This window comes from Escherichia sp. 20412-1 (assembly GCF_003027595.1).
Lineage (GTDB): Bacteria > Pseudomonadota > Gammaproteobacteria > Enterobacterales > Enterobacteriaceae > Escherichia > Escherichia marmotae.
Window position 1 is genome coordinate 1 of record NZ_PYQM01000005.1, and the last position, 57,671, is coordinate 57,671.

The following is a 57,671-nucleotide window of genomic DNA, read 5'->3' on the forward strand; positions in this document are numbered from 1 at the left end:
AACCAGTTGAGCGGATTCGCGTTTAAACTCTGCGCTGAAATTTCTTTTTTTCATTGGAGCACCTGTGTTGTTCTGAGGTGAGCATATCACCTCTGTTCAGGTGGCCAAATTTAGTGTGCCACTACAAGTCAGCCTATTTTCGTTATGCGTCCGACTAACAACGACGGACAGACTGCTATCTATACGCTTAGTTTGTGTTCTGAGGTTTAATATCAGGCGTGAGCAATCACGCCATATCCTTCTTCTTGATGCAGTAAAAAGTGACGTGCGATACGCCAGCCAGTTCCATCACTTTCGCGGGTTTGTGCCCTGCACTGAGTAATGATTTAACAACTTCCCGCGCCCTTTTATCCTTAGCTTTACAAACATACATACCAGCAGCTTTTGCTTGCTTTTGTCGTGCTCGACAAGTCTCATAATCCTGACGGGTCCTAGTAGCCAGCATATCGCTCAGCTTTGTGCTTAAAAACACTGTGTTATCAGTGGGTAGCAATTTTAAGAGATTCAATCATAAATATCCCAAAACTATTATTCAATTTGATGCGATAGCATATAATCTTTAATTAGAAACTCATCATACTTAGCGGGTAACAGAGCAACTTCCCCCCATCCAAGCTGAGGAGTCATATATCCCATCCCAACCGCATTGACTTTGCTATAAAAAATAACCAGCCGCCCAAGGTTTTTTTCATTAAAAAAGCCTCTCCCATCAGCAGTATCATTAGTAATCCTTATTCTAAAATCTTTAAATGGCGCTCCTTGCTTGATCTTCAACCAAACATTGCTGTGACCTGAAAACCGCTGAATCTTCCAAAACTCACCAAAATAGAATGATGGCTCTGTACTACCCTTTTCTATATCATTGATTTCTTTTAATGAGTCACACAACCTATAACGTTTAGCTCTACTATCCTCATCAACAAGGTAGATCTCTCGATAATAATTATGATCAAAATTAACGCATAGGGATTGTACACTTGTTACCTGACTGGGAACCTTGAAAGATTCGCCATTATGGCGTGAAATAGGCAATGAAACCTCTTTCCCATTTTTTCTCTCAAAATGTGAATCAATAGGTATTGATTCATTTTCAGAATCTATTCTGGGATTATTATCTGGACGGGATTCAAGAAAACCGCTTATGACGATAAGCTCCTCGTCTTCAACTGCTTTTTTTGCATCTTCCTGAGATGAATATTTTTTGTACTGAATGGGTCCGCATCTTAAGCTACAAAAAGGTGCATTATCATCTTTAAGATGTTTATAATAAGCAGGAACGCCGTTCGTAGTAATCCCCTTATCGGGATCAGCAGGTACTCGGGTGATATGTTCATAGCAAGATGGACAGAAAAGATACCCTTTCATATATAGCGAGTAAGCCAAAGGCTCAACGGTATTTCTTTTGAGAGCAAGGAGCGTATGCTCGCCTTTAATCCAGTCCGGATCATAATATGCGTAAGCGATTCTTCGAATTGCCATCCCATCTCCTTGATAAGTATTACATTAAAAATTGCTTGTTCCAATATTACGATGAGATACCGTCAAGAAAGCCTTGAGCATAGGCAGCAGGAGACTCTTGTGCCGACAATTCCCTACTTGGCTTTCAGGAAGGGAATCTAAATCAATATGAGGGGCTCATATCTTCTGGTTCCTGCCTGGTATCCTCTTTCATAAGCACAACCGCAGCACTTATGTCTTCCTACTCCTCCTGATCATCAGGCAGATGTTCAAAAAAATTCCAGTAACGATGTTCATCTTCACAGTTAGCCATAACTTATCCTTCCTTAGTAAAACTATATGAATAACCCCCTGCTATTTTTCAAGACAATCCTAAAGACTTTTTGATCACCATCACAAATGGATAGAAACTAATCCGTATTATGCCCAACACAGTCCGTCAATAACGTAACAAACTGAATTTAGTGGAAATGTGTGCAAATATCGCTGTGTGATCCCTGCTCCGCTTTTCTCGTGTCCAACTACTTGTTGCAAATGCGCTAAGTTATCAACCCAACCAGCTAAACAAGTTGAAATCATCGTATGCCGGAAACTATGCACCAAGCGCCGCTGCCCATAATCATCAAGATAAGGAATATCAAGCTGATCACGAACATCTGAAAGAACTTTACCTATCTTTGACATATTTCGACCTGAGACTTCCGAAAAGATTTTCTCTTTCCATTGGCGGTTAACAAAATCCAGAAACCCCCACTCAATCAGTTTGGGATGAATCACTACCTGTCTTGTAGCATTCTCAGTTTTACCCAGCCTTCCTTCCTCGATCAGGAGATAATACCGCTGGCTATCCTCATCAAATTTGATCTGCGACTTCTCCAGTTTAGCAATCTCACCTCTTCTGGCTCCTGTGTACGCCAACAACAAAGTGATCCACTTCTGCCATCCATCAGGCTGCTTTAGTGCCCATCCTACAAATTTTTTCATTTCTGCTGCACTGTATGCACCAAACCTAGCTTTAGATGGTGCCGCTACTATTCCATCAGTCGGAGACTTAGATAGAATATCTTTGCTTTCAGTCAAAAATGTTTTGAATAACGATTTGTAGATTTTAAGGTGCTTATGTACAGCCTCAGCACCAACTAAATCCTCTGGCAGCACATCATCACATTCGATTAGTTGCTGAATAGTCATTGACCTATACGGTTGCACTACACGCTTTGGTAAGTTTTCGACAGTTTCCATTACTCGCTTAATATCTTGTTTGGTGATTACCGTTACCTCTGTTTCTTTTCCCAAGACAACAAGCAATACCTCCATATAACGCTCATTTGCCATTGAGATCGATTTTGTCCAATTTCGACCTCTTTCCTCCTTGTACATAGCCCACGCATCAGCAAGTGTTAGCACCTTTTCCGGTTTGGCTGGTGGTTGAAGCTGCAAAACTTCTTTAGAAATATTGTTCAATTGCTGAGGGAATGGCAATGGAATCATTACGTTACGTGACGAAGCGATCAAGTTTGAAACAAACTTATTAAATTGCGGCAACGGAGTAGCGAGTGATTTAACGAAAGGAATGTACGGAGTAAGGCCAATCATCAACACCGATGCTTCGCGATAACTGTCAGTAAAAAGTGATTTTTTGTATATCCGACCATCCGAAAGCCGGATTTGTAGATAGTAATTACCGTTTCGCTGAAATGTGTATGGGAGAGTTCTTGACCTCATAAACGACCCCTTTTTGTACCTTAACAGCATGATTTATGGTCAAAAAGAGATGCAACCACATAATTTTCAAGACTATTTTGGCCCCCTACGCTGGCATTATCCAGATCAGGTGATACGGGTATTTCTCAGCCTTCACGCAGAAGGGCACCCCGAGCCGTTTGGTTGCGATGATGGATCGCAGATAAGGATGGTAAGGCCCCGCGCACACGTTGTAAACGAGGAAAAACGACGATATTACAATAACGTTGTGAAATTATTTTATATAAGAATCCAGCACCTTCAGAACGACATCCAGATCTTCTTCACGCTTTAATTCATCGCCCTGATGAACAATGTGTTCCGTCAGATGGCCTTTAATCACTTCTCGCATCAAGCCGTTTACCGCACCACGAATGGCGGCAATCTGTTGTAGTACGGCAGCACATTCGTGCGGCTCGTCGAGCATTTTCTTGAGCGCAACAACCTGTCCCTGAATCTTACTGGCGCGCGCTTTCAGTTTCTGTTTGTCACGGATGGTATGAGACATGGCAACACCTGGTTAACAAGATAATGAAAAATCATAGCACTATTAATCTACTGGGGGGGTAGTATCATGTACTGGGGGGGAGTAGAATCAGGGCGTCGATTTAATACTAAGAATTATTATCATGACCGAATTTACCACTCTTCTTCAGCAAGGAAACGCCTGGTTTTTCATCCCCAGCGCCATCTTACTTGGTGCGCTTCATGGGCTGGAGCCAGGGCACTCAAAAACGATGATGGCAGCGTTTATCATCGCCATTAAAGGCACCATTAAACAGGCGGTGATGCTTGGACTGGCGGCAACTATTTCACATACGGCGGTGGTTTGGTTGATTGCCTTTGGCGGGATGGTGATCAGCAAACGCTTTACTGCGCAGTCAGCGGAGCCGTGGCTTCAGTTGATTTCCGCGGTGATCATTCTTGGCACCGCATTCTGGATGTTCTGGCGTACCTGGCGCGGCGAAAGAAACTGGCTTGAGAATATGCACGAGCATCACCATCATGACCATGAACATCATCACCATCACGAGCATGGTCAGAGCGACGAGTATCAGGATGCTCATGCGCTGGCTCATGCCAGTGACATTAAACGACGCTTTGATGGTAGAGAGGTCACCAACTGGCAAATTTTGCTGTTTGGCTTAACCGGCGGGCTTATCCCCTGCCCTGCGGCAATAACAGTGTTGTTGATTTGCATTCAGTTGAAAGCCCTCACATTGGGTGCAACTCTGGTCGTCAGTTTCAGCATCGGCCTGGCATTAACGCTGGTCACCGTAGGCGTTGGCGCAGCAATCAGTGTTCAGCAGGTTGCAAAACGCTGGAGCGGATTTAACACCCTCGCTAAACGTGCCCCCTATTTTTCCAGTCTGTTAATTGGTTTAGTCGGATTGTATATGGGAGTGCATGGCTTTATGGGTATTATGAGATAAAACAATCACCTGGGCTTCGTTATCCCTTTAGCCCAGGATGATTCTTAAATCAGCTTATTCCGCTCACTTCTCGCTCAATGAGGATGCTTTTGCTGCATCCTTTCATTTACACTTTTTACGAAATCATGGGATCACTAACAAAATATCTCTTGTCGGTTATATTGTATGGCAGGAAAGATATGCGACTGATTTTACTGATCCCCAAAGTGGAGAGTATATGACCATAAAAAATAAGATGTTGCTGGGTGCGCTTTTGCTGGTAACCAGCGCAGCATGGGCCGCACCAGCCACCGCGGGTTCGACCAATGCCTCGGGAATTTCGAAGTATGAGTTAAGCAGTTTCATTGCTGACTTCAAGCATTTCAAACCAGGTGACACCGTACCAGAAATGTACCGTACCGATGAGTACAACATTAAGCAGTGGCAGTTGCGTAACTTACCCGCACCTGACGCTGGAACCCACTGGACCTATATGGGCGGTGCATATGTGCTGATCAATGATACCGACGGAAAAATCATTAAAGCCTACGACGGTGAGATTTTTTATCATCGCTAAAAAAAGCCCCCTCGGAGAGAGGGGGAAATGCAGACACCTTATTATTTTTTATTATTAGCCACTTGCTCGTCTTGTTTGTTATTAGTCGTATTTCACGTTGATCAGTGCAGTTGCCTCAAGTGCACCCGATTTAACTTTATTTTTATCGTATACATAGTAACTGGCCAGGACAGGTATATTAATAATATTACTATTTAAAGGAGCTCCGGGTTTATCTGTTTTCCATAATGATGTCGCCGCGCCCTGATCGCCGCTAGCAGAAATTTTGATGGCTGCTTCAGTCCCTTTTGGTGGTTCTTTTAGATCCAAAACAAATCCTACACCATTATCTATGTTGCCACGCAAAATTGTATTGCTTCCTGTAACTAAGTCACTGCTAGAAAGATATACGACCATATTCCGCGATGCTTGTTTTGTGCCGCCGAAAAGATTATCACACTTCAACGTAATTATTCCTTCCTTACTGTTCGCCGTAATCTTTCCCTGACTTCTGAGTTGGGACAAGGCAATATCATCTACTTTTATTATTGTGTTTTCAGGCTTACAGGTCGTATTTTTAGGATAATAGGAAATACTTAACCCAAGCGTAAATGTATCCCCCGCCAGTTTACTGGTGAGATAACTTACACACCAGTTAATCTTCAATGTCTTACAAATACCCAACCAAAAGTCAATGGATGAAGATGACTCACCGCCAATATTTGCAATCACAGTATCTGAAATAAACCAGGTAGGTTTTCTTTCTCCAGTAAAATCAGGTGTACCTTTGGATATTTTAACCACATAGGGTAATACTGCCTGCGCATTGCTGGATTTCCCAATCGTGTCACTGGTTTTACCTAAAGACTCTATTTTAACCTTTAACTTTTCGCTATTACCAAAAGGTCCAACTTCAACCCAATCACTTTGGATATTTTTATAGACTATTTTATCCGTGCTCGTATCACAAGATATCCCCGTAAACACGACACTTTTACTAAAGGAAACCTCATTCGCTAAAATCTCCCCCACATTAATACTATCAGTAATATTTAATGATGCAGTGGTACGACATCCAGCCCAGGTAAAATTAGCCCATAAAATAAAAATTAGTAACATTCCATTTCTGAAAATCATATTCCACCTCTCACCGACAGATATAATTTTTACTTTCATCAATCTCTTTACCGAAGGTGATTGTGCATGAAAGCCCTTGTTGCTTATCAATTGCCACATTAACCGCTGGTGGTATTTCATTGGTGCGAATAAAAAGCTGACTTCCCTGGCCGACAACGCCAATATTATGACCGTGGATATCATTGACTTCGTAGCCAAATGTTAACGGTTGCCCATCCACTCTTAATGCTTTTATAAACCAGGGTTTGCGTTGATCGGTGTCGAAATTGACCAGAACGACCGCGCCGCGATAAGGGGCGGCAATTTTACGGTTACCGCGTAATTCTGTTTCACTGTCACTTTGCGATACATCCAGCATCAGGTGATTTTCCCGATGAGGAGTTATTCCGTCGTATATCACGACACCATTACGGTTCGTGGTGCGATATTTTTGCCCATTCACATAAGCATCTTTAATTCCCGGCGCATGCATCACGGCAAAAGTTTCAGAAAGACGATTCGCCAGATTAACGCCACCCGACCAGGCGACAATGCCCCCTGAAACACTGGCTCCAGCCTGCCGATAATTACTCGACTGACTATAACTGCCATTCACTGTCGCCACAGGCGCGTTCCAGGTTAAATTCGCCCCTGCTGTCGTTTCATTTCCCTGATGTTGATGACTCAGGTTGACACCATAATTGAACTGATCTCGACTCCCTACTGTTCCTGATAATCCCGTATTATTTGAGGCAAAACCCTGATCATCAAACGTCGTTGAGTTAGAGATATATATTTGCCGACGAGGCGTCGTAACGTCATCTCCCCAGTCAAAGGGTATCGATATAAAAATATTAAAGCGTTTCTCTTCATGATGATTCTCGTCATATGCCTGACTTGCCGCGAGGGTATAGCTTATCCGTTGCAAATTATTGGAATAACTCAACTGATAATCTTTACTGCTGCCGCTACGCCCCCAGTAATCCCGCCATAAAGTACTTAATGACACAGATCCCCAGCCTTCTGGCATTGACTGACTCATATTGGCGGAAAAGCTATTTTTGCGACCAAAATCATTCTGGTAATAATCGGCAATGTCATAGACATCGTTTTTATCACGACGATAATTATCTTTATTATTTGCCCACACATAATCGTTAAACGTCCGGTAATCACGCGACGAATAACGCCAGGCCGCCAGACCAAAACGTGTCGATGTTTGGCTCAAAAATTTGTTATAAGCAATTTGATAACTTTGCCCGTCAAACACATCACCATTGTCTTGCTTACTGTGCGATTTAGTTGCGTCGACTGAAATTGCGCCAATGCGCGTGTTCCAACCTGTTCCCAGGGTAAACGCGTAGTAATTATTAGCAATCATTGTGCCGCCATACAGCGTCAATAAGTTATTAAAACCATACTGATAACCTGCCTGGACAAAATCACTTTGCTTGCTCGCACCTTCAATATGACTACGGCCCGCTGCAAAATCATATTTCGACACGCCGGGTTGCAGCATATTAGGTACTGCCGCATAAGGCACCAGATATGTAGTAACTGAACCATCGGCTTCCTTAACACTCACATCAAGATCCGCACCTCCGCCCGCTAACTGCAAATCACTAATCGAAAACGGGCCTGGTGGAACCTCTTTCTGATAAACGACAAAACCGTTCTGTTCAATAGTTACCAGCGCGTTACTCTGGGCAATCCCCTGTACCCGCGGGGTAAAATTTTGCTTCGAGTTTGGCAACATCTGCATATCACGAAATAACCGAACTCCGCTGAAGCGAACGGAATCAAATATATCGGCTGACGTGTACATATCACCAATACGCAGCGTGCCGAGAATTTGAGAAAATCCACGTTCCAGATACAGTGTATTGCTTTTCCACTCCCCTGTATTGTTATCTGTTTTGCTAAAACTGGCATCAGAATGCAGTTGCCACCCCAGAAAATTTAACCCGCTGTTAAAACGTACATAGGTACTTTTGCTATTTCCCGACGCTTTATAGTCGCTGTAATACTGACTCACATAATAAGAGGTGTAAACCGCATTAATTCCCCGTTCTCAGTTTTCCGGTGGAACATAGCCACTTTCCAGCTCTTCCACCCAGGCTTGCGGAACACTGAAATCGAGACGAAAAACGCCGATATCCCAGGCATAACTCCCCCCCTGAACAAGTTGCTCTAATGTTAAACATTGCTTGTCGCTGGCAAAGTTATCGGTATTAATACCTAACCGTTTGATAATATCCCTCGATAAACACGTTTCTTGCGGATTATCTTTAACGCTAATTTCATATTTACCGCGCCATTGTTTATTAACATAAATATCGATTTCATATTGGCCAGGCAAAGGTTGATTATCATCCAGACGAATATGAGCAACCTGTTGGTCTTTCATTCCCCCCATCATAAAATGGGTATCAAAGGTTTCTTCAGCCGCATAAGCTTCAATGCCGAGCAATAACGCAACGATTGCTGATGCAAGTGGGGTCATTCTCAACATAGGCAGCTCCTGCAATTAAATTTTGTCACTAATATAGTTGCCATGATCATCAATAATGGTCAGATGCCAGCTATTTGCATTATTATTTTTTACGTTAACACTCTGACTTTCTAATGGTGCAATCATGATAGTTTCATAATTAACTTTGACATTATTGGCTTTTACATCAGAAATCGTTACCCAATTCGCTGAGTCATTTTTTATCACCAAATGATTACCACTGCGATTCACCAGCAATTTTTTAAATATTGCTTTGTTTACCGGTGGGATACCCGCCGGTCGATAAAACAATTTAATTCTGTTTTGCATCGCAAACTTCAGTGCATTTTTGCCTTCTTGTTCTGGACTATTTGGTGGAATATCCAGAATATTCAGATAAAAAATACTCTCTTTATTAGTGGGCAGTTTATTCGGCATGATTTTAATTTTTACTTGCTGCCCGGAATTTGCCCCTATTTTTGCCACTGGTGGCGTTAACATAAAAGGAACCTGGATTTTTTCTGGTGGGAGTGAAGTATCACCATCATCAATCCACGCCTGAAGCAGCGAAGAGCGATCACCCTGATTCATCAACTGTATCATCACTTCTTTTTTTTCTGCCGGGTAAATAATACGTGTCCCGTAGATAACAACTCCGGCATGTGCAGGAAAAACCATCGAAGAGATGAGCAAGGGTAATAATCCTTTCATCTTAATTCCTCTTTAAATTAAAAAGCCGCCATGGGGATAGCGGCCATGTCTATTACCTGGAGAAACTTGCAAATTTATTTAATTATTAATCCTGGGCTACACGCATAACTAAAGAAGATACTACATCACCTGATTGCACTGAGTTTTCTGTCAGTTTCAGATATTTCGCTTTAAACGGGATCGCATATTGACCATCCGCTGTTTTATAACTTTCAATATTAAAAGGTGCAGAAACATCCAGGACATCGCTGTTATCACCTAAATAGAGATAGTAGCCCACGGTATCGTTACTACTGGCTATAGCTTTATCGTTGCCAATTATTTTATCGTTGGTAATCAACGAAAGTTTTACACCAGCAACCTCTTTCGGACAGCTAATTTTTAACATGCTACTGGTTACACCGACCGCATCATCATAGGTAGAATATTTAGATTTACCATCAAAGACAGTAGTTGGTACAGTCGGCATATTAATACTTACTGAATCACCACCTGCTTCGAATTTACATGGGGACTCTGCAATATTCCCTTTAATGGTTAAAGTCCCGGTATCAACATCAGCAGCAAATACCTCAGCACTCATGAAAAAAGAAGAAAAGACAGCGGCAGCAATAATTGAACGTTTCATAACATGTTCCTTAATAGAATTTATTTTTGGTTGTTAAGAGTCTGTATCTCCTGGTAACAAATTTCTCACGCTTCAAAAGTTACCGCAATGTAAACATATTGTTTTATTGATTTAAAGCAAATTAACTATTGCAATATAAACACAACAAATAGCTAATGATATTAAATATTTATCAAATCTATTAATTAATACGAATTACTGTAGCTGTCATTTTTAATATCAATAAAAAAGCTGAAATCATTCACATGAATGATTTCAGCTTTCTAAACTCTTTAACCCCGATATTGCCAGATTTAATCGTAGCGATTTAAAACGATTTGCCGTTTGTTCCCATTACCCGCAGCAACCAGCTCTGTCGTGACGCCTTTTACCGGTGAAGAAATCCGATACCGGGAATCAACGCTTTGCAATACCTGACCGCAATGCTGTCGGGGCTGGCTATTAACAATATCCATACTGCATGTCGGGGGGCTGATCCTGCCATTGATAGTTAATGTGGCGGTATCTGATGAAAACGCGGGAGACGCCAATCCATAGGCGAGAAAAATAATTCCTGACAGCCAATACTTATTCATTGAACGTTATCCCTGTAGTAAAGGTTATGCCTGGATAGATTGAGTGCATAACAAACTATAGCTGTACATCCACTACACAGCCACGAAGGATGGTAAATGGGCATTGCCTGCACGATCAATCTACTTTGTTCAGTTTCGGACGAAGATCCGCAGAATATTCGCAGCATTAAAAAAGCTGTTCATTATAGCTGCAAAAATAAATACACCGCATCAATGTAACATTGCTGCGGTGTATGAAGTGTACCCAGAAAGGTTAATACGCGTTAGACTGCGCGGAAGGAGATCTCGCCAGGAATAACTTCTCCCTGCCAGTAGAGCTGGGCAGCAACGCGGTCAGCCAGTTGACGATAGATAGCGGTAAATTCGCTCTCCGGACGGCTGATAACGGTCGGTGTGCCTTTGTCGAGGTCTTCACGCAGGCTAATGTGCAACGGCATCTGACCCAGCAACTGCGTGTGATATTTCTCAGCCAGTTTCTCTGCACCACCGGTGCCAAAAATCGGCTCGTGATGACCACAATTACTGCAGATATGCACGCTCATGTTCTCGACAATGCCCAGTACCGGCACTTCGACTTTCTCGAACATCACAATGCCTTTTTTCGCATCAATCAATGCGATGTCTTGCGGCGTAGTGACCACTACAGCACCGGTCACTGGAATATTCTGCGCCAGTGTCAATTGAATATCACCGGTGCCTGGCGGCATATCAAGCACCAGATAGTCCAGATCGGGCCATAAGGTTTCTTGCAACATTTGCATCAGCGCCTTGCTGGCCATCGGGCCGCGCCACACCATCGCATTGTCGTCAGTGACCAGATAACCAATCGAGTTGGTTGCCAGACCATGAGACATAATCGGCGCCATGTGAGTGCCGTCCGGCGAGGTCGGACGCTGATTTTCTGCCCCCAGCATGGTTGGGATCGACGGGCCATAAATGTCGGCATCCAGAATGCCGACTTTCGCTCCTTCCGCCGCCAGCGCCAGCGCCAGGTTTACCGCCGTGGAGGATTTACCCACGCCGCCTTTGCCGGAACTGACCGCGATAATGTTCTTCACGCCGTTAATTCCCGGCTGATTTTTAACGCGTTTCAGCGTGGCAATGCTATGCGACAGTTTCCAGTCGATAGCTTTTGCCCCGGTGATACGCAGCAATTCGGCGCTACATTGCTCTTTTAACTCTTCGAACGCGCTATGCCAGACGAACGGCATAACCAGTTCCACATGCAGCGTGTCGTCCATCCAGGCGACATGATGCAATGCTTTCAGCGTGGTGAGGTTATGCTTCAGGGTTGGGTGCTGAAAATTAGCCAGTGTCCCGGCGACCATTGCGCGCAAGGCTTCTGGTGATTTGGCCTGGGATTGTTCGTTCATCCCGACTCCTTATTTATATAGATAAACCATCAGCTAAATAGTTTACCTGAAGAAAATAGATAAGTACTTACTTAACATTTTCCCATTTGGTACTATCTAACCCCTTTTCACTACTAAGAAGTAATGCCTACTATGACTCAAGTCGCGAAGAAAATTCTGGTGACGTGCGCACTGCCGTACGCTAACGGCTCAATCCACCTCGGCCATATGCTGGAGCACATCCAGGCTGATGTCTGGGTCCGTTACCAGCGAATGCGCGGCCACGAAGTCAACTTCATCTGTGCCGACGATGCGCACGGTACGCCGATCATGCTGAAAGCTCAGCAACTCGGTATCTCCCCGGAGCAGATGATTGGCGAAATGAGTCAGGAGCATCAGACTGATTTCGCAGGCTTTAATATCAGCTATGACAACTATCACTCAACGCACAGCGAAGAGAACCGCCAGTTGTCGGAGCTTATTTACACTCGCCTGAAAGAGAACGGTTTTATTAAAAACCGCACTATCTCTCAGTTGTACGACCCGGAAAAAGGCATGTTCCTGCCGGATCGTTTTGTGAAAGGCACCTGCCCGAAATGTAAAGCGCCAGATCAATACGGCGATAACTGTGAAGTATGCGGTGCGACTTACAGCCCGACTGAACTGATTGAACCGAAATCGGTGGTTTCTGGCGCTACGCCGGTAATGCGTGATTCCGAACACTTCTTCTTTGATCTGCCCTCTTTCAGCGAAATGTTGCAGGCATGGACCCGCAGCGGCGCGTTGCAGGAACAGGTGGCAAACAAAATGCAGGAGTGGTTTGAATCCGGTCTGCAACAGTGGGATATCTCCCGCGACGCGCCTTACTTCGGTTTTGAAATTCCGAACGCGCCGGGTAAATACTTCTATGTCTGGCTGGATGCGCCGATTGGCTACATGGGTTCCTTCAAGAATCTGTGCGACAAGCGCGGCGATACCACCAGCTTCGATGAATACTGGAAGAAAGATTCCACCGCCGAGCTGTACCACTTCATCGGTAAAGATATCGTTTACTTCCACAGCCTGTTCTGGCCAGCCATGCTGGAAGGCAGCAACTTCCGCAAGCCGACCAACCTGTTTGTTCACGGCTATGTGACGGTGAACGGCGCGAAGATGTCCAAATCTCGCGGCACGTTCATTAAAGCCAGCACCTGGCTGAATCACTTTGACGCTGACAGCCTGCGCTACTACTACACCGCGAAGCTCTCTTCACGCATCGATGATATCGACCTGAACCTGGAAGATTTTGTTCAGCGTGTGAATGCCGATATCGTTAACAAAGTGGTTAACCTGGCCTCCCGTAACGCGGGCTTCATTAACAAGCGTTTTGACGGTGTGCTGGCAAGCGAGCTGGCTGACCCTGAGCTGTACAAAACCTTTACCGATGCCGCTGAAGTGATTGGCGAAGCGTGGGAAAGCCGCGAATTTGGTAAAGCTGTGCGCGAAATCATGGCGCTGGCTGACCTGGCTAACCGCTATGTTGACGAGCAGGCTCCGTGGGTGGTGGCGAAACAGGAAGGCCGCGATGCTGACCTGCAGGCGATTTGCTCGATGGGTATTAACCTGTTCCGTGTGCTGATGACGTATCTGAAGCCGGTTCTGCCGAAACTGACTGAACGTGCGGAAGCGTTCCTGAATACGGAACTGACCTGGGATGGTATCCAGCAACCGCTGCTGGCACATAAAGTGAATCCGTTCAAAGCACTGTATAACCGCATCGACATGAAGCAGGTTGAAGCACTGGTGGAAGCATCCAAAGAAGAAGTGAAAGCCACCGCCGCGCCAGTTACTGGCCCGCTGGCAGACGATCCGATTCAGGAAACCATCACCTTTGATGACTTCGCCAAAGTTGACCTGCGCGTGGCGCTGATCGAAAACGCAGAGTTTGTTGAAGGTTCTGACAAGCTGCTGCGCCTGACGCTGGATCTCGGCGGTGAAAAACGCAATGTCTTCTCCGGCATTCGTTCTGCTTATCCAGACCCACAAGCGTTGATTGGTCGTCACACCATTATGGTGGCTAACCTGGCGCCGCGTAAGATGCGCTTCGGTATCTCCGAAGGCATGGTGATGGCTGCCGGTCCTGGCGGGAAAGATATCTTCCTGTTAAGCCCGGATGCCGGTGCTAAACCGGGTCATCAGGTGAAATAATTCCCCTTCAAGGCGCTGCATCGACAGCGCCTTTTCTTTATAAATTCCTAAAGTTGTTTTCTTGCGATTTCGTCTCTCTCTAACCTGCATAAATACTGTTAGCATCTGTATTCAACTGGATAAAAGCACAGGAATGCAGAATGAGACAGTTTATCTATCAGGACGAAAAATCACATAAATTCTGGATGGTGGAGCCGCATGGCAACGAGCTGCATATCAGTTGGGGCAAAGTTGGCACCAACGGACAAAGCCAGGTAAAAAACTTTGCGGACGCTGCAGCAGCGGAAAAAGCGGAGCTGAAGCTGATTGCGGAGAAAACGAAAAAAGGCTATGTGGAAGACGCTTCGGCAAATGTGAATCTCCCGCCAGCCACCAAAGCCAGAGTCACTCCTGAAGTTGAAACTCCTCCTGTAAATAAGAATAAATGCCCCTGGCTTGCTGATGATGCGACGATTCCGGTAACTGACGATATTAATCGATTTGCTTTTCCTCATCGCCGCAGGCCGAGAGAAATCGGTTACCTGTATAAAGATGGTGAAATATGGAAGCGCATCGCAGATAACACCAGGGCATATGACCCCGACAACAATTACCGCTCTTATCCTGAAAACTGGCAGCTAGCGTTTGCCGAGTTACAAAGGCGAATTCTGGATAATCAACAAACAGGGAGTGTGCAATCTGATGCTGCATTGCTCTGGAGTTTCTGGAACTCTTACTCTGCAGATGAACTGGTCGATGACTTAGTCATTCGCTGTGGACTGGAAACTACCGTTGAAATCGCTCTTCGTGCTCTTCAACTAAAATATAAACCAGTAAAAACTGACGTCACGACCATAATTCCTCCTGATCTCGAAGCAGAATCGCTACCGAGTTGGCATCAGCGTCTATGCCATTATCTTTCACTCGCTTCAGAAGATGAGTGGCAACGCTGTGTAGATAAAGTACTTACCGCCATTCCCTCGCTCTCCCCGGCACGGCAACCTTTTGCGGCGTTACTGATCCCTGAACGCCCGGATATTGCCAATGCCATGGCGCTACATTATGCAGATCAAAACGTTCCGGCGATGACCTGGTTATGTATGATAGCAAGCGATGACGTTGCCCTGGCTACGCTGGAAAAATATGGTTTCCCTCCACTGTATAATGATTTCCGCAATTATCTGGCTACGTTACTGGCAAATAATGGAGTGCACGGTGTAAGCCGAATTCTTCTCAAGCTACCTGTCGAGTATCCCGTAAAATACACAGACCTTTTCACTCACATACATGCCAACGCTGAAAATCTTGTCAAATGGTTATGGAAAACGAATCACCCGGATGCGATTCAAATTCTGATCCTTGGTGTAATTGGCAAGAAAAAGCACCTGGAATACTTAAGCAAAGCCTGCCAAAAACATCCCGCTGCGGCTATTGCCGCTTATGCAACTTTACTGGCAATACATGAAGATGCACAGTGGCGTAACGCACTTGTCAAACTGATTACCGCCACGCCAGAGTTGGTATGTGACGTTATTCCCTGGGTTAATGCTAAAGCGGCAGGCATATTATCTGAATGTCGTCCGCACCTGTGACTGATGAATGTGAATATGCCACTGCGGATATGTTGCCGGAGCTGTTTACCGCTCCACCGTGGGTAATAAATAAGAAAAAGAATGCAATACCCGTATTTGATTTACCGGTGCTTCCAGTTCCTGCCGTCACTGATATCACACCAGGAATTACAGAGTTAATCAGTCATACTGACATATCCAGATTCAGTGAAATCGCGAAATTTCAGGCATCACAGCAAACATTATTTACCGATCTGCCACTAATTGAAAAGGAAAGCTGGGAAACGTCTTTCATCCCTTTAACGCCAGAACAGCAAATCCTTTGGCGACTGGGGTTTAAGGAATGGCGCAGAACCGGAGAAGAACAATACGAAAAAAAATAATGCCACAAAGCGCAGTTGATGCCCTGTTACGTTTCGATTTCCCCGCGCTGAAAGCAGAGTTTGCGCAATACCATAACAAAGGAAGCAGACACTGGCAGTTGTACGCGCTCTGCTTCCTACCCACTCAGCATGCTATTTATTTTCTCAATCAAATAATTAATGAAGAGCAATTCTCCGGCGAGAGAGAAATTCTGGCGATTTTTGGTGACGCGGCCATTCCTGCGTTTATGAAATGTCTGCAACGTAAGCCACAACAGTTGTGGATATTCACCCTTTTCCTGGGCGTCAGCGAATTAGCATTACCGATGGCGCAGCGATTACAGAAAAAAATGTCTGCTGAAGATGCCCGAAAATGGCTGGTTAACTTCCCACGCCATGCAACCGCCGGGCTACTTCCTGTGGCACTGGGCAAACAAGGAAAAGATCGTGATTGTGCCCGCCAGGCACTCCGCCTGCTGGTGAAATTAAACCAGCGAGAAACGATTGAGGAAATCGCCCAAGGGTATAATCAACCTGATGTTTTAGCTGCGCTGGCAACATTATTTGATAGCGACCCGCTGGAAGAATATCCCGCTAAAATCGCCCCACTGCCCGGCTTTTATCAGTTCAGCTTATGGCGCAGACCACGGCTTAAAAGTAACAACCTGCCTCTGCCAGATGACGCTATGCGCCACCTCGGCACAATGTTGAGCTTTCCTCGCGACATTACCCCCTACGCTGGGCTGGCGATCATCAAAGAAACCTTCACCCGCGAATCACTGGCTGACTTTGGTTGGGATCTGTATACCGCATGGACGGAAGCTGGCGCACCCGCAAAAGAAAATTGGGCATTTACCTCGCTGGGGATTTTAGGCAATGACGACACCGCGCGTAAACTAACCCCGCTCATCCGCGCCTGGCCGGGTGAATCCCAGCATAAAAGAGCTGTTTATGGTTTGGATGTGCTAGCCAATATCGGTAGCGATATTGCGCTGATGTTGCTTAATGGTATTGCGCAAAAGATTAAATTCGTTGCATTACAAGAACATGCCAGCGACAAAATCAACATGGTCGCTGAAAATCGCGGACTGACAATGGCCGAACTGGAAGACCGCCTGGCACCGGATTTAGGGCTTGATATCAACGGCTCGCTGACACTGGATTTCGGCTCACGCCAATTCACCGTTGGTTTTGATGAAACCTTAAAACCCGTCGTGCGCGACAAAAACGGCAAAGTTCTGAAAGATTTACCTAAACCCAACCAGAGTGATGATAAAACACTGTCAACTGACGCAGTTATCCTCTTCAAACAGTTGAAAAAAGATGTTCGTGCTATCGCCAACCAGCAAATTACCCGTCTGGAACAAGCCATGTGCCAGCGCAGACGCTGGACGGCAGAGCAGTTCCGTCTCTTTCTGGTGGAACATCCGCTGATGTGTCACTTAACCCGACGGCTATTATGGGGAGTATATAACGATGAAAACACCCTTATAGCCTGTTTCCGCGTGGCAGAAGACAGCACCTACAGCGATGCACAAGATGAGCTATTCACGCTGCCAGCAGGAAACATCGGTATTCCGCATGTGCTGGAAATTCCCGCTGAATCCGCCGCTGCATTCAGGCAAATTTACGCTGATTACGAACTACTTCCCCCCTTCCAACAGCTCGATCGTGGTAGTTATCGTCTTGCTGATAATGAACGTAGCGCCCACGAACTGACGCGCTGGCAAGGACGTCTTTGCCAGGCCGGTCGCATTGTCGGACTGGAGCGCCGAGGCTGGCAACGTCTGGAAGAAAGCGGCAGTGTTTATGCGATGCGCAAATCTACTCCTTATGGCGATCTCGAACTTGAAACAGAACCTTTTTCATTGATTTACGGCGAAACGGGATATGGCGACCTGCTACCTGTTGAAAGCGTAAAAATGACTTCACCAGGGGAACGCTACAGTACACAGCCCTCGCTCACGTTCTCCGCGCTTGATGCCATCACCGCCAGCGAACTGATTAACGATATTGAATCACTGTTTGATTAAAAGGACTTTGCAATGAAAACCTATATTTATCAGGACGAAAAATCACATAAATTCTGGGCGGTTGAGCAGCAAGGCAACGAGTTGCATATCAGTTGGGGTAAGGTCGGCACCAACGGGCAAAGCCAGGTCAAAAACTTTGCGGACGCTGCGGCGGCGGAAAAGGCAGAGCTGAAACTGATTGCGGAGAAAACAAAAAAGGGATATGTGGAACAAGCGGAGACAAATGCTAAATTAACAGCGGTGTCAGTGAAAAAAGAATCTGTCGCAGCGAAAAAACAGGAAGACACCATAAATGATCATCAGGTAGCGGCGAACAATTTTCCCTGGTTAGCAGACAACGATCCCATTATTCTTCCCCCAAATATTGCTCGCTATGCTCTCAGCCACCGCCTTTGGCCGGGAGATCCGGTAAAAAAACCAACCCAACCTGAGAAACAAAATTTAATTTCTCGGCTGGCAAATCGAACCTACAACTATTATAAGAATCTGACTTTCGATTACAGCTCATGCTCCGATGAATGGAGTAATGCCATCAGTCAGGCAATCAGCTTAATTAATGCACGAAAGCCTGAGATGTCTGCACGTACTATGGCTGTACTTACCTTACTGGAAATTTGTTTTTGTCAAAGCTGGAATGATGAAACCTCATCCGAGTTGTTGGATGAAATTGTAAGCACCTTCGGTATTGAATACGCAACTGAAACTGTCATCTACTGGTGGCAAATTGATTTCGATTTTGATTATAAAAAGGAACATTTGACCTTCTTTATTAATAATTCAGATTACAGCCAGGATAACTATAGAAGGAATAGAGACAACTTTAGTTTACGTCTGCGTAAACATTTATCGCTGGCTGAAGAGGAAGTCTGGCAAAATTGCATTGCCAAATTACTCGTTGCGTTGCCGCATATATCACTCTATCGCCAGCCGTTAATTGCTATTTTAATACCAGAAATACCCGAAGTGGCTCATGATATCGCACGCCAGTTGCATCAAGTGATGAACATTCCACAACTGGAAATGTTAAAACTTGTAGCGACAGATCCACAAATACTGGAAATATTAGAGCCATATCAGGATACTAATGTATTTGGAAGAAGTTGGTCTGCCACTGTACTGCGAGAACAAGGCATCAAGGCTCTTACTCGCCTGCTTCCCTATGCTGGCGAAGATAATTGCGGTGACGTACTAAAATGTATCAATCATCCGCTGGCTGTTACGGGACTTATAGACGCCGCAGATTATAATAAACGTTGTTATGACCGACTGATAAAAAGTGCCGAAAGTTTTCCTTCTGCCACAATAGCGGCATTAGCCGAAGCATTAATAAAAAATAACGATCAACGTAAACATACTTTGCTGGTTTCACTACTTAATGCAAATCCTTTATTGGTCGAAAAATTAGGCCAATGGCTATCGTCACAAGCTGCGAAATTAGTACATCAATGCCAACAATTGCTGAATAGTCGCGATGAAGATTTCGCAAACTCAGAAATTCTGCCAACGGTGTTAGTCTCGCCGCCGTGGGTGGTTCGAAATAAAAATGACGACAACAGTCCTTTGGCTAAATACCCGGCGAAAATTCCCTCTTTACCGCTATTTTATCAACCTTCGTTATGGACACGCCCGGTACTAAAAAATAGTAGCAAGATATTACCAGATAACGCCCTCCTCCACCTCGGTGAAATGCTTCGCTTCCCTCAGGAAGAAGCACTGTATCCGGGATTATTACAGGTGAAAGATGCCTGTACCCCAGACTCACTGGCTGAATTTGCCTGGGATCTGTTTATCGCCTGGCAGACTGCTGGCGCGCCGTCGAAAGAGAGTTGGGCATTCAGTGCGTTAGGTGTTCTCGGTAACGATGACACCGCCCGCAAACTAACGCCGCTTATTCGCGTCTGGCCTGGCGAATCCCAGCATAAACGCGCCACCGTCGGGCTGGATATTCTCGCCGCTATCGGCAGTGACATTGCCCTGATGCAACTTAACGGTATCGCCCAGAAGCTGAAATTCAAAGCATTGCAGGAGCGGGCAAAAGAAAAAATTGCCAGCATTGCCGAAAGCCGCGAACTGACAGTAGCAGAACTTGAAGACCGGTTAGCCCCGGATTTGGGGCTGGATGATAACGGCTCCCTGCTGCTGGATTTCGGCTCGCGTCAGTTCACCGTCAGCTTTGATGAAACCCTAAAACCGTTTGTGCGCGATGCGTCTGGCAGCCGCCTGAAAGACCTGCCCAAACCGAACAAAAGCGATGATAAAACGCTGGCTGCCGATGCCGTTAACCGCTTTAAACTGCTGAAAAAAGATGCCCGTACCGTCGCCGCTCAACAGGTAGCAAGGCTGGAATCAGCCATGTGCCTGCGCCGCCGCTGGGCAGCGGAAAACTTTCAACTCTTCCTGGTTGAGCATCCGCTGGTTCGCCACCTAACCCGTCGCCTGATTTGGGGCGCGTATAACACCGACAACCAGTTGCAGGCCTGTTTCCGCGTGGCGGAAGATAACAGCTACAGCACCGCTGACGATGATCTCTTCACTCTCCCAGAAGGTGATATAGCGATTGGTATCCCTCACGTTCTGGAAATATCACCGACGGATGTCGCCGCTTTTGGTCAGCTTTTTGCCGACTACGAACTGTTACCGCCATTCCGCCAGCTTGATCGTAACAGTTACACCCTGACAGAAGCCGAACGCAATGCCAGCGAACTGACCCGCTGGACAGGCAGAAAATGCCCGAGCGGTCGGATGATGGGGCTGGCAAATAAAGGCTGGTTGCGTGGCGAACCGCAGGATGCAGGCTGGATCGGCTGGATGATCAAACCTCTGGGCCGCTGGTCGTTAATCATGGAAATCGATGAAGGTTTTGCTGTAGGCATGTCGCCAGTCGAACTCAGCTCTGAGCAACTCTTAAGCAAATTATGGTTATGGGATGGAAAAGCAGAGAGTTATGGCTGGGGAAGAAATTCTGCACAGGAAGCACTGTTCTCCGTGCTCGATGCCATCACCGCCAGCGAGTTGATTAACGACATCGAAGCACTGTTTGAATAAGGAAAGAACATGAACAAGGAATTACTGTGGCTGGCGGACAACGCGCAACTGGAACTGAAATTTAAAAAAGGCAAAACGCCACTAAGCCATCGCCGCTGGTCGGGCGAACCGGTGCCCGCTGTCACTGAAAGTCTCATTCAGACATTAGGAGATGAATTACTACAACAAGCAGGCAAGAAGCAAAATATCACCTGGCATTACGATAAATGTTCACTGGAGTGGCAGTCCGCCATCCAGCAGGCGATCAATTTGATTGGTGAGAATAAACCGTCAATCCCAGCCTTTACAATGGCGGCTCTGATCTGTATCGAGAAAAATGATAGCCAGCAGTTACTTGATGAAATCGTGCAAAAATATGGGCTGGAATATGCGACGGATGTGGTGATAGCGCGTCAGTTCATTGTACAGAGTTATCATGCTGATCCATCAACAGTGTGTTTAATGACACCGAACGAGAATACGGGCTATGGCTATCGCTCAGAGACTTATAGCAATTTCGATTTTCGTCTGCGTAAACATCTTTCACTGGCAGAGGAAAATTGCTGGCAGCGTTGTGCCGACAAACTCATTGCCGCACTGCCAGAGATCCCCATAGTTCGCCGCCCTTTTATTGCGCTGCTGCTTCCGGAAAAACCAGATATAGCGAATGAGCTTGCCAGCCTTGAAAGCCCATCAACGAGTTTTTACTCAAAGGAGTGGTTAAAGGTCGTTGCTACTGATAATACGGCGGTAAAAAAACTCGAACGATACTGGAGCCTGGACGTATTTAGCGATCGTGAAGCCAGTTATATGTCGCATGAAAACCACTTCGGTTACGCTGCCTGCGCGGCCCTTTTACGCGAACAGGGAATTGCAGCCGTTCCCCGCCTGGCGATGTATGCTCATAAAGAAGACTGTGGCAGCCTGCTGGTACAAATAAACCACCCGCTGGTCATCCGCATCTTGCTACTGGTGGCTGATAAAAATAAACCCAGCCTGCAGCGTGTTGCCAAATACAGTAAAAATTTCCCCCATGCAACGCTCACTGCACTGGCAGAACTTATCGCGCTGGAAGCACCACCTGCTCGCCCCGGTTATCCGATTATTGAAGACAAAAAACTGCCCGCACAGCAAAAAGCACGTGATCAATACTGGCGTAATCTGTTGCAAACATTGATTACATCGCAGCCACAACTGGCAGATGAAGTGAAGCCCAGGCTAAGTACAAAAGCACAAACCGTGCTGAATAGTTTTTTATCCGTGCCGCCGAAATCTGCCATTGATAGCCCTGATAGCAGTGCTCTGCCTGAAATTTTGGTTTCACCTCCGTGGCGTAGTAAGAAAAAATCGCCGCAACCACGTCTTGATTTGGTTCCGCTCGAATTAACGTCACAAGTTTACTGGCAACCGGGCGAGCAAGAGAGGCTTGCCACCACAGAGTCTGCCCGTTATTTCAGCACGGAATCACTTGCGGAACGCATGGAACGAAAAAGTAGTCGGGTTGTACTACAGGAGCTGGGTTTTGGGGATGATGTATGGCTGTTCCTGAATTATATACTGCCCGGCAAACTGGATGCGGCGCGCGAATCATTAGTGCTTCAGTGGCATTACTACCAGGGCAGAGTCGAGGAAATCTACAATGGCTGGCATTCTCCGGAAGCAAAATCAGCAGAACAGGCGCTTCGCAGCGGCGACGTTGAAACGTTAATTGACATCTGGGAAAAGGACAATCATTCGCCTTATCATCAGGAAAAGAGTGTCTGGAATCTGTATTTATTGGCACTGCTTCCGCGTGAGATGGCAGTGACTTTCTGGCTGCGTATCAATGAGAAAAAGCATCTGTTCGCGGGTGAAAACTATTTTCTCAGCATCCTCGGTTTGGATGCATTACCCGGTCTGTTGTTGGCTTTTTCACATCGTCCAAAAGAAACATTTCCGTTAATTTTAAATTTCGGCGCAACAGAACTGGCGCTGCCCGTTGCCCGCGTCTGGCACCGCTTTGCCACTCAGCGTGATCTGGCACGCCGATGGATTTTACAATGGCCAGAACATACGGCTACCGCACTTATTCCTCTCGTCTTTACTAAGCCCGGCGACAACCGCGAAGCCGCATTACTTGCCCTGCGTTTACTGTATGAACAAGGACATGGCGAATTACTGCAAACCGTGGCAAACCGCTGGCAGCGTGCTGATGTGTGGCCTGCCCTGGAGCAATTGCTTATACAGAAGCCACTGGAAATTTACCCACCACGCATTCCGAAAGCCCCTGATTTCTGGCATCCGACAATGTGGCGCAGGCCACGGCTTATCAATAATAATCAGCTTGTTACCGATGATGCTCTGGAAATTATTGGCGAAATGCTGCGCTTTACTCAGGGTGGGCGTTTTTATAGCGGGCTGGAACAATTGAAAACGTTCTGTCAACCGCAAACGCTGGCCGCTTTTGCCTGGGATCTGTTTACCGCCTGGCAACAGGCTGGAGCCCCCGCAAAAGACAACTGGGCATTTCTGGCGTTAAGTCTCTTTGGCGACGAAAGCACGGCACGGGATCTGGCGACGCAGATCCTCACCTGGCCACAGGAAGGAAAATCTGCCCGTGCTGTCAGTGGCCTGAACATACTTACCCTGATGAATAATGATATGGCGCTGATACAACTGCACCATATTTCGCAACGCGCGAAATCGCGCCCTTTACGTGAAAATGCGGTGGAGTATCTCCAGTTGGTCGCAGAAAATCGCGGGTTAAGCGAGGAAGAGTTAGCGGACAGATTAGTCCCAACACTGGGCCTTGATGACCCGCAGGCGTTGATTTTTGATTTTGGTCCACGGCTGTTTACCGTTCGCTTCGATGAAAACCTCAACCCAGTTGTCTACGATCAGCAAAACGTTCGCCAGAAAAGTGTTCCACGGTTGCGAGCCGATGACGATCAACTGAAAGCGCCCGAGGCACTGGCCCGATTAAAAGGGCTAAAAAAAGATGCCACTCAGGTGAGCAAAAACCTGCTCCCGCGTCTTGAAACTGCCCTGCGCACCACCCGACGCTGGCCGCTGGCAGATTTTCATTCTCTCTTTGTTAATCATCCATTTACTCGCCTGGTTACCCAGCGACTGATATGGGGCGTTTATCTGGCAAATGAACCGCGACATTTACTCAACGCCTTTCGTGTGGCCGCAGAGGGGGAATTCTGCAATGCACAAGATGAGCCAATTGACCTGCCTGCGGACGCTCTGATTGGCATTGCGCATCCGTTAGAAATGTCAGCAGAAATGCGTGGTGAATTTGAACAACTTTTTGCCGACTACGAAATTATGCCGCCTTTTCGCCAGTTGGCGCGGCGCACGGTACTGCTCACACCTGACGAGTCAACCAGTAACAGCCTGACTCGCTGGGAAGGTAAATCCGCTACCGTTGGGCAACTGATGGGAATGCGCTACAAAGGCTGGGAGTCAGGCTATGAGGACGCATTTGTCTATGACCTGGGCGAGAACCGGCTGGTCCTTAAGTTTTCACCCGGTTTTAACCACTACAATGTTGATAGCAAAGCGCTAATGGGCTTCCGTTCTCTTCGAGTGTATCGTGACAATCAATCTGTCACTTTTGCTGAACTCGATGTGTTTGATTTGAGTGAGGCGTTAAGTACTCCAGACGTCATTTTCCACTAACACACAGCGGGTAGTAACAGAACTGCCCGCTGTCTGACAACTGAGAAAATCCATGATCGTGCAAAGTGAACTGGTCGCTATTTACGACTATCAGATTATTGATCCTGAAGAACCCTTTTCCTTCCGACTTGAAATTCATAAATACGCTAAATTATTTACTGGAACGGTCTATCGACTGGAACGATTCCGGCTACGTCCAATATTTAACCAACGTGAACAAGAAGATGCAGACCCGCTAATAAATGATGCGTTGATTTATATAAGAGATGAGTTTATTGATGAGCGAAAATTACGAGGTAAATCACCAGAAACTATAATGGAATTTTTTAATGGTGAACTATAGAATATATTCAACCAGTAAATAGAATAATAGTTTATTAAAGGAGGAAGCGGTATTCCCCCTTAGATGCGTTTCAATTTTCCCGTTACTTCAACAAATCAATCAACCGTAACAGAACCACTAATAACTCCAGTACGGCAATAAGCACGGTTAACTTTTGTGTCAGCGTGTCCATCCGCTCTCCTTATTAAGGAGCGCAACACCAGCACCTTACCCTTACACTGCCTGTCGATACTGGTTTACGTATGTTGGTACGAAACGTTGCTCTCCGGATCAGGGCACCGCCTGCGGCACCACCCGTTCGGCAGCCAGGACTTAAAATTGGTCCGATCCGGCACAACCTCCCAACGGGCAGGATTATAAATATCATTCACTGAATTGCAATGGAGTGTGGATATGATTATAATTTATTCGTTGGTGCGAAATATTGCATAATCAGTAACTTAGCGTCAAAGCAGTAAATAAAAGAACCTGCCTCACCAGCAGGTTCTTTTATTTACTGTGCTCTGCTTTCCTGATATTTTCCACTCAATCAATTAATGCGTTAAACATTTATTGCGCGTAAAATACCGTTTATTTTATTAATACATTTCAGGGATGAATATATGTCAACGCAGAATAATCTTCTGCAGCGTCCGCCTGCTGCTGTGTTATACGCCGATGAACTGGCAAAATTAAAACAAAATGATAACGCACCTTGCCCGCCCGGTTGGCAGTTAAGTTTGCCTGCAGCGCGTGCTTTTATTCTTGGTGATGAGACGAAAAACATCAGCCGTAAAGTCGTAATAAGCCCTTCTGCTATTGAACGCATGTTAGTGACTCTCGCCACCGGGCGCGGTTTAATGCTGGTCGGGGAACCGGGTACGGCCAAATCTCTCCTTTCTGAATTGCTCGCAACGGCCATTAGCGGCGATGCCGGTTTAACCATTCAGGGCGGCGCATCAACCACCGAAGACCAAATCAAGTACGGCTGGAACTACGCTCTGCTTATCAACCACGGTCCGTCAACAGAAGCGCTTGTCCCGGCTCCGCTTTATCAAGGCATGCGCGATGGCAAAATCGTCCGTTTTGAAGAGATAACGCGTACACCGCTGGAAGTGCAGGACTGTCTGTTAGGCATGCTTTCTGATCGGGTGATGACGGTGCCGGAACTGGCCGGTGAAGAAAGCCAGCTTTATGCTCGCGAAGGCTTTAACATTATTGCCACCGCCAATACCCGCGATCGCGGCGTCAATGAAATGAGCGCCGCGCTCAAGCGTCGCTTCGATTTTGAAACCGTCTTTCCGATTATGGATTTCGCCCAGGAACTGGAACTGGTCGCCAGTGCGTCAGCGCGTTTACTGGCCCATAGTGGCATTCCGCATAGGGTGCCTGACGCAGTACTGGAGCTGCTGGTACGCACGTTCCGCGATCTGCGGGCCAACGGTGAGAAGAAAACGTCAATGGATACCCTGACGGCCATTATGTCCACCGCCGAAGCCGTTAACGTAGCGCACGCCGTGGGCGTCCGCGCCTGGTTTTTAGCAAATCGCGCGGGTGAACCTGCCGATCTGGTGGACTGTATTGCTGGCACCATCGTCAAAGACAACGAAGAAGATCGCGCTCGTCTGCGCCGTTACTTTGAACAGCGCGTTGCCACACACAAAGAAGCTCACTGGCAGGCTTATTACCAGGCTCGCCACCGCCTGCCGTGAGGAAAGATGCATGAGTGAGCCGTTAATTGTCGGCATCCGGCACCATAGTCCGGCCTGCGCCCGTCTGGTGAAATCGCTAATTGAAAGCAAGCAACCGCGATACGTGTTGATTGAAGGACCGGCCGATTTTAATGACCGGGTAGATGAACTGTTTTTAGTCCACCAGCTTCCGGTAGCCATATACAGTTATTGTCAGTATCAGGACGGTGTTGCCCCAGGGCGCGGTGCCTGGACCCCATTTGCCGAGTTTTCACCTGAGTGGCAGGCGCTACATGCTGCCCGCAGCATCCAGGCACAAACCTGGTTTATCGATTTACCTTGCTGGGCACAGAGTGAAGAAGATGAAGATGAAGATGAACCTGTTGCGGCTAATGACCATCAGGCCTTACTGCTACTCGCTACCAGTATGGATAACAGCGATACCCTGTGGGATCACCTGTTCGAAGATGAAAGCCAGCAGTCCACACTTCAATCCGCTCTGGCGCAATACTTTGTGCAACTTCGTGGTAATGATGCGGGTGATTCGGTAAATCGCCAGCGCGAAGCCTTTATGGCCCGCTGGATTACCTGGGCGATGCAGCAAAACAACGGCAATGTATTAGTCGTCTGCGGTGGCTGGCATGCCCCTGCACTGGAAAAATTGTGGCGCAAATATTCTCAGGAAGAGAGAAAACCCAGGCTACCCTCATTACCGGATGCAGTGACCGGTTGTTATCTCACGCCATACAGTGAAAAGCGCCTTGATGTGCTGGCGGGATACCTTTCAGGAATGCCTGCTCCGGTCTGGCAAAACTGGTGCTGGAAATTTGGTTTGCAACGCGCAGGTGAGCTGTTACTTAAAACGATTCTTACCCGTTTGCGCCAGCACCACTTACCCGCATCTACCGCTGATATGGCGGCCGCGCATCTACATGCGATGGCACTGGCACAATTGCGCGGTCACAGATTGCCGCTACGCAGTGACTGGCTGGATGCATTAGCCGGATCGCTTATTAAAGAGGCATTAAACGCGCCGTTGCCGTGGAGCTATCGCGGGGTCATTCATCCCGATACCGATCCAATTCTGCTAACGTTGATAGACACATTAGCGGGTGCCAGATTCGGTAAACTAGCCCCCTCCACGCCACAACCGCCGCTGCCAAAAGATGTCACGTCTGAACTGGAACGTACCGAAATCACTCTTCCGTCCAACCTGGCGTTAAATCGCTTTACCCCCTGCGGGCTGGTACAAAGTCAGGTGTTGCATCGGCTGACGATACTGGAGATCCCGGGGATAGTGCGCCAGCAGGGAAGTACACTGACGCTTGCGGGTAACGGTGAAGAACAATGGAAATTAACCCTGCCGCTTAGCCAACATGCGGCATTGATTGAGGCCGCCTGCTTTGGTGCCACACTCCTGGAAGCCGCACGCAATAAATTAGAAGCCGATATGCTGGACGCAGGAGGAATCGGCAACATCACCACATGTCTTAGCCAGGCGGCGTTAGCTGGTCTGGAGTCCTTCAGTCAGCAATTACTGGAGCAACTCACATTATTAATCGCCCAGGAAAATCAGTTTGCCGAAATGGGCCAGGCGCTGGAAGTGCTTTATGCCTTGTGGCGTCTGGATGAGACTGGCGGTATGCAAGGGGCGCTAATACTGCAAACCACACTGTGTGCGGCGATAGATCGAACGTTGTGGTTATGTGAATCCAACGGCAGGCCGGACGAAAAAGAATTTCACGCCCATTTGCATAGCTGGCAGGCGCTGTGCCATATCCTGCGCGATCTCCATTGTGGCATTCAACTGCCAGGTGTTTCGCTTTCCGCCGCCCTGGCCTTACTGGAGCGCCGCAGTCAGGCGATTCATGCCCCGGCGCTGGATCGCGGCGCGGCTCTCGGTGCGCTGATGCGTCTGGAACATCCCAACGCCAGTGCCGAAAGCGCACTGGATATGCTGGCGCAATTATCCCCGACTGAGTCAGGCGAAGCCCTACATGGTTTGCTGGCGCTGGCTCGCCATCAACTGGCTTCTCAGCCTGCATTTATCGCCGGTTTCAGCACTCATTTGAATCAACTTAGCGACGCCGATTTTATTAACGCTCTGCCCGATTTACGTGCAGCGATGGCCTGGCTACCGCCTCGAGAACGCGGGGCGCTGGCGCATCAGGTACTTGAGCATTACCAACTGGCGCAGCTCCCCGTCCCGGCACTGCAAATGCCGTTACATTGTCCACCGCAAACCATTGCTCATCATCAACAACTGGAACAGCAGGCACTGGCGTCACTGCAACACTGGGGAGTTTTCCATGTCTGAACTGAACGACCTTCTGACTACCCGTGAGCTACAGCGCTGGCGATTGATTCTTGGTGAAGCGGCTGAAACTACCCTTTGCGGTCTTGATGGCAACGCCCGACGGATAGACCACGCCCTGGAGTGGCTATACGGGCGCGATCCTGAGCGCATTCAACGCGGTGAACGGCACGGAGGGCTGGGCAGTTCAACTCTCACAACGCCCGAGTGGATCAATGATATTCACACGCTCTTCCCACAGCAGGTAATTGAGCGACTGGAAAGCGACGCCGTGCTGCGCTACGGCATAGAAGATGTGGTGACAAATATTGAAGTGCTGGAACGTATGCAACCTTCCGAAAGCCTGCTACGCGCCGTATTGCACACTAAACATCTGATGAATCCCGAGGTGCTGGCAGCCGCTCGCAAGATAGTGCACCAGGTTGTTGAAGAAATTATGGCGCGGCTGGCCAAAGAAGTTCGTCAGGCTTTTTCTGGTGTGCGTGACCGCCGTCGCCGCTCGCATATTCCCCGGGCGCGCAATTTCGATTTCAAAAGTACCCTGCGGGCCAACCTGCAGCACTGGGACCCCAAACGCGGCAAGTTGTATATCGAATCACCCCGCTTTAACAGTCGCATTAAGCGCCATAGTGAACAATGGCAACTGGTTTTACTGGTCGATCAAAGCGGCTCGATGGTTGATTCAGTGATCCACTCAGCAGTGATGGCGGCCTGTTTATGGCAATTACCCGGCATTCGCACCCATCTGGTGGCATTTGATACCAGCGTCGTAGATCTCACTGCCGACGTTGCCGACCCGGTAGAGTTATTAATGAAAGTGCAACTGGGCGGTGGAACGCATATCGCCAGTGCAGTGGAGTACGCCCGTCAACTTATTGAACAACCAGGTAAAAGCGTGATTGTTCTGGTAAGCGATTTTTATGAAGGCGGAACATCGTCATCACTCATCCACCAGGTGAAGCAGTGTGTTCAAAGCGGCATCAAGGTGCTGGGGCTGGCGGCGCTCGACAGCACAGCAACCCCCTGTTATGACCGGGATATGGCCCAGGCATTGGTCAATGTCGGTGCACAAATAGCTGCCATGACGCCGGGTGAACTGGCTTCCTGGCTGGCGGAGAATCTTCAGTCATGAATTCACTACGCCCGGAATTATTAGAACTGACGCCACAGGCACTGACAGCGTTAAGTAATGCCGGTTTTGTTAAGCGCAGCCTTAAAGAACTGGAAAATGGCAATATCCCAGAAATTAGCCATGAGAGCGGCACACTGATCGCCACTTTCAGTGACGGTACACGCTGCCAACTGGCAAACGGTCAGGCTCTGAAAGAGGCCCAGTGTAGCTGCGGGGCCAGCGGCATGTGCCGCCATCGCGTGATGTTGGTGTTAAGTTATCAGCGACTTTGTGCTACCCCTCAGCCCACGGAAAAAGCAGAGGAATGGCCCCCGGCAATCTGGCTGGAAGAACTGACTACCCTGCCCACTGCCACGCACAAACGCGCACAATCCCTGGTCGCCAAAGGTATAACTATTGAACTGTTCTGCGCGCCAGGCGAAATTCCCTCTGCCCGCTTACCGATGAGCGATGTGCGTTTTTATTCCCGCAGCAGTATTCGTTTCGCCCGTTGTGATTGCATTGAAGGAACGCTGTGCGAACACGTGGTACTGGCAGTGCAGGCATTCGTCCAGGCCAAAGCACAGCAGGCAGAATTTTCTCATTTGCTCTGGCAGATGCGCAGCGAACAAATCGCATCAAATGACGATCCATTTGCCAGCGATGAGGGCAAAGCCTGTCGTAAATATGTCCAGCAATTAAGTTACGCGTTATGGCTGGGGGGGATCAGCCAGCCGTTAATTCATTACGAGGCAGCATTCAGCCGCGCCCGGCAAGCGGCAGAAGCCTGCAACTGGCGATGGGTAAGTGAATCGCTACGGCAACTGCGTGCCAGCGTTGATGCGTTCCACGCCCGCGCCAGCCACTATCACGCAGGAGAATGTTTGCGCCAGCTTGCAGCATTAAACAGTCGGTTAGCCAGTGCACAAGAGATGGTACGACGTGACTGTGTCGGTGAAGTACCGCCCATGCCGTGGCGCACGGTCGTTGGCGCAGGGATTGCCGGAGAAGCAAAACTGGATCATCTGCGGCTGGTGTCATTAGGTATGCGTAGCTGGCAAGACTTCCAACAGTATGGTTTACGGATCTGGTTCACCGACCCCGACACCGGTAGTATTTTACACCTTTCACGCAGTTGGCCGAGAAGTGAACAGGAAAACGCGCCTGCGGCAACGCGTCGGCTATTTACCTTTCAGGCAGGGGCGCTGGCGGGAGGGCAAATCGTCTCACAAGCAGCGAAACGCAGTGCCGAAGGTGAGCTGTTGTTAGGTACGCGCAACCGCTTAAGCAGCGTCGTTCCACTGTCTCCGGATGCGTGGCAAATGCTGAGTGCGCCGCTGCGCCAGCCGGGAATCGTAGCGTTACGGGAATACTTACGCCTGCGCCCGCCAGTCTCCGTTCGCCCGCTTAATCAGGTGGATAATTTATTTATTCTGCCTGTGGCTGAGTGTATTTCACTTGGCTGGGACAGCAGCCGCCAGACACTGGATGCGCAGGTAATCAGTGGCGAAGGCGAAGATAATGTGCTGACGTTATCACTGCCAGCCTCTGCCAGCTCACCCTTTGCCGTTGAACGCATGGCGTCCCTGTTACGCCAGCAAGATGATCCCGTGTGTCTGGTTTCTGGATTCGTCAGTTTTACCGAAGGACAGTTAACGCTGGAGCCACGGGTGATGATGACGCAATCTCGCGCCTGGGCGCTGGATGCAGAAACTGCGTCTGTGGCACCGCTACCTTCCGCCAGCGTTCTTCCTGTGCCGTCCACCGCTCCTCAGTTGTTGATGCGCTGCCAGTCATTATTAATTCAGGTGCTACATAACGGCTGGCGCTATCAGGGGCAAAGTGTCATCAGTCAGGTCGGCTTGCTGGTAAATGAGTTGACCGGGGCGGGCTTTTACCGGCTGGCACATTTGTTGAATCAATTGCGTACTACAGAGGGAGAGGCTCTGGGTGAAACATTAAACAACTGCGTTTTACTCTGCGAACAGTTGTTACTGATGCTTGAGCAACAAGGGGGGAAAAATGCTTTTTATTAAGAGTTCTACTCCATTTCCGGACTGCTCAAGACGAGGTATAAAGAATATTCTATAGCGCCCTGGTGAGAGTCACCAGTTTTCTGATCTTGATAAAATGGAGTTTTACATGAAGGCTTTCAACAAGCTGTTTTCCCTCGTTGTTGCATCTGTTCTGGTTTTCTCTCTCGCTGGCTGTGGTGACAAAGAAGAATCAAAGAAATTTAGTGCCAATCTGAACGGTACTGAAATTGCCATTACCTATGTCTACAAAGGCGACAAGGTACTTAAGCAATCTTCAGAAACTAAAATTCAGTTCGCATCCATCGGTGCGGCTAACAAAGAAGATGCAGCTAAAACGCTTGAGCCGTTAAGCGCAAAATATAAAAACATTGCTGGCGTTGAAGAAAAATTAACTTTTACAGACACTTACGCACAGGAAAACGTAACTATCGATATGGAGAAAGTTGATTTTAAAGCCCTGCAGGGTATTTCTGGCATCAACATTTCTGCTGAAGATGCCAAAAAAGGCATCACTATGGCGCAAATGGAACTGGTGATGAAAGCCGCAGGCTTTAAAGAAGTGAAATAATCTGTCGGCGGCCATGTTCTTACATGGCCGCCATATCCGTCTTAGCTTTTCTTCACATGCTGGCGCGCTGCCAGCCCTCGCAGAAAATAACGCAAGAATTGATCACCGCATTCGCGGAAGTTTTTATGATCCGGTGCGCGCATCATTGCAGTAATTTCCGGCATGGAAACACGGAACTGCTGTTCGGTGAGGATCGCCAGAATGTCATCGGTTTTCAGCGAAAACGCGATGCGCAATTTTTTCAGCACAATGTTGTTATTAATACGACGTTCCGGCTCCAGTGCCGGTGCAGACTCATCCCTGCCGCGTTTTTCATAAATCAGGCCATTCAGGAATGAAGACAAAATAATGTCCGGGCAACGTTGAAATCCCTCTTCGTCTTCTTTACGCAGCCAGATAGCGATCTGATCGGCGGTAGCTTCAACATTGCTCAGCGCGAGAATACGCACCAGGTCGTTATTATTGGCTTTTAAAATGTAGCGCACGCTGCGCAGAATATCGTTACTTAGCATGAGGCCTTCAGGTGTTGATGAGGCAAAAAGCCATTTTAGCAGTCTTTTACAGGCCAATCGCCTCTTTTAAACTTTTCAGATAACGACGGCTGACCGGAACGGTTAAGCCATTACGCAAAATCAACTCCGCCTGGCCGTTATCCTCCAGACGAATCTCTTGCAAATGCGCGAGGTTAACCAGATACTGCCGATGACAACGCAGTAGCGGCGTACGACTCTCCAGGGTGCGTAAAGTCAGTTCAGTGAAGCCCTCTTTACCTTCGTGACTGGTGACGTAAACACCGCTCATCCGACTGCTGACAAATGCCACATCTTTCATTTGCAGCAAATAAATACGGCTGTGACCGGTACAAGGGATAAATTTCAGTCCTTGCTGATTCTCCGACAACAAGGAAACATCCTGCTTGCTGCGTTCCTGACGCAGGCGGGTCAGGGATTTCTCCAGCCGCGCTTCATCAATCGGCTTCAGTAGATAATCAAAAGCATGTTCTTCAAAGGCTTTAATGGCGTATTCATCAAACGCAGTCAGAAAAACGATATATGGACGATGTTCCGGGTCGAGCATCCCCACCATTTCCAGACCACTGATGCGCGGCATCTGGATATCGAGAAACAGCACATCCGGGCGCAGTTTATGCACCGCGCCAATCCCTTCCACGGCGTTTGAACACTCACCGACGATTTCAATATCGCTCTGCTCTTGCAAAAATACGCGCAGGTTTTCCCGTGCTAACGGTTCATCATCGACAATTAAGACTCTAATCATGCCTCATCCCTCCATGGCAGTCGTAACGTTATTCGGGTGTAACTATCAGGCTCACAGGCGACGCTGATCCCATAGTCATCGCCAAACCGTTCACGTAAACGCTTATCCACCAGATTCATCCCCAGCCCGCTGGCATTGGTTACCGGTTGATACAAACCGGCATTATCTTCGATCTCCAGCATTAAATGTTGCCCTTCACGGCGCGCGCTAATTGCCACTCTCCCGGTATCCAGTAGTTGCGATGTCCCATGTTTAATGGCGTTTTCGACTATCGGTTGTAGGGTAAACGCGGGCAACTGCTGCTGGGATAATTCCTCCGGAATAGAAATATTGACCTGCAAGCGCGACTGAAAACGCGCCTTTTCAATTTGCAGATAAGCGTTCACATGTTCAATCTCGTCAGCGAGAGTAACAAACTCCGAAGGCCGCTTTAAGTTTTTGCGGAAAAAAGTAGAAAGATACTGCACCAGTTGACTGGCCTGCTCACTGTCGCGGCGGATCACCGCTTTAATGGTATTAAGCGCATTGAACAGGAAATGGGGATTCACCTGGGCGTGTAACAGCTTGATTTCCGACTGCGTAAGCATCGCTTTTTGCCGCTCATACTGCCCGGCGAGGATCTGCGCCGAAAGGAGTTGTGCGATCCCCTCACCCAGCGTGCGGTTGATCGAACTGAACAGGCGGTTTTTCGCTTCATACAATTTGATGGTTCCCACCACCCGCTGATTTTCGCCACGCAATGGAATAACCAGCGTTGAACCTAACTTGCACTGCGGGTGCAGAGAACAACGGTAAGGCACTTCGTTGCCGTCGGCGTACACCACTTCGCCGGTTTCTATCGCTTTTAAGGTGTACGTAGAAGAGATTGGCTTACCGGGCAGATGGTGATCATCGCCAATTCCGGTAAACGCCAGCAGTTTCTCACGATCGGTAATCGCCACCGCCCCAATATCCAGCTCTTTATAGAGCACTTGCGCCACTTTCATGCTGTTCACTTCATTAAAGCCCTGGCGCAAAATCCCTTCTGTCGAGGCTGCCACTTTCAGCGCCGTGGCAGAAAAAGCCGAAGTGTATTTTTCAAACATCGCGCGCTTATCAAGCAAAATGCGCATAAACAGCGCCGCGCCCACGGTGTTGGTTACCATCATCGGCGCAGCGATATTACTCACCAGACGCACGGCGTCTTCATAAGGTCGGGCAATCGCCAGAATAATCAGCATCTGCACCATTTCCGCGACGAATGTAACAGCACCTGCGGTAATCGGATTAAAGACTTTATCGGTGCGCCCGCGACGGATCAGGATGCTGTGTACCAGCCCCCCGAGCAAACCTTCGACGATGGTCGAGATCATGCAACTCAGCGCGGTCATGCCTCCCATCGAGTAACGATGTAACCCGCCGGTCAGACCAACCAGCCCGCCCACCACCGGGCCGCCCAGTAAGCCGCCCATCACCGCGCCAATCGCCCGGGTGTTGGCAATAGAATCGTCAATGTGCAGCCCGAACCAGGTGCCCATGATGCAGAAGATGGAAAAGACGATATAGCAGAGAAATTTATGCGGCAGACGAACCGTGACCTGCATTAATGGTATGAATAATGGCGTTTTACTCATTAACCACGCGATAACCAGAAAAACGCACATCTGCTGAAGCAGCAGCAACACCAGATTAAAATCGTACATACCCGCAAACCACAGATCCCTTAAACATGCGTAACATACATTGCCTGCGTTTAACTTTCTTTGAACTCTTGCAGAAAAATGAGAATTCGTGATTACGATCACTCAAAACAATCTGGCAAAAACAAAATCACCCTGAAGATGAACAAAAAACGGGCAAAACTACCTGGTTCGCAAAACTACGTCTAAAGTTAAACCGGGACCTCGCGAGCAAGGGTGGTAGGATGGATGGCGCTTTACACAATTGGTGAAGTGGCGTTGCTTTGTGATATCAATCCTGTCACGTTACGCGCGTGGCAGAGACGTTACGGATTGCTGAAACCACAGCGGACCGACGGCGGTCATCGCCTGTTCAACGATGCGGATATCGACCGGATCCGGGAGATCAAACGCTGGATCGACAACGGCGTGCAGGTGAGCAAAGTCAAAATGCTACTCAGTAATGAAAATGTTGATGTGCAGAACGGCTGGCGCGATCAGCAAGAAACTCTGCTTAATTACCTGCAAAGCGGCAATCTGCAAAGTCTGCGAATGTGGATCAAAGAGCGCGGTCAGGATTATCCCGCTCAGACCCTCACCACACATCTGTTTATTCCCCTGCGCCGACGGCTTCAGTGTCAGCAGCCAACCCTCCAGACGTTGCTGGCGATCCTTGATGGCGTGTTGATCAACTACATCGCCATTTGTCTGGCCTCGGCACGTAAAAAACAGGGCAAAGATGCGCTGGTCGTCGGCTGGAATATTCAGGACACCACCCGCCTGTGGCTGGAAGGCTGGATCGCCAGCCAACAGGGATGGCGTATTGATGTTCTCGCTCACTCGCTCAATCAGCTACGCCCGGAACTGTTCGAAGGCCGAACATTATTGGTATGGTGCGGTGACAACCAGTCTCCCGCCCAGCAGCAGCAACTTACCCACTGGCAAGAGCAAGGACATGATATTTTTCCGCTTGGCATTTAATGATTCGTTAACAAATGCGCTTTACTGTACAATCCTTTCGTTAACATAAGGAGTGCATTATGCGCATAGCTAAAATTGGGGTTATCACCCTGTTCCTGTTGATGGCGTTAGGCGGTATCGGTGGCGTCATGCTCGCAGGTTATACCTTTATTTTGCGTGCTGGCTAAGTCGCTGCACCAGCCGTTCAAACAGGCGGTCTACGATGATCGCCGCCAGTGCCACCAGCAACGCCCCCTGAATGACATAAGCGGTATTAAATCCGCTAAGTCCGATGATGATCGGCGTTCCCAGCGTGCTGGCCCCGACCGTTGAGGCGATGGTCGCCGTGCCAATGTTGATAATCACCGAAGTCCGCACGCCAGCCAGAATCACTGGTGCGGCCAACGGTAACTCCACTTTACGCAATCGCTGACTCCGGCTCATTCCCATACCTTTGGCAACGTCTGTCACGCTATCATCAATCGCTCCCAGTCCGGCAAGTGTCGCCTGTAAGATGGGCAATACACCATAAAGGATCAGCGCAATAATCGCTGGCTGCAGACCAAACCCCATCACCGGAACGGCAATCGCCAGTACCGCTACGGGTGGAAAAGTCTGCCCAACGGCGGCTATGTTTTCCACCATCGGGCGAAACTCCGCGCCCCACGCGCGAGTGACCGCAATTCCTGCACCGACGCCAATAGCCACGGCAAACAAACTTGAGATCCCCACCAGCCAGAAATGGGCCAGCGCCAGGGAAGCAAAACTTTCTTGCTGATAAACAGGCCGCGGCAGTTGTGGGAATAAGGCACCGAACAGCGGCTGGCTGTATGGCAGCCAGAAAATCAGCGCCACAAACAGGGCAATCAACCAGAAAAGCGGATCGCGCACTATTTTCATGCGATTACGCCTCCATCAGCAGATCCTGAAAATGCAGTGTGCCGCAAGGTTGGCCTTGAGCGTTAACCACCGGCAGCACTTCACAGCCACGGGCGACAAACAATGAGAGTGCATCACGTAGCGTCATCTCTTCTGCCAGCGCCTCACCTTCAGCACGTTCGTTGCGGCGCACATAATCGGTCACACTGCGTAACGATAACAGGCGCACGCCCAGCTCGCTGTGACCAAAAAACTGGCGCACAAAATCATTCGCCGGACGGGTAAGCATCGCCAGCGGATTGCCCTGCTGCACCACTTCACCATGATCCATCAGCACCAGATGCTCCGCCAGGCGCAGCGCCTCATCGATATCGTGAGTCACCAGCACAATGGTGCGCCCCAGCAAACGGTGAATGCGCGTCATCTCTTGTTGCAACGCGCCGCGCGTTACCGGATCCAGTGCGCCAAACGGTTCGTCCATCAGCAAGACTTGTGGATCGGCAGCCAGTGCACGGGCAACCCCCACGCGCTGCTGCTGACCGCCGGAAAGCTGATGCGGATAACGCTCGCGTAAATTTGCCTCCAGCCCCAGTAGCGCCATTAATTCGTCGATACGATCGTCAATTCGCGCCCGCGACCATTTTTGTAATTGCGGTACGGTGGCGATATTTTGCGCCACGCTCCAGTGGGGAAATAAACCTATCGACTGAATGGCGTAGCCCATTCGGCGGCGCAGCTCCAGCACTGGCAGCGAACGAATCTCTTCTCCGGCAAAACGGATCACGCCACTGTCGTGCTCCACCAGGCGGTTGATCATCTTCAGAGTGGTTGATTTACCGGAGCCTGACGTGCCAATCAGCACCGAAAAGCTCCCCTCCTGAAAATTGAGATTGAGATCGTTAACGGCCTTTTGCGTGCCGAACTGTTTGCTGACATGGCTAAATTCAATCATGACTTTTCACCTTCAGCAGTGCGATAACCAAATCGAACAGCGCGTCGATCAGCACCGCCAGTACAATCACCGGGATCACCCCCAGCAACACTAAATCAATGGCACTGCTTAACAGTCCCTGAAAAACCAGCGCACCAAAACCGCCCGCGCCAATTAACGCCGCAATCACCGCCATACCGACGGTCTGCACCATTACCACCCGCAGACTGCGCAGAAATACCGGCAGCGCCAGAGGTAACTGGACATGAAGGAATCGCTGCCCCCCGCTCATGCCCATTGCTCTGGCGCTTTCCAGCACATCGCGCGGGATCTGGTTCAAGCCCACTACCACGCCGCGCACCAGCGGCAACAAGGCATAGAGCACCAGGGCAATCAATGCTGGCGTCATGCCTGTTCCTGCTATGCCGAGCGTCCCCAGCCACGGAAAGGTAGCGGCCAGTCCGGCAAGCGGTGCGATCAACAAACCAAACAGCGCCACCGAAGGCACGGTCTGAATGACATTGAGTAAAGAAAAAATCGCCCCCTGCCGCGCGGTGGAAAAGTAGCACCAGACGCCCAATGGTACGCCGATAACCAGCGCAGGCAGTACCGAACCAAACAGCAGTGCCAGATGTTGAGCCAGTGCATCATCGAATACATCCTGACGGTTGGCATACTCTTTCATTAACGAAAGATCGTTAAGCGTGCCAGAGAACAGTAACCACAACGGAATAATGGCGATCTGAATATGCAGCAACCAGCGCCATAGCGGATGCGTGGAAATTCGCCGGATAGCATCGCTACAGGCCAGCAGCGCCAACGCCGCAGCCAGCCAGAAGCCACTGCCGAGGCTGGTACGCGCCAGGGCGCTACCACTTTGCGCCAGTTGCGTCGCGGCTTTTCCTGCCCCCCATACCAGCAAAATAAACACCAGTTGCGCGAGGAGAAAAGCAAAAATGCTGCCTTTTCTTCCGGGAACGAAACAAGCAGTCAGCCATGCGCAACCAACGCCCACCAGCATCCAGATGGTTTGCGGCCACAACTGCCAGAGTTGTCGACCTTCACCAGAAACTAATCGGTTAGGTGCGTAACTGATAAACGGCAACGCCGCTGCTATTGCCATCAGTAACAGCAGCAACGCCAGAACAGAGTTAATACGAAGATGCGCCACGGGAAATTACTTCGTCCACCCTTTTTGTTTCAGGTAGTCGGCAGCCACTTTTTTCGCGTCCAGCCCTTCTACAGCAATACTGGCATTCAATTGCTGCAACGTCTTTTCATCGAGGCTGGCGAAGACAGGCTGTAGCCACTGCGCCATTTGCGGATACTCTTTCAACACCGACGCACGCACCACTGGCGCAGGCGCGTAAATTGGCTGGACACCTTTCGGATCGCTTAATGTTTGTAGCCCCAGCGCTGCTACCGGGCCGTCAGTACCGTAGGCCATCGCCGCATTAACGCCGGACGTTTGCTGGGCTGCGGCTTTAATCGTCACTGCCGTGTCGCCACCTGCCAGTGACAGCAACTGATCCTGATCGAGTTTAAATTCATAGGCTTTTTCAAAAGCGGGCAGCGCATCGGCGCGTTCAATAAACTCTGCCGAGGCCGCCAGTTTAAAGGTGCCACCGTCTTTCAGATAACGACTGAGATCGGCAAGCGAAGTGAGTTTGTTTTTTTCTGCCATATCCTGACGCACGGCGATGGTCCAGGTGTTATTCGCAGGTGCGGGCGTCAGCCAGATTAACTGGTTTTGCTCTGCATCGAGTTTTTTGACCTTCTCGTAGCCTTGTTGCGCGTTTTTCCATGCCGCATCGTTTTCATCTTTAAAGAAGAAAGCACCATTGCCGGTGTATTCCGGGTAAATATCCAGTTCGCCCGAAGTAATCGCCCCGCGCACCACTGGCGTGGTGCCAAGCTGGACTTTATTTACCGTGGGAACGCCGTGGTTTTCCAGCACCTGCAAAATGATGTTGCCGAGCAGTGCGCCTTCGGTATCGATTTTCGAACCGACTTTAACGGGGGAAGCCGCCTGTAGCGGCAGGCTCACGGCGGCTATCAAAACCAGTGAACCGGCCTGGAGCTTTGAGAGTGGCATGATGCTTTCCTCATTCTTTTACTGTTGTTTTCAGAGAATTAAGAAAAAAGCATAGTTGATAATGACGGGATTAGCCTGACAGGACGAATTCAGTGGCAGAATCAGATAAATACTGAAGAGGGAAATACTGCCCGCGTTTTCCTGCCGGATGCGGCGTGAGCGCCTTATCCAGTCTACAGGGTGTTTGCAACCTGTAGGCCTGATAAGCGCAGCGCATCAGGCAAAGGGCGCAAACGTCGCGCCCTTCATAAAGAGTTACAGCAACTCAAACTCGCCTTTCTTAACGCGTGCGGAATCAGTGCCGATAAAGACGTTGAACTTGCCGGGTTCGGCGTCATATTTCATCTGCTGATTCCAGAACTTCAACGCCTCAATATCGATCGGGAAGCTGACGGTTTGGGTTTCACCCGGTTTCAGGGTGATTTTCTCAAAGCCTTTCAGTTGTTTCACCGGACGGCTCATGGAAGCCGTCACATCCTGCAAGTACATCTGGACAACCGTCGCCCCTTCGCGTTTGCCGGTATTTGTCACCTGCACGCTGGCGGTCACTTTGCCGTCACGCTTCATGGTCGGCGCAGAAAGTTTCACATCAGAGACGGTGAAAGTGGTATAGCTCAGACCATAACCGAACGGATAAAGCGCCCCGTTTGCTTCATCGAAATAACGTGAAGTGTATTTGTTTGGCTTGTCGGCGTTATACGGACGCCCCGTGTTCAGATGGCTGTAATAAACCGGGATCTGCCCGACAGAACGCGGGAAGGACATCGGCAGCTTGCCAGACGGGTTGTAATCGCCAAACAGCACATCGGCAATCGCATTCCCGCCTTCAGTACCGGCAAACCAGGTTTCCAGAATCGCGTCGGCTTGCTGATCTTCTTTCACCAGCGCCAGCGGGCGACCGTTCATTAACACCAGCACCAGCGGTTTACCAGTGGCTTTCAGGGCAGCAATCAAATCGCGCTGGCTTTCCGGGATGGTGATATCGGTACGGCTGGAGGCTTCGTGCGCCATCCCCTGAGCTTCACCGACCACAGCCACCACCACATCAGCTTGTTTCGCGGTCTGCACCGCTTCATCAATCATCTCTTGCGGCGAGCGCGGATCGACTTTTACCGCTTCTTCATACTGATTCAGGAAGTCTATAATGCCTTTATCACTGGTAACGTTCGCCCCTTTGGCGTACAGCACTTTACCGTTTTCACCAACGGCATTTTTAATCCCGGTTAGCACAGTCACGGATTGATCGACGACACCTGCTGCCGACCAGCTTCCCATTACGTCACGTTTGCTGTCTGCCAGTGGGCCAACCACCGCAATGGTTGCTGATTTTTTCAGCGGTAACGTTTCGAGACGGTTTTTCAGCAACACCAGGCTTTCGCGCGCCACTTCACGTGCTTCTTTGCGGTGCAAACGGCTTTCGGCATTGGTATCCGCCGGGTCAGACTCTTTCGGCCCAAGATGGCTGTACGGATCGTTAAACAACCCCATATCGTATTTAACGTTCAACACGTGGCGAGTGGCGTCGTCCAGTTCTTCCATCGTCACTTTGCCGGATTTGATCAAACCAGGCAGATACTTCGAGTAATACTCGTCACTCATGCTCATATTGATACCGGACTTAAGCGCCACCCGCACCGCATCTTCCGGGTCTGCCGCCGTGCCGTGTTTGATCAGCTCTTTGATTGCACCATGATCGGAAACCGTAATGCCTTTAAAACCCCACTGATCGCGCAGAACATCTTTCAGCAACCAGGAATCGGAAGTTGCCGGTGTACCATTGAGCGAGTTCAGCGCCACCATCACCGCGCCGCTGCCTGCATCCAGCCCCGCTTTGTACGGCGGCATATAATCATTAAACAGACGCTGCGGACTCATATCGACGGTGTTGTACTCTTTACCGCCTTCTACCGCACCGTAAGCAGCGAAGTGTTTAACGCTGGTCATCACCGAGTAGCGATCTGCCGGACTTTTGCCCTGCATCGCTTCAACCATAGTTTTACCCATAATTGAGGTGAGATACGTATCTTCGCCAAAACCTTCGGAAGCTCGTCCCCAGCGCGGATCGCGCGAGACGTCGACCATCGGCGCCCAGGTCATGTTCAGGCCATCGTCTGCCGCTTCATAAGCTGAAACGCGCCCCACGGTTTTCACTGCATCGAGGTTAAAAGAGGACGCCAGACCAAGGCTAATCGGGAAAACGGTACGCTGACCGTGCAGCACGTCGTAGGCAAAGAAGAGAGGAATTTTCAGGCGGCTTAGTTCCATCACCTGATCCTGCATGGCGCGAATATCCTGGCGAGTCACGGTGTTAAAAATCGCCCCCACCTGCCCATCTTTGATCATCTCGCGGATCGCCTCTTTCGGGTTATCCGGGCCAACGCTGATTAAACGAAGCTGACCAATTTTCTCATCAACCGTCATTTTCTTGAGCAGATCGGTGACGAATGCATCCCGCGCTTCGGGCGTTAATGGATGGTTGCCGAACAAATCATCCGCCAGTGCTGGTTGTAGGGCCAGACTCACCGCGATACCTACTGAACATAGCCATTTCATATGGATTTTTCTTCCTCTGTTGCCCGACGTGGCAGCGAAAATGGTGCAAAAACCGTAGTTTGCCATAAGCATGATGGAGAGAGAAAAAGAATGCTCTGTTTATTGTCTGAATTTTCAAAATATTCACTCGCTGAATTGTCGTACAAGGCGCTATTCTAGTTTGTGATGTTTTTTCGCCACCACAAGGAGTGGAAAATGTCTTCCATGACAACAACTGATAATAAAGCCTTTTTGAATGAACTTGCCCGCCTGGTGGGTCATTCACACCTGCTCACCGATCCCGCAAAAACGGCCCGCTATCGCAAGGGCTTCCGCTCCGGTCAGGGCGACGCGCTGGCCGTTGTTTTCCCAGGCTCGCTACTGGAGTTGTGGCGGGTACTGAAAGCCTGCGTCACCGCTGACAAAATTATTCTGATGCAAGCCGCCAATACCGGCCTGACCGAAGGCTCCACGCCAAACGGTAACGATTATGATCGCGATATCGTTATCATCAGCACCCTGCGACTCGACAAACTGCACGTTCTCGGCAAGGGTGAGCAAGTGCTGGCATATCCTGGCACCACGCTTTATTCGCTGGAAAAAGCCCTGAAACCATTGGGGCGCGAACCGCACTCGGTGATTGGTTCATCCTGCATTGGCGCATCAGTCATCGGGGGGATCTGTAACAACTCCGGCGGCTCGCTGGTACAGCGTGGTCCGGCGTATACCGAAATGTCGTTGTTCGCGCGCATTGATGAAAACGGCAAACTGACGCTGGTCAACCATCTGGGGATTGATCTGGGCGAAACGCCGGAGCAGATCCTCAGCAAACTGGATGACGATCGCATCAAAGATGACGATGTACGCCACGATGGCCGCCACGCCCACGATTATGATTATGTTCACCGCGTGCGTGACATCGAAGCCGACACCCCCGCACGTTATAACGCTGACCCGGATCGACTGTTTGAAGCCTCCGGCTGCGCCGGTAAGCTGGCGGTATTCGCGGTACGTCTCGACACTTTCGCAGCAGAGAAAAATCAGCAGGTGTTTTATATCGGCACCAATCAGCCGGAAGTCCTGACCGAAATCCGCCGCCATATTCTGGCCAATTTTGAAAATCTGCCGGTTGCCGGGGAATATATGCACCGGGATATCTACGATATCGCGGAAAAATACGGCAAAGACACCTTCCTGATGATCGATAAACTTGGCACCGACAAGATGCCACTCTTCTTTAATATCAAAGGGCGTACCGATGCGATGCTGGAAAAAGTAAAATTCTTCCGCCCGCATTTTACCGACCGTGCGATGCAGAAATTCGGCCATCTGTTCCCCAGCCATTTGCCCCCGCGTATGAAAAGCTGGCGCGATAAATATGAACATCATCTGCTGTTAAAAATGGCGGGCGATGGCATTGGCGAAGCCAAATCCTGGCTGGTGGATTATTTCAAACAGGCGGAAGGTGATTTCTTTGTCTGTACGCCGGAGGAAGGCAGCAAAGCATTTTTGCACCGTTTCGCAGCAGCAGGTGCGGCAATTCGTTATCAGGCGGTGCATTCCGATGAAGTCGAAGACATTCTGGCACTGGATATCGCTCTGCGTCGTAATGACACCGAGTGGTATGAGCATTTGCCGCCGGAGATCGATAGCCAGTTAGTGCATAAACTCTATTACGGCCATTTTATGTGTTACGTCTTCCACCAGGATTACATCGTTAAAAAAGGTGTGGATGTGCATGCGTTGAAGGAGCAGATGCTGGAACTATTGCAGCAGCGCGGCGCACAATATCCCGCCGAACATAACGTTGGTCATTTGTATAAGGCACCGGAGACGCTGCAGAAGTTTTATCGCGAGAACGATCCGACCAACAGTATGAACCCGGGGATCGGTAAAACCAGCAAGCGAAAAAACTGGCAGGAAGTAGAGTAAATACGGCTGGATGCCTGATGCAGATGTAGGCCAGATAAGATGCGCAGGCATCGCATCAGGCACGGGCACCTAATACCGGATGCGGCGTGAACGCCTTATCCGGCCTACCCTTAATCGTTCTGAGCCATCTGCCCAGCCGCCATCTGGGCGGCTTTTTGTTTTTTATAGCTCAACGCCGCTGCCGGAACAGGCATCACTTTGCCGGTTTCAATCCACGTGCGTAAACGACTCGCATCGGCAAAATGGGTATATTTGCCAAATGCATCCATCACCACCAACGCCACCGGTTTATTATTGAAGACCGTACGCATCACCAGGCAATGCCCCGCCGCATTAGTAAAACCGGTTTTGGTTAACTGGATATTCCAGTTATCGCGATACACCAGGTGGTTAGTATTACGGAATGGCAAGGTATAAGCCGGGTTTGAGAAGGTCGCCATCTCTTCGCGAGTGGTACTTAACTGACCAATCAACGGATACTGTTTGGTGGCAATCAGCAGTTTGGTTAAATCACGGGCAGTTGAAACGTTATGCACCGACAATCCGGTCGGTTCAACGAAGCGCGTGTTGTTCATTCCGAGAGATTTCGCTTTCGCATTCATCGCATTAATAAATGCGTTATAGCCACCAGGATAATGGTGCGCCAGGCTTGCCGCTGCGCGGTTTTCTGAAGACATCAGCGCCAACAACAGCATCTCTTTGCGGCTGATTTCGCTGTTCAGTCGCACGCGCGAATAAACGCCTTTCATCTCTGGCGTCTGGCTGATATCCACTTTCAGTTTTTCATCCAGCGGCAATCGTGCGTCAAGCACCACCATCGCAGTCATTAATTTGGTAATTGAAGCAATCGGACGCACCAAATCCGGGTGGTTCGAATAGATCACTTTGTTGGTATTGAGATCAACAATCATCGCACTACCGGAGGCAATTTCCGGCTGCGAAGCTGTAGTCGCGGCTGCCGTTTTGGCAACGGCCTGAGGCGCAAAAGGCACAGCCAGCATCAGGGCCAGGCTAAATAAAGAAACTCGAAATTTCGGCATGATGAGCATTCAGATAGTGGTTCACGCGCATGGGTTGCGCACCGCCGGAGTAAGGATTTACTGAGGCTGGCGAGGCCATCATAACGAGCAAAAAGTGCGATCGTCAAAGGAGAATCGTGAGGAAATGCTGCATTGCTGATATTTACGCCAACAATGCAGCACAAAAGAACTTTCTAGAACAGGCGATAACCGTAACCCCACAGAATAACGGTAATGGCGAGCAGCACTTCCAGCACCAGTACGCCAATCGCCAGTGTCGAACTGGAGAAGCTAAGACCTTCCTCTTTGTTGATATTCAGAAAGCTTGGAATACCGAGATAAAGCAGATAGCCGGTGTAAAACAGCGCCACCGTTCCCACCAGCGCACACAGCCAGACCAACGGGTAAAGCGCCACCAGGCCGCTTAAAAACAGCGGTGTTGCAACGTAGCCCGCGAAAACCATACAGTGCGCAAGCGACGGGCGCTGTGGGTAATTGCGTGCCATCCACCAGATGACCCGTCCCATCACTGCCACCCCAGCCAGCATAACACCATAAAACAAGACAGCCAGCGCCAGTCCGGTAAACCAGGATAACTTCAGGATAGTGCCATCGCCAAAATTCCAGCCGATTTGTGTAGTGCCAATAAAGGCGCAGATCACCGGGATCGCCGCCATCAGCAGAACGTGGTGGGTGTAGTGATGAGAAATCGTTTCGTTTTCACGATTAATCACCTGCATTTCACGATCGGGATGGGAAAACAGTCCCCAGACATGGCTCATACCGCCCCCTTGTTGTGAGTTCATGAACCTGACAGTTCAAGTATAAGTCAGCTTGTGGTTGTTTTTTGTTCTGACGCAAAATTTGCGTCGCGTGATAAAACGCCTTCTCCTGCGTAAACAATTCACAGGGTGTATGCTTACAGACAATCAAACGGAGACAGACCGACCTATGGATCTCAATACACTCATCTCACAATATGGTTATGCCGCGCTGGTGCTCGGTAGTCTGGCAGAGGGTGAAACCGTGACATTGCTGGGAGGCGTTGCGGCACATCAGGGATTATTAAAATTCCCACTGGTGGTTCTTTCTGTGGCGCTTGGCGGCATGATTGGCGACCAGGTGCTTTATCTGTGCGGACGGCGATTTGGCGGCAAACTGTTACGCCGGTTATCAAAACATCAGGACAAAATTGAGCGCGCACAAAAGCTGATCCAGCGCCATCCTTATCTGTTTGTCATCGGCACGCGTTTTATGTACGGCTTTCGGGTGATTGGCCCAACGCTAATCGGTGCCAGCCAGCTCCCACCGAAAATCTTTCTGCCACTGAATATTCTCGGCGCGCTGGCCTGGGCGCTGATTTTTACCGCTATTGGTTACGCGGGAGGCCAGGTGATTGCGCCGTGGCTGCACAATCTCGATCAGCATTTGAAACACTGGATAAACCTAACGTCCCCACGGGCATACTCATCAGCTACGTTTATAACCACCACCCAGCGCACCGGTGAGCTGAATGGACGCATCCAGCCATTGCCCTTGCAAAAGCAGACCGTTCGCCCGTTCACGGAGCGCCGGGATTCGGGCTTCGCTGATGCGAGAACCTGCGATGATACCTGCGTTAAAACGCGCCTGCGCCAGACTAACTACCCGCAGGGCATCGCGCTCAATTTGCGCCTGATGCTGATTTTTCTCCGCCAGTGTCTGAACCTGAGTTGCTGCCCGCGCCACGTCATTCACCGCTTCAACCACCGCTTTGTTGTAACTGGCGATCGACAAATTGCTTTCGGCTTTCACAATATCAAGGTTGGCGTTAAGACGACCACTATCGAAAATAGGTAGCGTCAGACCTGCCGTAACGCCCATTTGCTGCGCAGAATGACGGAACAAATCGCTTAAGTGCAGCGCATCTTGTTGCAGAAAGGCCATCAGGTTGATGTCGGGGTAAAAGGCAGCTTTTGCCGCATCGATGGTGCTTAAGGATGATGCAACGTACCAGTGTGCCGCCTGTAAGTCTGCCCGGCGAGCCAGCAAAGAATAGCCCAGGTCGTCAGGAAGTTTGCTTTCCACTTTGGGCAGCGCAACCGGATGCAGTTTTAAGGCGTTCGTCTGGCTGTTAGTCAGCGCAGTTAGCCGCGCCTCAATAATTTTCATTTTCCCCGCGACATCGTTGAGCTGTTGCCGGGTTTTGCTGGCATTGATATCGGTTTCGACACCTTCAACCGACGAGGTAATGCCGCGCAGATATAACTGGCGGTCGGTCGCGATAATCGTGTTCTGCTCTTTTTCGATTTGCTGCAAGACAGTGTTTAAAGCTGCCAGGGTTTGCCACTCCCAGTACAAACGAGCCACACTGCCTGCCAGCAATTGCCGGGTCTGCTCGCGTTCTGCCGCCTGCGCTTTTACCGTACCGAGGCGCGCAGTCACTTCCGCCCGATTCTTTCCCCAGATATCGAGATGCCAGCCCGCCATTAAACCAAAGGTGCCGTTGGTGTACCAGGGGCCGGTAGTGCCTGCGGCAGGATCGTCCAGGGCAAACGGCCCCATTAACCCTTCTGCCGACATTTTTTGCCGTTCCATATCCGCAGAAAAATCGAGCTGTGGACCATCCTGGGCGGCGACGGTCTTCGCCTGTGCTTCAGCCAGTTGAATGCGCTGTTCAGCAACCTGCATATCCGGCGCGTTCTGTATGGCATTATTAATTAAGGAAGTGAGTTGATTATCGTGATATTCCAACCACCACTGATTGTCCGGCCAGCCGTTTTTCAGAGATACCGGTAATGCGGTGTCAACATGTGTGGCGGGCGTTTGCTGGCTTAAAGCCTGGCGTGTTTCATGCATAGGCGCACACCCGGCCAGAGTAAGTAACAACGGAAAACAGGCGATTGCCGGATAAAAGGAATCACGATTCATGGGGGAGTAATCAGGTAAGAAAAGGTGCGCGGAGATTACCGTGTGTTGCGATATATTTTTTAGTTTCGCGTGGCAATACATCAGTGGCAATAAAGCGACATATTCAGAAAAATATAAAGTAAGTGAATGATATTCTCCGATTTATCTTAATTCTTTATGAATGGCGGCAAAGGGTTTTGTTTTTTCCTATACTTATTTAGCACTCACAAATAAAGGAACGCCAATGAAAATTATACTCTGGGCAGTATTGATTATTTTCCTGATTGGGCTACTGGTGGTGACTGGCGTATTTAAGATGATATTTTAAAATTAATTAATGTCATCAGCTCCGAAAATAACGAGGATATTTCAGTCTCTCATCCTGTTGCGCCCCTGTCATGTACATTGCTTCATATAATCACTGGCGCAAGGAGCACGCAGGGGGTGGATAATCACCTCCTCCCCCTGCCCCCCGGCTTATCCCTTATGACTATCGGGTCGATGATTTTTAGAGTTTTTCTATATCAATCGCCTGAATAGCCCTTGCAATATCAGGGGAATTATTCAACACCCGAACATGATGAAATAAATCCGTTGCTTCATCATATTCTTTACGCAAATAACTCAACCACTGCTTAATCCGTGCGACGTGATATAACCCGGTATCGCCCTGTTTTTCCAGACGGGTATATTTTTGCAGCAATGCAACGACCTCCGGCCACGGCATCCGCGGTTCGTTATATTTCACCACTCGGCTCAGGTTAGGAATATTAAGCGCCCCACGCCCAATCATCACCGCGTCACAACCGCTGATAGCTATACATTGTTGCGCACTCTGCCAGTCCCAGATTTCTCCGTTGGCAATAACCGGAATGGCCAATCGCTGACGAATATCGCCTATCGCCTGCCAGTCGATATGCTCCGCACGGTAACCCTGCTCCTTTGTCCGCCCATGAACGACCAGTTCCGTAGCCCCAGCCTGCTGGACAGCATCGGCAATTTCAAACTTCTTATCACCGCTGTCCCAACCAAGCCGCACTTTCACACTGACGGGTAAATGCGCCGGTACAGCTTCGCGCATCGCTTTTGCACCCTGATAGATAAGTTCAGGATCTTTGAGTAACGTTGCCCCGCCGCCACTGCCGTTAACCGTTTTCGACGGGCAACCACAGTTGAGATCCACGCCCCAGGAACCCAACTCCACCGCACGGGCGGCGTTCTCTGCTAACCATTGCGGGAACTGACCCAGCAGTTGTACCCGCACCAGTGTCCCGGAAGGCGTTCGACTGGCGTTTTGCAGCTCAGGACAAATGCGATGAAAAACTTTTACCGGCAGCAGTTGATCCACCACGCGGACAAATTCGGTGATGCACAGATCGTAGTCATTAACTTCGGTCAGTAATTCACGCACCAGGGAGTCAAGCACACCCTCCATCGGTGCCAGTAACACACGCATATCATCACCCGCAAAAAAATGAGGCGCTATGGTAGCGCCTCCGGTCAACGGATTAAAGGTCTGCAGAGAGGGATTGCTGCAAACTACAATCCCTCTCTATGCTTGATGTATGGCTGGCGCGCTTTCTGATCTGCAAAAGTATGGTATGCCTGAGTTCGCTGCTCACATCGTCATGCCCTGGCGCGAAAAATAAGCGATGTTTTCTTAATGTGATCGGTAGCACATTTTATAGATTAATTGTATGATGAATCCATCTCATCTGGGGTGTTGATTATGAGTAAGACACTGAACATTATCTGGCAATATTTACGCGCTTTTGTCCTGATTTATGCCTGCCTGTATGCAGGCATTTTCATTGCTTCCCTGCTACCGGTAACCATTCCGGGCAGCATCATCGGGATGCTAATCCTGTTTGTCCTGCTGGCCTTGCAAATTCTTCCGGCGAAGTGGGTCAATCCGGGGTGTTACGTACTGATTCGCTATATGGCACTGTTGTTTGTGCCAATTGGCGTAGGCGTAATGCAATATTTTGATTTGCTACGCGCACAGTTTGGCCCGGTGGTGGTTTCCTGTGCCATTAGTACGCTGGTGGTTTTTCTGGTGGTGAGCTGGAGTTCGCACCTGGTACACGGTGAACGTAAAGTCATAGGTCAGAAAGGATCAGAAAAATGATGGCGAATATCTGGTGGTCATTACCGCTGACATTGATTGTCTTTTTTGCCGCCCGCAAACTGGCAACACGGTATAAGTTTCCGTTGCTTAACCCGTTGCTGGTGGCAATGGTGGTGATCATTCCTTTTTTAATGCTGACCGGCATCTCTTACGACAGCTACTTTAAAGGTAGCGAAGTGTTAAACGATCTGTTGCAACCGGCGGTGGTCGCACTGGCCTATCCTTTATATGAACAACTGCACCAGATCCGCGCGCGCTGGAAATCCATCATCACTATCTGTTTTATCGGTAGCGTGGTCGCGATGGTGACGGGGACTTGCGTAGCATTGTTGATGGGCGCTTCACCGGAAATCGCTGCATCAATATTACCGAAATCGGTTACCACACCAATTGCGATGGCCGTTGGTGGCAGTATTGGCGGTATTCCGGCAATCAGCGCGGTTTGTGTGATTTTTGTCGGTATTTTGGGTGCGGTGTTTGGTCATACGCTACTCAATGCGATGCGTATTCGTACCAAAGCAGCGCGTGGCCTGGCGATGGGGACGGCCTCTCACGCCCTCGGAACAGCGCGCTGTGCCGAGCTGGATTATCAGGAAGGCGCATTTAGTTCGCTGGCGTTGGTGTTATGCGGGATTATTACCTCGCTGGTTGCACCATTTCTTTTCCCGATTATTCTGGCAGTAATGGGCTAAAATTTGCGATGCGTCGCGCATTTTTGATGTAAGTTTCACGCGTTGCATAATTAATGAGATTCAGATCACATATAAAGCCATAATGGGTTCGTAAACTGTTATCCCATTACATGATTATGAGGCAACGCCATGCATCCACGTTTTCAAACTGCTTTTGCCCAACTTGCGGATAACTTGCAATCTGCACTGGAACCCATTCTGGCAGATAAGTATTTCCCCGCGTTGTTGACCAGAGAGCAGGTCTCTTCGCTGAAGAGCGCAACGGGGCTGGACGAAGACGCGCTGGCTTTCGCACTGCTACCACTGGCGGCGGCCTGTGCCCGCACGCCATTGTCGAATTTTAATGTTGGTGCCATTGCGCGCGGCGTGAGTGGAACCTGGTATTTTGGTGCCAATATGGAATTTATTGGCGCAACAATGCAGCAAACCGTTCATGCCGAACAAAGCGCAATCAGCCACGCCTGGCTGAGCGGTGAGAAAGCGCTCGCGGCCATCACCGTTAACTACACACCTTGTGGTCACTGCCGTCAGTTTATGAACGAACTGAACAGCGGGCTGGATCTACGCATTCATCTGCCGGGCCGCGAAGCGCATGCGCTGCGTGACTATTTGCCGGATGCCTTTGGGCCGAAAGATCTGGAGATTAAGACACTGCTGATGGACGAGCAGGATCACGGCTATGCGCTGACTGGCGATGCGCTTTCTCAGGCGGCAATTGCCGCGGCCAACCGTTCGCACATGCCTTACAGCAAGTCTCCAAGCGGCGTGGCGCTGGAATGCAAAGACGGTCGTATTTTCAGTGGTAGCTATGCTGAAAACGCCGCATTCAACCCAACTCTACCGCCGTTGCAGGGCGCATTAATTCTGTTAAATCTCAAAGGTTATGATTACCCGGATATTCAGCGGGCGATTCTGGCAGAAAAAGCCGATGCGCCGCTGGTTCAGTGGGATGCAACCTCGGCAACGCTGAAAGCTCTCGGTTGTCACAATATCGACCGCGTGCTTCTCGCTTAAGCCCGGTGCCGGATGCGGCGTGAACGCCTGATCCGGCCTACAGAGTGCAAAATTTCGTAGGCCGGATAAGCGTAGCGCATCCGGCATTTCTACTCACCCTGGTGTCGAAAATCCCGGCAAACAGTTTGCCGTTTCTTGCGCAAAGCCCACAGGTAAAGTAGCCTGATTGAAATTCCCCAAGATCGAGTTTTCAGCATGTTAAAGCGCGTGTTCTACAGCCTGTTAGTCCTGATCGGCTTGCTGCTGTTGACAGTGCTCGGCCTCGACCGCTGGATGAGCTGGAAAACTGCGCCTTATATCTACGATGAATTGCAGGATCTCCCCTACCGCCAGGTCGGCGTGGTACTTGGCACGGCAAAATATTATCGTACTGGGGTGATTAATCAGTATTACCGCTACCGTATTCAGGGTGCAATAAATGCCTATAACAGCGGTAAGGTGAATTATCTATTACTTAGCGGTGATAACGCATTACAGAGTTATAACGAACCGATGACCATGCGCAAAGATTTAATTGCCGCTGGCGTCGATCCGGCTGATATTGTTCTCGACTACGCCGGTTTTCGTACCCTGGATTCCATCGTGCGTACACGCAAGGTGTTCGATACCAACGACTTCATTATTATTACTCAGCGCTTCCACTGTGAGCGGGCATTATTTATCGCTCTGCATATGGGTATTCAGGCGCAGTGTTATGCCGTACCGTCACCAAAAGATATGTGGTCAGTACGTATTCGCGAATTTGCCGCCCGCTTCGGTGCGCTGGCTGACCTTTATATTTTTAAACGTGAACCGCGCTTTTTAGGACCACTGGTCCCTATTCCGGCAATGCACCAGGTGCCCGAAGATGCGCAGGGTTATCCCGCCGTCACGCCAGAACAGTTACTTGAATTACAAAAGAAACAAGGAAAGTAGTTATGGATGTTCAGCAGTTTTTTGTCATTGCCGTTTTTTTCCTTATCCCGGTATTTTGTTTTCGCGAAGCATGGAAAGGCTGGCGTGCTGGCGCAATTGATAAACGGGTTAAAAATGTGCCGGAACCGGTGTATGTCTGGCGTGAAAAAAATCCCGCTCTCTTCTTTGCTTATATAGTGGCGTATAGCGGCTTCGGTATTTTATCCATCGGTATGATTATTTATCTTATTTTTTACCGATAATATTATTTCTCGCCCACTGTTAACTATTGAGAATAATTATTATTTCCCCCGCTAAGCTGCGGATATAACATTCTGAACCGCAGCTATTTGTGAATCTTTTCACAGTTTAAATTCCCCCGCACGCTTAGCCTTAATATCAGCACGTTATATTTACTATACGTTCGCCTTAATTACCCATAGCATTAAGGAAGATCACATGCCGCAACAAAATTATCTGGATGAACTCGCTCCGGCTTTTACGCCTTTACTGGCGATTAAAGAAGCCTCTCGTTGTTTATTATGCCACGACGCCCCTTGCAGCCAGGCGTGCCCGGCGCAAACCGATCCGGGAAAATTTATTCGCTCAATCTATTTTCGTAATTTTAAAGGCGCTGCCGAGACTATTCGCGAAAATAATGCCCTCGGTGCCGTTTGTGCCAGAGTGTGCCCCACAGAAAAATTATGCCAGAGCGGTTGTACCCGCGCAGGTGTCGATGATCCGATTGATATTGCTCGCTTACAGCGTTTTGTTACTGATTTCGAACAACAAACCGGAATGGATATTTATCAACCGGGCAGTAAGACGCTTGGTAAAGTAGCGGTTATCGGTGCTGGCCCTGCTGGGCTGCAGGCCAGCGTGACGCTAACCAACCTGGGTTACGACGTCACGGTTTACGAAAAAGAAGTACAACCAGGCGGCTGGTTGCGTAACGGCATTCCACAATTCCGTTTGCCGCAGTCGGTGCTGGATGCGGAAATCACCCGCATCGAAAAAATGGGTGTGACTATTAAGTGCAACTGTGAAATTGGCAAAACGCTCTCGCTGGAGCAACTGAAAGCAGAAAACCGCGCGGTACTGGTAACCGTGGGGTTATCGCGTGGTTCCACCCTGCCGCTGTTTGAGCATAGCGACGTTGAGATTGCCGTCGATTTCCTGCAACGCGCACGCCTGGCACAAGGCGATATCAGCATTCCACAAAGCGCATTAATTATTGGCGGCGGCGATGTCGCGATGGACGTTGCCAGTACGCTGAAAGTTCTCGGTTGTCCGGCGGTGACCTGCGTGGCGCGTGAAGAGTTAGATGTGTTTCCGGCAAGCAAGAAAGAGTTCACCGGTGCTCAGAAATTGGGGGTATCGATTATCGATGGCTTTACGCCTGTGGCGGTAGATGGCAATAAAGTGACGTTTAAACATGTTCGTTTACCGGGCGAGCTGACGATGGCGGCAGACAAAATTATTCTCGCCATCGGTCAACATGCCGAACTTACCGCTTTTGCTACACTGGAACCCCAACGTAATACCATCGAAACGAAAAATTACCAGACCCGTGACCCGCAACTGTTTGCCGCTGGCGATATTGTTGAGGGTGATAAAACCGTGGTCTATGCCGTGAAGACCGGGAAAGAAGCCGCCGAGGCGATCCATCACTATTTAGAGGGAGCTTGCTCATGTTAACGAAAGATCTTTCTATTACCTTTTGCGGCGTGAAGTTTCCCAACCCGTTCTGCCTCTCTTCTTCGCCAGTAGGCAATTGCTATGAGATGTGTGCCAAAGCCTACGACACCGGCTGGGGCGGCGTGGTATTCAAAACTATCGGCTTTTTTATCGCTAACGAGGTTTCGCCACGTTTTGATCATCTGGTGAAAGAAGATACCGGTTTTATTGGCTTCAAAAATATGGAGCAGATTGCCGAACATCCGCTGGAAGAGAATCTGACCGCTCTGCGTCGGCTGAAAGAGGATTACCCGGACAAAGTGCTGATCGCCTCGATCATGGGGGAAAATGAGCAACAATGGGAAGATCTGGCGCGTCTGGTGCAAGAAGCTGGCGCGGATATGATCGAATGTAATTTCTCCTGCCCGCAGATGACTTCTCATGCGATGGGTAGCGATGTCGGGCAAAGCCCGGAACTGGTAGAGAAATATTGTCGGGCGGTGAAACGTGGTTCAACGCTGCCGATGCTGGCGAAGATGACGCCGAATATCGGTGATATGTGCGAAGTGGCGCTGGCGGCTAAGCGTGGCGGTGCAGATGGCATTGCAGCGATTAACACCGTTAAATCCATCACCAATATCGATCTGAATCAGAAAATCGGTATGCCGATCGTTAACGGTAAATCGAGTATTTCCGGTTATTCCGGTAAAGCGGTGAAACCGATCGCCCTGCGCTTTATTCAGCAAATGCGCACGCATCCGGAGCTGCGCGATTTCCCGATCAGCGGTATTGGCGGCATTGAAACCTGGGAAGACGCGGCAGAGTTTTTATTGCTCGGCGCGGCTACACTGCAGGTGACCACCGGAATTATGCAGTACGGTTATCGGATTGTGGAAGATATGGCGAGCGGGTTATCGCATTATCTTGCCGATCAGGGATTTGACTCGTTACAGGAGATGGTGGGTCTGGCGAATCACAATATTGTCCCGGCGGAAGATTTAGACCGCAGTTATATCGTCTATCCCCATATCAATCTTGATAAGTGTGTCGGCTGCGGGCGCTGTTATATTTCCTGCTACGACGGTGGTCACCAGGCGATGGAATGGGATGAGAAAACACGCACGCCGCATTGTAATACTGAGAAATGCGTCGGTTGTTTGCTTTGCGGTCACGTTTGCCCGGTTAGCTGTATTGATCTCGGGGAAGTGAAGTTTAAGAAGGGAGAAAAAGAACATCCGGTAACGTTGTAGGACGGATAGTAGGACGGATAAGACGCACCAGCGTCGCATCCGACATTTGACACCAACTGCCGGATGCGGCGTAAACGTCGCATCCGGTAATGCCCAAATTCACATCACTTCTTACGCGCGTACTTCAGGGAATCCAGCGCCACGGCGAAGATAATGATCGCCCCTTTGATGATGTACTGCCAGTACGGGTTGACGCCGATATAGGTCAGACCGTAGTTGATGACCGTAAAGATAATGACCCCGGTCACCACGCCAATGACCGTACCCACGCCGCCGCTAAACGATACACCGCCCACCACGCACGCCGCGATAGCATCCAGCTCATACATAAAGCCGAGGTTGTTGGTGGCAGAGCCGATACGTCCGGCTTCTAACATCCCACCAAAGGCATAGAACACGCCAGACAACGCATAAATCATCAGCAGATTCAGGCCGACGTTAACACCAGAAACTTTCGCCGCTTCCGGGTTGCCGCCAATAGCAAAAATATTCTTGCCGAAACGGGTTTTGTTCCACAGCACCCAGACAAACGCCACGGCAATCAGCGCGTAGAAGGTGATGTAAGATAGCCGGAAACTCCCCAGCGCAATAAACCCCTGGGCAAAGGTGGAGAAGCCGCTATCAAAACCGGAAATCGGTGACGCACCAACAAAGTCGTAATAGAGCGAGTTGATACCGTAGACGATAATCATCGTGCCGAGCGTGGTAATGAACGGCGTCACGTTGAGGTAAGCGATAATCAGACCGTTGATCAAACCGATAACCGCGCCAATGGCACAGACTATCAGAATAACCAGCGCAATCGGCATGGTCGCCATTTCGGGGAATACTTTGTTGGCGTTATCCATCGATTGTAACAAGGTAGCCGCCACCACCGCCGCCAGCCCTACCTGACGACCAGCAGAAAGGTCAGTTCCCTGGGTGACAATTAACCCTGCCA

General features: G+C 49.3%; 42 protein-coding genes, 5 pseudogenes and 1 riboswitch (1 of these 48 running past the window's edge). Of the genes and pseudogenes, 25 read left to right on the plus strand and 22 right to left on the minus strand.

All coding sequences use genetic code 11. The features are described from left to right. Positions 1 to 528: 528 nt before the first annotated feature. From C7B16_RS05535 to rcnR, 3 genes are all read right to left on the minus strand, one after another. Positions 529 to 1,479 (minus strand): hypothetical protein, encoded by a 951-nt coding sequence (locus tag C7B16_RS05535; RefSeq protein ID WP_107179461.1) that lies wholly within the window; start codon positions 1,477 to 1,479, stop codon positions 529 to 531. A 399-nt stretch (positions 1,480 to 1,878) separates the two neighbouring features. Beyond that, entirely contained in the window at positions 1,879 to 3,183 is a 1,305-nt protein-coding gene (locus C7B16_RS05545; protein ID WP_107179462.1) for a tyrosine-type recombinase/integrase, read from the minus strand. Between the two features lie 66 nt (positions 3,184 to 3,249). Further along, positions 3,250 to 3,345, minus strand: a riboswitch (TPP riboswitch). Positions 3,346 to 3,436: 91 nt separating this feature from the next. Beyond that, positions 3,437 to 3,709: a Ni(II)/Co(II)-binding transcriptional repressor RcnR gene (rcnR, locus tag C7B16_RS05550; protein ID WP_000019944.1), complete on the minus strand. Its 273-nt coding sequence runs from the start codon at positions 3,707 to 3,709 to the stop codon at positions 3,437 to 3,439. Between the two features lie 121 nt (positions 3,710 to 3,830). Here rcnR and C7B16_RS05555 point away from each other — a divergent pair, with 121 nt between their 5' ends. Together C7B16_RS05555 and rcnB are read left to right on the plus strand one after the other, a co-directional pair. Beyond that, positions 3,831 to 4,634, plus strand: coding sequence for a nickel/cobalt efflux protein RcnA (locus C7B16_RS05555; protein WP_107179463.1), 804 nt, complete (start codon positions 3,831 to 3,833; stop codon positions 4,632 to 4,634). A 217-nt stretch (positions 4,635 to 4,851) separates the two neighbouring features. Further along, positions 4,852 to 5,190 carry a Ni(II)/Co(II) efflux transporter accessory subunit RcnB gene (rcnB, locus tag C7B16_RS05560; protein ID WP_000153060.1) on the plus strand — a complete coding sequence of 113 codons (339 nt, stop codon included), beginning with the start codon at positions 4,852 to 4,854 and terminating at the stop codon, positions 5,188 to 5,190. 81 nt (positions 5,191 to 5,271) lie between these two features. Here rcnB and C7B16_RS05565 read toward each other — a convergent pair whose 3' ends face one another. From C7B16_RS05565 to apbC, 6 genes and pseudogenes are all read right to left on the minus strand, one after another. Beyond that, entirely contained in the window at positions 5,272 to 6,306 is a 1,035-nt protein-coding gene (locus C7B16_RS05565; protein WP_107179497.1) for a fimbrial protein, read from the minus strand. A gap of 10 nt (positions 6,307 to 6,316) precedes the next feature. Beyond that, positions 6,317 to 8,797: pseudogene (locus tag C7B16_RS05570) on the minus strand (fimbrial biogenesis outer membrane usher protein). A 15-nt stretch (positions 8,798 to 8,812) separates the two neighbouring features. Beyond that, a complete protein-coding gene (locus C7B16_RS05575; RefSeq protein WP_001516677.1) occupies positions 8,813 to 9,487 on the minus strand; it encodes a fimbria/pilus periplasmic chaperone in 675 nt (224 codons plus the stop codon). A gap of 85 nt (positions 9,488 to 9,572) precedes the next feature. Next, positions 9,573 to 10,115, minus strand: a complete 543-nt coding sequence (locus tag C7B16_RS05580) for a fimbrial protein (protein ID WP_000830451.1) — start codon at positions 10,113 to 10,115, stop codon at positions 9,573 to 9,575. A 293-nt stretch (positions 10,116 to 10,408) separates the two neighbouring features. Next, complete coding sequence (locus C7B16_RS05585) at positions 10,409 to 10,690, minus strand: DUF2574 family protein (RefSeq protein WP_032240673.1); 282 nt, start codon at positions 10,688 to 10,690, stop codon at positions 10,409 to 10,411. A gap of 263 nt (positions 10,691 to 10,953) precedes the next feature. Further along, entirely contained in the window at positions 10,954 to 12,063 is a 1,110-nt protein-coding gene (gene apbC, locus C7B16_RS05590) for an iron-sulfur cluster carrier protein ApbC (protein WP_001005460.1), read from the minus strand. 132 nt (positions 12,064 to 12,195) lie between these two features. Between apbC and metG the strand changes: the two genes are divergently transcribed. The 11 genes and pseudogenes from metG (at position 12,196) to C7B16_RS05645 (ending at position 32,903) form a co-directional block, all read left to right on the plus strand. Then, the gene (gene metG, locus C7B16_RS05595) at positions 12,196 to 14,229 is read left to right on the plus strand and encodes a methionine--tRNA ligase (RefSeq protein ID WP_016262136.1); all 2,034 of its coding nucleotides are present in this window, start codon (positions 12,196 to 12,198) and stop codon (positions 14,227 to 14,229) included. Positions 14,230 to 14,369: 140 nt separating this feature from the next. After that, positions 14,370 to 18,174: pseudogene (locus C7B16_RS25595) on the plus strand (WGR and DUF4132 domain-containing protein). Positions 18,175 to 18,186: 12 nt separating this feature from the next. Next, a pseudogene (locus C7B16_RS25775) lies at positions 18,187 to 18,394 on the plus strand (WGR domain-containing protein); the annotation flags it as partial. A 1,337-nt stretch (positions 18,395 to 19,731) separates the two neighbouring features. Further along, a pseudogene (locus tag C7B16_RS25780) lies at positions 19,732 to 21,219 on the plus strand (DUF4132 domain-containing protein); the annotation flags it as partial. A 9-nt stretch (positions 21,220 to 21,228) separates the two neighbouring features. Further along, positions 21,229 to 24,861 carry a DUF4132 domain-containing protein YehI gene (gene yehI, locus C7B16_RS05615; RefSeq protein ID WP_107179466.1) on the plus strand — a complete coding sequence of 1,211 codons (3,633 nt, stop codon included), beginning with the start codon at positions 21,229 to 21,231 and terminating at the stop codon, positions 24,859 to 24,861. A 52-nt stretch (positions 24,862 to 24,913) separates the two neighbouring features. Further along, complete coding sequence (locus tag C7B16_RS05620) at positions 24,914 to 25,204, plus strand: hypothetical protein (RefSeq protein WP_107179467.1); 291 nt, start codon at positions 24,914 to 24,916, stop codon at positions 25,202 to 25,204. Between the two features lie 602 nt (positions 25,205 to 25,806). Further along, positions 25,807 to 26,895: an ATP-binding protein gene (locus tag C7B16_RS05625; RefSeq protein ID WP_000107245.1), complete on the plus strand. Its 1,089-nt coding sequence runs from the start codon at positions 25,807 to 25,809 to the stop codon at positions 26,893 to 26,895. Between the two features lie 10 nt (positions 26,896 to 26,905). Further along, the gene (locus C7B16_RS05630) at positions 26,906 to 29,191 is read left to right on the plus strand and encodes a DUF5682 family protein (RefSeq protein ID WP_107179468.1); all 2,286 of its coding nucleotides are present in this window, start codon (positions 26,906 to 26,908) and stop codon (positions 29,189 to 29,191) included. Further along, positions 29,184 to 30,320, plus strand: a complete 1,137-nt coding sequence (locus C7B16_RS05635) for a vWA domain-containing protein (RefSeq protein ID WP_107179469.1) — start codon at positions 29,184 to 29,186, stop codon at positions 30,318 to 30,320. The genes C7B16_RS05630 and C7B16_RS05635 overlap by 8 nt, the downstream gene beginning before the upstream one ends. Continuing rightward, positions 30,317 to 32,335 carry an SWIM zinc finger family protein gene (locus C7B16_RS05640; protein WP_107179470.1) on the plus strand — a complete coding sequence of 673 codons (2,019 nt, stop codon included), beginning with the start codon at positions 30,317 to 30,319 and terminating at the stop codon, positions 32,333 to 32,335. Before C7B16_RS05635 ends, C7B16_RS05640 begins: the two co-directional genes overlap by 4 nt. Before the next feature lie 106 nt (positions 32,336 to 32,441). After that, positions 32,442 to 32,903, plus strand: coding sequence for a YehR family lipoprotein (locus C7B16_RS05645; protein ID WP_001516693.1), 462 nt, complete (start codon positions 32,442 to 32,444; stop codon positions 32,901 to 32,903). Positions 32,904 to 32,944: 41 nt separating this feature from the next. Here C7B16_RS05645 and C7B16_RS05650 read toward each other — a convergent pair whose 3' ends face one another. The 3 genes from C7B16_RS05650 to btsS are packed head-to-tail and all read right to left on the minus strand — an operon-like array spanning position 32,945 to position 35,863. Beyond that, complete coding sequence (locus tag C7B16_RS05650) at positions 32,945 to 33,415, minus strand: DUF1456 family protein (protein ID WP_001516694.1); 471 nt, start codon at positions 33,413 to 33,415, stop codon at positions 32,945 to 32,947. 46 nt (positions 33,416 to 33,461) lie between these two features. Then, positions 33,462 to 34,181 (minus strand): two-component system response regulator BtsR, encoded by a 720-nt coding sequence (btsR, locus tag C7B16_RS05655; RefSeq protein ID WP_001516696.1) that lies wholly within the window; start codon positions 34,179 to 34,181, stop codon positions 33,462 to 33,464. Then, entirely contained in the window at positions 34,178 to 35,863 is a 1,686-nt protein-coding gene (btsS, locus tag C7B16_RS05660) for a two-component regulatory system sensor histidine kinase BtsS (protein WP_001516697.1), read from the minus strand. Before btsS ends, btsR begins: the two co-directional genes overlap by 4 nt. A 225-nt stretch (positions 35,864 to 36,088) precedes the next feature. Between btsS and mlrA the strand changes: the two genes are divergently transcribed. Then, positions 36,089 to 36,820, plus strand: coding sequence for an HTH-type transcriptional regulator MlrA (gene mlrA / locus C7B16_RS05665; protein WP_001240391.1), 732 nt, complete (start codon positions 36,089 to 36,091; stop codon positions 36,818 to 36,820). A 59-nt stretch (positions 36,821 to 36,879) separates the two neighbouring features. After that, on the plus strand, positions 36,880 to 36,987 hold the full coding sequence (locus C7B16_RS05670) for a protein YohO (protein WP_001216965.1): 108 nt from the start codon (positions 36,880 to 36,882) through the stop codon (positions 36,985 to 36,987). Here C7B16_RS05670 and C7B16_RS05675 read toward each other — a convergent pair. The 5 genes from C7B16_RS05675 to bglX all read right to left on the minus strand — a co-directional run bounded on the left by C7B16_RS05675 (position 36,968) and on the right by bglX (position 43,257). Further along, positions 36,968 to 37,699: an ABC transporter permease gene (locus C7B16_RS05675; protein ID WP_001516698.1), complete on the minus strand. Its 732-nt coding sequence runs from the start codon at positions 37,697 to 37,699 to the stop codon at positions 36,968 to 36,970. The genes C7B16_RS05670 and C7B16_RS05675 overlap by 20 nt on opposite strands. A 4-nt stretch (positions 37,700 to 37,703) precedes the next feature. Continuing rightward, the gene (gene yehX, locus C7B16_RS05680) at positions 37,704 to 38,630 is read right to left on the minus strand and encodes a glycine betaine ABC transporter ATP binding protein YehX (RefSeq protein ID WP_000569388.1); all 927 of its coding nucleotides are present in this window, start codon (positions 38,628 to 38,630) and stop codon (positions 37,704 to 37,706) included. Further along, entirely contained in the window at positions 38,623 to 39,780 is a 1,158-nt protein-coding gene (locus C7B16_RS05685) for an ABC transporter permease (protein WP_016248960.1), read from the minus strand. The genes yehX and C7B16_RS05685 overlap by 8 nt, the downstream gene beginning before the upstream one ends. Positions 39,781 to 39,786: 6 nt before the next feature. Then, positions 39,787 to 40,704, minus strand: a complete 918-nt coding sequence (osmF, locus tag C7B16_RS05690; RefSeq protein ID WP_105263672.1) for a glycine betaine ABC transporter substrate-binding protein OsmF — start codon at positions 40,702 to 40,704, stop codon at positions 39,787 to 39,789. Positions 40,705 to 40,959: 255 nt separating this feature from the next. Beyond that, the gene (bglX, locus tag C7B16_RS05695; RefSeq protein WP_107179471.1) at positions 40,960 to 43,257 is read right to left on the minus strand and encodes a beta-glucosidase BglX; all 2,298 of its coding nucleotides are present in this window, start codon (positions 43,255 to 43,257) and stop codon (positions 40,960 to 40,962) included. Positions 43,258 to 43,452: 195 nt separating this feature from the next. Between bglX and dld the strand changes: the two genes are divergently transcribed. Continuing rightward, positions 43,453 to 45,168: a D-lactate dehydrogenase gene (gene dld, locus C7B16_RS05700; protein ID WP_000097358.1), complete on the plus strand. Its 1,716-nt coding sequence runs from the start codon at positions 43,453 to 43,455 to the stop codon at positions 45,166 to 45,168. A 110-nt stretch (positions 45,169 to 45,278) separates the two neighbouring features. Here dld and pbpG read toward each other — a convergent pair whose 3' ends face one another. After that, entirely contained in the window at positions 45,279 to 46,208 is a 930-nt protein-coding gene (pbpG, locus tag C7B16_RS05705) for a D-alanyl-D-alanine endopeptidase (RefSeq protein WP_001516701.1), read from the minus strand. 173 nt (positions 46,209 to 46,381) lie between these two features. After that, entirely contained in the window at positions 46,382 to 46,969 is a 588-nt protein-coding gene (locus C7B16_RS05710) for a Yip1 family protein (protein ID WP_010379386.1), read from the minus strand. A 169-nt stretch (positions 46,970 to 47,138) separates the two neighbouring features. Between C7B16_RS05710 and C7B16_RS05715 the strand changes: the two are divergent. Beyond that, positions 47,139 to 47,630: pseudogene (locus tag C7B16_RS05715) on the plus strand (DedA family protein); the annotation flags it as partial. A gap of 27 nt (positions 47,631 to 47,657) precedes the next feature. On the opposite strand, the gene mdtQ reads toward C7B16_RS05715, so the two are convergent. After that, positions 47,658 to 49,097 (minus strand): multidrug resistance outer membrane protein MdtQ, encoded by a 1,440-nt coding sequence (gene mdtQ, locus C7B16_RS05720; RefSeq protein WP_107179472.1) that lies wholly within the window; start codon positions 49,095 to 49,097, stop codon positions 47,658 to 47,660. A gap of 223 nt (positions 49,098 to 49,320) precedes the next feature. On the opposite strand from mdtQ, the gene yohP reads away from it, so the two are divergent. Next, positions 49,321 to 49,404, plus strand: a complete 84-nt coding sequence (gene yohP / locus C7B16_RS25235) for a small membrane protein YohP (protein WP_000691708.1) — start codon at positions 49,321 to 49,323, stop codon at positions 49,402 to 49,404. Positions 49,405 to 49,584: 180 nt separating this feature from the next. On the opposite strand, the gene dusC is transcribed toward yohP, so the two are convergent. Further along, positions 49,585 to 50,532 carry a tRNA dihydrouridine(16) synthase DusC gene (dusC, locus tag C7B16_RS05735; RefSeq protein WP_001264859.1) on the minus strand — a complete coding sequence of 316 codons (948 nt, stop codon included), beginning with the start codon at positions 50,530 to 50,532 and terminating at the stop codon, positions 49,585 to 49,587. Between the two features lie 273 nt (positions 50,533 to 50,805). Here dusC and C7B16_RS05740 point away from each other — a divergent pair, with 273 nt between their 5' ends. The 7 genes from C7B16_RS05740 to preA all read left to right on the plus strand — a co-directional run bounded on the left by C7B16_RS05740 (position 50,806) and on the right by preA (position 56,731). Continuing rightward, a complete protein-coding gene (locus tag C7B16_RS05740; protein ID WP_001516704.1) occupies positions 50,806 to 51,204 on the plus strand; it encodes a CidA/LrgA family protein in 399 nt (132 codons plus the stop codon). Then, positions 51,201 to 51,896, plus strand: coding sequence for a CidB/LrgB family autolysis modulator (locus tag C7B16_RS05745; protein ID WP_000968214.1), 696 nt, complete (start codon positions 51,201 to 51,203; stop codon positions 51,894 to 51,896). The genes C7B16_RS05740 and C7B16_RS05745 overlap by 4 nt, the downstream gene beginning before the upstream one ends. 129 nt (positions 51,897 to 52,025) lie before the next feature. Further along, positions 52,026 to 52,910 (plus strand): cytidine deaminase, encoded by an 885-nt coding sequence (cdd, locus tag C7B16_RS05750; protein ID WP_000553575.1) that lies wholly within the window; start codon positions 52,026 to 52,028, stop codon positions 52,908 to 52,910. 195 nt (positions 52,911 to 53,105) lie between these two features. Continuing rightward, a complete protein-coding gene (sanA, locus tag C7B16_RS05755; protein WP_000920076.1) occupies positions 53,106 to 53,825 on the plus strand; it encodes an outer membrane permeability protein SanA in 720 nt (239 codons plus the stop codon). A gap of 2 nt (positions 53,826 to 53,827) precedes the next feature. Next, entirely contained in the window at positions 53,828 to 54,067 is a 240-nt protein-coding gene (locus tag C7B16_RS05760; RefSeq protein ID WP_001516705.1) for a DUF2542 family protein, read from the plus strand. Between the two features lie 196 nt (positions 54,068 to 54,263). Continuing rightward, positions 54,264 to 55,502 carry an NAD(P)-dependent oxidoreductase gene (locus C7B16_RS05765; RefSeq protein ID WP_107179473.1) on the plus strand — a complete coding sequence of 413 codons (1,239 nt, stop codon included), beginning with the start codon at positions 54,264 to 54,266 and terminating at the stop codon, positions 55,500 to 55,502. Next, the gene (gene preA, locus C7B16_RS05770; RefSeq protein ID WP_000956081.1) at positions 55,496 to 56,731 is read left to right on the plus strand and encodes an NAD-dependent dihydropyrimidine dehydrogenase subunit PreA; all 1,236 of its coding nucleotides are present in this window, start codon (positions 55,496 to 55,498) and stop codon (positions 56,729 to 56,731) included. Before C7B16_RS05765 ends, preA begins: the two co-directional genes overlap by 7 nt. A 104-nt stretch (positions 56,732 to 56,835) precedes the next feature. On the opposite strand, the gene mglC is transcribed toward preA, so the two are convergent. Beyond that, positions 56,836 to 57,671, minus strand: partial view of a galactose/methyl galactoside ABC transporter permease MglC gene (gene mglC, locus C7B16_RS05775; protein ID WP_001275110.1) — the 3' portion only. Its footprint extends 175 nt past the window's final position; the window shows 836 of its 1,011 coding nt (coding positions 176-1,011); the start codon falls outside the window, past its right edge; the stop codon is at positions 56,836 to 56,838.

What these genes read in the sequence shown, in the direction of transcription:
- dusC (WP_001264859.1), bottom strand. Translation starts at nt 50,532, where the DNA reads ATGCGTGTGTTACTGGCACCGATGGAGGGTGTGCTTGACTCCCTGGTG.
- C7B16_RS05740 (WP_001516704.1), top strand. Translation starts at nt 50,806, where the DNA reads ATGAGTAAGACACTGAACATTATCTGGCAATATTTACGCGCTTTTGTC.
- metG (WP_016262136.1), top strand. Translation starts at nt 12,196, where the DNA reads ATGACTCAAGTCGCGAAGAAAATTCTGGTGACGTGCGCACTGCCGTAC.
- btsS (WP_001516697.1), bottom strand. Translation starts at nt 35,863, where the DNA reads ATGTACGATTTTAATCTGGTGTTGCTGCTGCTTCAGCAGATGTGCGTT.
- C7B16_RS05650 (WP_001516694.1), bottom strand. Translation starts at nt 33,415, where the DNA reads ATGCTAAGTAACGATATTCTGCGCAGCGTGCGCTACATTTTAAAAGCC.
- preA (WP_000956081.1), top strand. Translation starts at nt 55,496, where the DNA reads ATGTTAACGAAAGATCTTTCTATTACCTTTTGCGGCGTGAAGTTTCCC.
- C7B16_RS05620 (WP_107179467.1), top strand. Translation starts at nt 24,914, where the DNA reads ATGATCGTGCAAAGTGAACTGGTCGCTATTTACGACTATCAGATTATT.
- C7B16_RS05760 (WP_001516705.1), top strand. Translation starts at nt 53,828, where the DNA reads ATGGATGTTCAGCAGTTTTTTGTCATTGCCGTTTTTTTCCTTATCCCG.
- C7B16_RS05575 (WP_001516677.1), bottom strand. Translation starts at nt 9,487, where the DNA reads ATGAAAGGATTATTACCCTTGCTCATCTCTTCGATGGTTTTTCCTGCA.
- C7B16_RS05765 (WP_107179473.1), top strand. Translation starts at nt 54,264, where the DNA reads ATGCCGCAACAAAATTATCTGGATGAACTCGCTCCGGCTTTTACGCCT.
- C7B16_RS05585 (WP_032240673.1), bottom strand. Translation starts at nt 10,690, where the DNA reads ATGAATAAGTATTGGCTGTCAGGAATTATTTTTCTCGCCTATGGATTG.
- yehX (WP_000569388.1), bottom strand. Translation starts at nt 38,630, where the DNA reads ATGATTGAATTTAGCCATGTCAGCAAACAGTTCGGCACGCAAAAGGCC.
- C7B16_RS05555 (WP_107179463.1), top strand. Translation starts at nt 3,831, where the DNA reads ATGACCGAATTTACCACTCTTCTTCAGCAAGGAAACGCCTGGTTTTTC.
- rcnB (WP_000153060.1), top strand. Translation starts at nt 4,852, where the DNA reads ATGACCATAAAAAATAAGATGTTGCTGGGTGCGCTTTTGCTGGTAACC.
- pbpG (WP_001516701.1), bottom strand. Translation starts at nt 46,208, where the DNA reads ATGCCGAAATTTCGAGTTTCTTTATTTAGCCTGGCCCTGATGCTGGCT.
- rcnR (WP_000019944.1), bottom strand. Translation starts at nt 3,709, where the DNA reads ATGTCTCATACCATCCGTGACAAACAGAAACTGAAAGCGCGCGCCAGT.
- C7B16_RS05545 (WP_107179462.1), bottom strand. Translation starts at nt 3,183, where the DNA reads ATGAGGTCAAGAACTCTCCCATACACATTTCAGCGAAACGGTAATTAC.
- mdtQ (WP_107179472.1), bottom strand. Translation starts at nt 49,097, where the DNA reads ATGAATCGTGATTCCTTTTATCCGGCAATCGCCTGTTTTCCGTTGTTA.
- C7B16_RS05640 (WP_107179470.1), top strand. Translation starts at nt 30,317, where the DNA reads ATGAATTCACTACGCCCGGAATTATTAGAACTGACGCCACAGGCACTG.
- osmF (WP_105263672.1), bottom strand. Translation starts at nt 40,704, where the DNA reads ATGCCACTCTCAAAGCTCCAGGCCGGTTCACTGGTTTTGATAGCCGCC.
- C7B16_RS05630 (WP_107179468.1), top strand. Translation starts at nt 26,906, where the DNA reads ATGAGTGAGCCGTTAATTGTCGGCATCCGGCACCATAGTCCGGCCTGC.
- yehI (WP_107179466.1), top strand. Translation starts at nt 21,229, where the DNA reads ATGAACAAGGAATTACTGTGGCTGGCGGACAACGCGCAACTGGAACTG.
- C7B16_RS05670 (WP_001216965.1), top strand. Translation starts at nt 36,880, where the DNA reads ATGCGCATAGCTAAAATTGGGGTTATCACCCTGTTCCTGTTGATGGCG.
- C7B16_RS05635 (WP_107179469.1), top strand. Translation starts at nt 29,184, where the DNA reads ATGTCTGAACTGAACGACCTTCTGACTACCCGTGAGCTACAGCGCTGG.
- C7B16_RS05710 (WP_010379386.1), bottom strand. Translation starts at nt 46,969, where the DNA reads ATGAGCCATGTCTGGGGACTGTTTTCCCATCCCGATCGTGAAATGCAG.
- apbC (WP_001005460.1), bottom strand. Translation starts at nt 12,063, where the DNA reads ATGAACGAACAATCCCAGGCCAAATCACCAGAAGCCTTGCGCGCAATG.
- cdd (WP_000553575.1), top strand. Translation starts at nt 52,026, where the DNA reads ATGCATCCACGTTTTCAAACTGCTTTTGCCCAACTTGCGGATAACTTG.
- btsR (WP_001516696.1), bottom strand. Translation starts at nt 34,181, where the DNA reads ATGATTAGAGTCTTAATTGTCGATGATGAACCGTTAGCACGGGAAAAC.
- C7B16_RS05645 (WP_001516693.1), top strand. Translation starts at nt 32,442, where the DNA reads ATGAAGGCTTTCAACAAGCTGTTTTCCCTCGTTGTTGCATCTGTTCTG.
- C7B16_RS05565 (WP_107179497.1), bottom strand. Translation starts at nt 6,306, where the DNA reads ATGATTTTCAGAAATGGAATGTTACTAATTTTTATTTTATGGGCTAAT.
- C7B16_RS05745 (WP_000968214.1), top strand. Translation starts at nt 51,201, where the DNA reads ATGATGGCGAATATCTGGTGGTCATTACCGCTGACATTGATTGTCTTT.
- mlrA (WP_001240391.1), top strand. Translation starts at nt 36,089, where the DNA reads ATGGCGCTTTACACAATTGGTGAAGTGGCGTTGCTTTGTGATATCAAT.
- C7B16_RS05580 (WP_000830451.1), bottom strand. Translation starts at nt 10,115, where the DNA reads ATGAAACGTTCAATTATTGCTGCCGCTGTCTTTTCTTCTTTTTTCATG.
- yohP (WP_000691708.1), top strand. Translation starts at nt 49,321, where the DNA reads ATGAAAATTATACTCTGGGCAGTATTGATTATTTTCCTGATTGGGCTA.
- C7B16_RS05535 (WP_107179461.1), bottom strand. Translation starts at nt 1,479, where the DNA reads ATGGCAATTCGAAGAATCGCTTACGCATATTATGATCCGGACTGGATT.
- C7B16_RS05675 (WP_001516698.1), bottom strand. Translation starts at nt 37,699, where the DNA reads ATGAAAATAGTGCGCGATCCGCTTTTCTGGTTGATTGCCCTGTTTGTG.
- sanA (WP_000920076.1), top strand. Translation starts at nt 53,106, where the DNA reads ATGTTAAAGCGCGTGTTCTACAGCCTGTTAGTCCTGATCGGCTTGCTG.
- bglX (WP_107179471.1), bottom strand. Translation starts at nt 43,257, where the DNA reads ATGAAATGGCTATGTTCAGTAGGTATCGCGGTGAGTCTGGCCCTACAA.
- dld (WP_000097358.1), top strand. Translation starts at nt 43,453, where the DNA reads ATGTCTTCCATGACAACAACTGATAATAAAGCCTTTTTGAATGAACTT.
- C7B16_RS05625 (WP_000107245.1), top strand. Translation starts at nt 25,807, where the DNA reads ATGTCAACGCAGAATAATCTTCTGCAGCGTCCGCCTGCTGCTGTGTTA.